We start from the raw sequence: 57671 nt of genomic DNA, 5'->3' as shown, positions 1-57671 counted from the left end.
GCTATTCTTGCTGTCCGTTGATGCCACTTCGTTCATCTCCTCTTTTGAACACGTGAACATTTTTCTGCAGAGGCATTCTCAAATGCCTCTTTCCCTCATAAACTTCGACCGCCAAAGCCGGAATCCCTGCTTTTCCCATCATGACGAATAAGGGAATTACCGGAATCGTCGGCTTTTCTACACAAGTCCCGAATTCGGACAAGACACCAACGCTCCGACCCTCCTGATAGCCTTGGCAAATCGCTTACGTAGCGGCATCAAGCAGCTCCATTCTCAGACAGGTTCCAACCGAGAAACGCCTGTCTCCTGAATCGAAACGAATCTCGATCTCGTCGCCTTCCAGCCGCAGAATCACTCCGCGTCCGATCAACGCGTGCTTGACAGCCGCTCCGACCTTCAAGAATGGAATGCTTCCGATGTACTCGGGATCATCATATTTCGATCGAACAGACGCCAAAGAGGATGCCCCCTCCGTTGAACCCTTGGTCCGACTGCTTCCGGCCTGCCTCCCTCTTGCCGCCGCCCCGCCGGGAGACGGCCTTGCCTGTCTGTCTTCCGCTTCCTCCGGATTCACAATCCTGCGCACGGCCGCCATAAAGCGCGACTCTTGCAGGTCCTGCTTGTCCTTTTTCCGATAGGAGAGCAGCTCCAAGCGCCGTTTCGCCCGCGTCATGCCGACATAGAACAGACGCACGGCCTCTTCCATCTGACCGGGAGTCCGGTCGTGCTCGGACGGAATGGTTCCTTCCACGAGATCGATCAGGTAAACCCGTTCAAATTCCAGCCCCTTCGCACTGTGGAAGGTAGAGAAGGTGACAGCCGCTTGCCCCTTCTTGGGCCTTGCCTTTTGCAGCACCGTCTTCAGATAAGCCAGCCGCTCCGCGAACTGCTCCATCGTCTCTAGCGGCTCCGCAATCTCTTCGAGCGCGTTCAGGATTCCGAGCAGATATTCGCAATTGAACCCGAGCCTTGCGCTCAGCTTGTCCAGAGCCTTCTCGTACCCCAGGCTGTTTCGGATGACCCGGATCGCTTGAAGCGGAGGCATTCCCCGCATTCTGCGAAAGGTATCTCGAATTTCAGCTACCGGCTTGATCTGATAATCTTGCAAGAGCCCATGAGCGAGCAAATCGTCAAACACCGATTCCCCGACCCCCAGCTCCTTCAAGGCCGCCATTTGCGGCTTGCTGATGTAGCCGTTCATCTTCGAATGGATCTTCTCCAGAAGCTCAGGTCGTTTCTCCGTGAAGGTCATGCGCATAAAATTGAGGACATCCTCCACCACCCAATGGGAAAAGAACCGGTTGTCCGAATCCTTCATGAAGAAGGGAATTCCAGCGCGGTCGAACCGATTCATAAGCGCGATGGAGGACGAGTTGTTGCGGTACAGAACGGCCACTTCCGCCAAGTTCTCCACCTTGCGAATCTCCTGTACGAGATAGCTCACCTGCTTGCCATGATCGGAAAACCTGCGAAAGAGGACCGGCTCCTGCGAAGGGTTTTGGGTCATCATGTTCTTCGCGTACCGGTTCTTATTGCGCTTAATGAATTCATTAGCGGCGTGAACGATCTCCTGCGAGGACCGGTAATTTTGCTCCATGTAGAGGACTGCCGCGTTCGGATACACCTTTCGGAAATCCAGCAGGTAGTCCGGTTCCGCTCCTCGCCAGCCGTAGATGCTCTGGTCATCGTCGGCTACCACGCAGAGGTTTCCGTGCCTTCTCGCCAGCTTCTCGATGATCGCGTGCTGCACAAGCGAGGTGTCCTGGCTTTCGTCGGTGAGGATGTAATCGAATTTCTCCTGATACGTCCGGAGAAGCGAGGGGTCCCGCTCCAACGCCTGTTCCGCCAAGGTCAGCATGTCTTCGTAATCAACCAGCCGGCCATCCGGGCCGCTCAGCTTGTACGCTTCATAGACTTCCATCGCCTTGGCAGCTTGTGGAACGTCCGTATGAACGCTCGTCCAGCGCTCCCTCGGGAGCTTTTTGTTCTTGATGCAGCTGATGGTTGTCGCAAGCTCCTCCATCTGGTCCTCGGTGAGGTTCTCACCCGTAAGGGAGCGATACAGATTCCGCAAGAGAAACCGTTTGGACAGCGGAGGCTGGCCCGCTTCGGCGGCATCCTTCTCCTCCGAGTCCCTGTCGCCCTCGATAACCCGGAAATCCAATCCCCTCTTGTGGAAATCCCTCTTCATCACTTGGAACGCCAGGCTATGGATCGTGGAAAAGTCGACGGTAGGCAGCTCGGGAAACACGTGCTCAAATCGCTCTTTCATATCGCGCGCGGAAGCCCGGCTGAAGGACAGAGCCTTGATCCGCTTAGGGTTTATCTGTTTGCCTTCGAGCAAATAGCCGATCCGGGATATGATCGTCGTCGTCTTGCCCGATCCCGGAGCGGCGAGCAGCAAAAGCGGTCCCTCCGTATGAAGCACCGCCTGCTTCTGTACCTCATTCAATGTAATGCCCGACTCGCGCAGGCGGATGAAAAAATCGGATTCCTTCACTCCATTAATCCTTTCCGTAGATAATCGATGATGGCCTCCGCCGTGCTCTTAGTCGCATCCGAATTCGCGATGATCAGATCGCATTCCGTGAGAGCTTCCGCCTCTTCTCCGTAGGTCGCAAGACGCTTTACAGCGTCTTCCTCCGATCCCCGGGCCAGAAGGCGTCTTCTGCAATCCTCGATCCCCGTGCGGATTCCTATCCGCAGCACTTGATCCGGATACAGCTCCTTGAGTTTTCGTGCTCCATGGACATCCAGGATGATGGACCTCCGCTCGCCGCTCGTCATGATCCGCTTGATGGATTCGAGTGAGGTTCCATACAGCTGCCCGTTGTAGTCGGTCATCTCCAGAAACTGACCCCGCTCCATCCCGATCTCCATCTCTGCCCGTGTGGAAAAGTGATAATCGACGCCATGCGCTTCATGCGGCCTCGGCCTTCGGGATGTCCAGGTGATCACCCGGGGGATGCCCAGCCGGGCCTGGAGCGTATTCTTGCCGGAGGCGCTTGGTCCCTGAAAGACGAGTAAGTTGTGCTTCATTCTAGAGCCTCCCGAATGGTGCGATGGATGCGATTGGTGCCATTGGTGTGATGGATGCGAATACTCCACACACTCTATCAAGAAAAGCACCGTAATCATCAAGAAGCGGAATCCCGCGTTTGAAGCTTGTTTCTGTTGATTATTGCGATCAAGCAGACGACCAGGCTGAACAATCCCGTCAGCGTATAGACGAACGTGATACCGAACCTGTCGGTCATCCACGAGAGGAGCACTACGGATAGCCCGAACAAGGTGTAATTCAGCGTATTCTCGGCACTCATCACCTTCGGAAGCTTGGGCTCCGGGCAAGCTTGCTGGAAGACCGTTCTCTGCGTCACTTCCCGGACCTGCTGGAAGGGCCCCATGGCCACGGTGAGAAACAGGGCAAGCCAAGGGCTTGTGGTGTACGCGAAGATCAGGGTCATGACGCCCATCACTCCCGCGCCTGTGATGATCGACAGAGCCGGGTTGCGCATCAGCCGCTTGGTCAGCGAGACGAGGATCACTCCCCCGAGAATCGCGCCGGCAAAATACCCCCCGTTGAGGAACCCGTACCATTCGGTATCTTGTTTGATCTGCTCGGTTACATAAACCAGCAGCAGCGCCCCGATCCACGAAGCTCCCACCGCTCCCTCCACGATCTCCATGGTCAGGATCAGCCGCAGGGTGGAGTTCCGCCACATGGTCTGCCAGCCCTCCTTGATGGAGCTCCAGGCGCTCGCCGTCTTTTGCTTCTCAGCCGTGGCTTGCCCCTCCGCTACCGTTTCAGCCTCTCTTGCAGCAACGGAATCGACGGCCGCCTCTGCCTGAGCCATCGGCTCCCGGAGAAGTAACGTCAGAGCGAGCGACAGGCCGTACAAGGCGAGAATCCACAGCATCGCCGCAGGACCGCCGATTCGGCTGACGAGAACGCCTCCTCCGGCCCAGCCGAGCATCAGCACCATCTGGTCGGTGGTCGCCATCAACCCGTTGGCCTTGAGCAGGGTATCCTTGCCCGCGTACTGGGGAATGAGCGAATTGCGTACCGGTGTCGTAATCCCATCGGTAAAAGATAAGAGAGCGACCATCAGAAGAGCGAGCGGGATGCCGCTCGTATTCATGCTGCGTGTGATCAGCACGAGAACGCCGAACAGAATCACCTGCAGCAGCTGCGAAAGCTTGATCAAGGAGGTCAGCTTGAACCGGTCCATGATCAGCGGAGCGAGCAGGCCGCAGGTCAGCTGTCCCGCTACTCGTGCGAGCGGGATCAGCGAAGAGAACAGCGCCGATCCCGTAAGGGTGTAGACGATGGTGACGACGGTCAGAATGTACAGGCTGTCCGCCAGGTTGGATAGACTTTGTCCCGTCCACAGAAGACGGTAATGCTTCGGGTCCTTCATTTCATGACGTTCCTTTCCGGCAATTGCAAGCATCCATTCGATCAGAGAGACTACGACTTTATGGCGCTGACTCTTCTAGAGCGTGTTTGCAAACGCGCTCCTAACGGTCGAACAAGTAAGATTTTATCATGGCAAAATACTCGCGGGCATAGCTGTTGACCCAAACGGACTTTGGGGTGCCACAGGTGATGCCGTACGGCTCGAATCCGTTCCTTCGGGCCAGCATCTTGGAGCGCAGCATGTGATAATCGCTTGTGACAATCATGATCTTCCGCGAGTCTCCGTTCCCCGAATTGTCCAAAAGCCTCCGAGTGTATTCGAAATTCTCCATGGTGCTGGTTGCCTGATCCTCCGTCACGATTCGCGCAGGCTCGATCCCCTTGGTGAGCAGATACCGTTTCATGGCCTCCGCTTCGGAGATTGCCTCTCCAAACCCTTGCCCCCCCGTCACCACGACCTTCGCATCGGGATACCGGTTCAAATAGTCGGCCCCCTTATCCAGCCGCTGCTTGAGAGTCAGGGATACCGTCTCTCCCTTAACCGCTGCGCCCAGGATCACCAGATAGTCAGCTTCCACCTCCTGCTGCGAGCGGGTCTGGGTCAGGATGAGCGACTCCACTCCAACGAAGGATACGATAAGCAGCGCAAGGCAGACCAGGGCCACGTTGCGGAGGATCCGGTTCTTGAGCAGCGGCCTATCCTGAAATCGGGTCAATTTCAAGAGAGCGACCACCACGAGCACAATCCCCGCTGCTGCGGGCAAAAGCGTCCCCAGGTTCACGTTCGTATGGAGCAAAAGGAGTACCGTGTTCAAGATGCCGAGAACGCCGATGATCATCAGGAGTAGATAAAGTCCTTTTTTTAGCCATTGCCGCTTCATAACCTGCAGGCCGTCCCCCTTTACTCGCCAAGCTGCCCATAATCAGACAACCTCGTATTCTTCCAGTTTACTATCCAAACCGGAAGAAAAGAAGAGCATCCGCCAAACGACGTCATACCGGAAGGCGCACCGTAAACACCGATCCGACTCCCGGCTCGCTCTCCACGACGATATCTCCGCCGCACAGCTCAACGATGCGCCGGGCAAGCGGAAGCCCAAGGCCGTTCCCTTCCAGAGCCCGCGAGCCGTCCGCTTGGTAGAAGCGCTCAAACACCCGCTTGCAAACCTCCTCGGTCATGCCGATGCCCGTATCGGCGATCGTCACCGTGATCGCCTCCTCTGTGACCGTCGACTCAACCGAAATTTCCCCTTCTCGTTCGGTAAATTTGATCGCATTGCCGAGCAGGTTGATCCACACCTGCATGAGAAGCTCCTCGTCTCCGGTATAGCGAATGGGATCGAGTTGAATCTCCAGATTCAGCTCCTTGTCGCTCCACAGCGGCTCAAGCAGCAGCAAAGCCTGGCGGATCTGCTCATCCAGATGGAACTCGCTCTCGTCCAGCGTGATCTCCTGAGTCTCCAGCTTCGACAGCTTCAGGATATTGCTCGAGAGAGAGGAAAGCTGCTTCGTGCTCTCCATGATCAAGCGGCTGTATTCGTGGAACTCTTCCTCCGACAGCCCTTTGTCCTGCAACAGGGCGGCGTAACCTTCAATCGCCGCGATCGGAGTCTTGAATTCGTGTGACACATTCACCACGAAATCACTCCGCAGCGTTTCAATCCCACTTAGTTCCTGAACCATTTTGTTAAAGTTGCGCGCCATCTCTCCCAGCTGGCGAACCTTGTGGTTGTCATAAGTCAGTCTCACGTCGAAATTGCCTTTGGCGACCTCTTTGGCCGCATTGCTCAATTCCGTGAGCGGAGCGAGCAGCTTGCGCCCGCTGAGGGCGCTCAGGGCGGTGCCGAGCAGAACGCTGGTTGTTGCTACGATCAGAATCACCCAGATGAAATTCGGTTGACCCACTCTAGCCAAGTTGAACTTAATGATAAGATGCGTCATGATCCCCATCAATATAGCTGCTGACAGCATGATTCCGAATACGAACAAAACCAGCACTCCCCATAAGTCACCGGGAAGGCGGGACCGATGAGCGTCCCTTACATGACGGCGAGAACCTTGGCCCCGAGAGTTCAAACGTTCTTCACCGCCTTATACCCCAGCCCGCGAACGGTCACGATGTCGAACTCGGGGTCATTCTTAAACCGCTCCCGCAGTCGGTTGACGTGAACGTCCACCGTACGCGGGTCAGTCTCTGAATCCATGCCCCAGATCTCGTCCATCAGTTGGAGTCGGGTGAAAATTTTATTCGGGTAGGAGAGCAGCTTGTACAGCAGATAGAATTCCTTTTGGGGAAGCAGCGTGCCTTCCTCTCCCCGATAGACCGTGATGGAATCGTAATCGAGCATCAGCTCTCCAAAGGTCAATTTGCGGTCGCTGGCGATCTTGGCCCGGCGCAAGAGCGCCCCCACCCGCAAAATCATCTCGTTCACATCGATCGGCTTCACCATGTAATCATCTGTCCCGGCAAGGTAACCCATCTGCTTGTCTTTGAAGCTCTCGCGCGCCGTCACCATCAGAACGGGATTCAAGTAGCCCGCTTCACGCAACCGTCTCGTCAGTTCATAACCGTCCACATTCGGCATCATGATATCAGCGATAAGCAAATCGACATGGTTCGTCTCCAGAAGATCGAGCGCCTTCTGGCCGTCCTCCGCTAGAATGGCATGGTACCCGTTCTTGTTGAGAACGGTACCCATCAGCTGTCGCAGCTTGTCGTTGTCTTCCGCTACCAGAACCGTAATCATGATCTTCCCGCCTTTCATTCCGTTACCTCTTATCACCCGATCCATTATACAACGAGAATATGAACCCATCATAAACCGAAACCCATCGTCCCTTGCATCCGTACATATAGTTTATATTGAGTTCATAATGACGTGTTATCCTGTACGCACCTGAATGAAGCTAACGCAGACGATCAAAGAGAGGGCATAAGAGACGAGAGGATGAGAGACTAACCATGCTTCAATTGAAAAGCATCACCAAAAGCTATACCACAGGCAACTTTACCCAAACGGCGCTGAACGGCGTCAACCTCAGCTTCCGAGAGAGCGAGTTCGTCGCGATTCTCGGTCCCAGCGGGTCTGGTAAAACGACCTGCCTCAATGTGATCGGCGGGCTCGATCAATACGACAGCGGAGACCTGATCATCAACGGAGCCTCAACCAAAGGGTTCAAGGACAGCGATTGGGACGCCTACCGCAACAACAGCGTCGGGTTTATCTTTCAGAGCTACAACCTGATCTCGCACCTCAGCATCACGGATAACGTCGAGATGGGGATGACCTTAAGCGGTGTCTCCGCATCCGCCAAGCACAAAAAGGCGCTGGAAGTCCTTGAGAAGGTCGGCTTGAAGGATCACATCCACAAGAAGCCGGGGCAGCTCTCCGGCGGACAAATGCAGCGCGTCGCCATCGCGCGGGCGCTCGCCAATGATCCCGACATCATTCTGGCAGATGAACCGACCGGCGCACTCGATACCGCGACGAGCGAGCAAATTATGGAGCTCATCAAGGAGATCGCGAAAGACAAGCTGGTCATCATGGTCACCCACAATCCGGAGCTGGCAGAAGCCTATGCGGACCGGATCGTCCAGTTCCGGGACGGCAACGTCATCTCGGACAGCAATCCTCCGGCGGAGCAAGACTCGAAGTCGAACTACAAGCTGAAAAAGACGGCGATGAGCTTCTTCACGGCACTGAAGCTATCTGGCAAAAATATCGCCACAAAGAAGTGGCGCACGGCGCTCACCGCCTTCGCCTCCAGCATTGGGATCATCGGCATCGCGCTCATCCTCTCGCTGTCGAACGGCTTTGACAAGCAGATCAGCAACTACGAATCCGGCGCTCTCTCCAACTTCCCGGTGACAATCAGCCAGACCGCGGCCATGCTGGACAGCATGAGTCATGCAACGCCCGAAGAGAGAATGGGCATAGCCGGCTTAACCGAGTTCCCCAAAAATAATGAATTGTATCCCTACGATCCCACGGCCAACACGATCCTTCACAAGAACGTGATCACTTCGGAATACTTGGACTACTTGCAGGGGCTTTCGGTGAATGACCTGGACGGCATTTCGTATAGTCGCAAGGTGAACATGAACGTTCTGCGACTCGACGGAACGAATGCGGTAGCACTCAATACGAACAACGCCGGTTTCTCCCCCTACCCGAGTAAGCCGGGCGGCTCGACGAGCAGCTACTTGGAATCGTATTATGATCTTCTCGCCGGCAGCTTCCCGAAGGAGCCCACCGACCTCGTCATGGTCGTGGACAACTACAACCGCCTCAACAACAGCGCGCTGGAAGCGCTCGGGTTCGACTACAAGGCCAAGTCCATTCCGTTCGACCAGATCATTGGCCGCGAGTTCAAGCTCGTCTACAATGATGACTATTACGTAGCGAATGGTTCCGTCTACTCCGTCAACGGCGATGCCTCCAACCTGAGCAAGCTGTATGAGAGCCCGAAAGCCGTAACCTTGAAGATCACCGGAGTCATCCGCATCCAGGAGGACTCTCCGATGTCCACCATGCAAGCCGGCATTGCTTACTCCAATAAGCTCGCGGAAACCTTCATCGAGAACGCGAAGAATTCCGCAGTGGTGAAGGCACAAGAGCAGCAGGACAAAGTCAATGTGGTGTCCGGCAAGCCATTCCTTGCAGCAAGCGATGCGAACGCGATGCAAAACAGCGTCAATATTGGACAGACCAGTGTCGGCTCCGTCGATCCGCTCACGGCTCTCTCGAAAGACGATACCCTCGGAGCGCTCGGTGCTACGTCAGTCCCCGCCATGATCTCCCTCTATCCGAAGGATTTCGCAGCGAAGGAAAACATCGTGAGCTATCTGGACAAATGGAATGAGGGCAAGGACACCAAGGACCAGATCGTCTACACCGATATAGCCGCGATCGTTACCAATTTGTCGAGCGGCATTATGGACGGCATCACGATCGTCCTGATCGCGTTCGCCGGCATCTCCCTCGTCGTGTCGCTCATCATGATCGGGATCATCACGTATATCTCGGTCCTCGAACGGACGAAGGAAATTGGGGTACTGCGCGCACTCGGCGCCCGGAAGAAAGATATCACGCGCGTATTCAATGCGGAGACCTTCATCATCGGGTCGCTCTCGGGGCTACTCGGTATCGGAATCGCCTATTTGCTGACGTTACCGATCAACATCATTCTCAAGAACATCACCGATCTTTCGAACGTGGCTCAGCTGAACCCGCTCCACGCCTTCCTGCTCGTCGTGATCAGCGTGACGCTCACCATGATCGGCGGTTTCCTTCCCGCCAAATTCGCTGCCAAGAAAGATCCAGTCGTCGCTCTGCGCAGCGAGTGACCTTCTGACGAAAGTTCCTGCAACCGTCCGCCCACCAGGCGGACGGTTTTTTCGTTATCATTCTTTTTTTGCATGAAAAAACACCTCCAAGCATGAAGACAGCTCTTGCGACGTTGTCCGCGTACTTGAAGGTGTATAGATTTAACAGGAAACCATCACTTAAGCCCTCTCAAGAGAACAAGATACCGCCGTCGATCAATACGGATTGACCGGTCATGTAGTTGGAGTCCTGGGAGGCGAGGTAGGAAACGAAATTGGCTACATCCTCCGGCTGCTCGGTACGCCCGAGAATGATCCCCTCCGAGTATTTGGCTAACGCTTCCCCTCGTTTCAGCCCCATGTATTCTGCCATCTTCTCATCGATCAAATCCCACATGGGGGTCATGACGATGCCCGGACAGTAGGCATTGACGGTGATCTTGAACTGGGCCAGCTCCTGAGCCGCCGCCTGCGTGATGGCCCGAACGGCAAATTTCGTGGCGGAATACATGCCGAGCATACTCATTCCCTTGTGAGCGGCGATACTCGCCGCATTGATGATCTTGCCTCCCTGCGGCTGCAGCTTCATCTGTTCGGCCGCAGCCTGAAGGCCGAAGATCGTGCCGAAGACATTGATCTTGAAGATCCGTTGCATCTCCTCCTCCGTCACTTCGAGCAGAGGCTTAACCTGAGCGATGCCCGCGTTGGATACATAGACATCCAACGTCCCGAAGCTCTTCACGGTCTCTTCTACAAGCTTCCCCACTTCTTCCCGAGAGCTGACGTCGGCCTTCACAGCGGCAGATCCCACTCCGAGTGCGCGAATTTCTTCCGCAACTTTCTTGGCACTTTCCAAATTGACGTCGCTGATCACCACGTTAAAGCCGTCTTTTGCGAGACGCATAGCGATGGCTTTGCCAATTCCTTGCGCTGAACCCGTAACAATCGCCGTCTGTTTCTCCATAAGAATGGATTCCTCCTGATCCGAATTTTCTAGAAGAGCCTGGGCATACATTCCATTCAGCTATAGGGTTCCCCCGTTTTCTTCGTTCATCCCTTACCGTCGGTTTGATAAAACCACAGGTTGATGATCTCCCCTTGCCCACTTCAGCCTACGGTTTCGCCGTATCCGAAGCGTCGAGCACCTGCATGCCCCAAGTGACAATGACGCCTTTTTTCCGCCCATTCGCTCGAATCCTGTATTATACTGTTCTCAGACTAGCGGTTGAAGGAAAGGGGTTTTCGTCCGAATGAACGTTGTGAAAGGCTTGGCAGAAACGTTTAACGCTGCGTCTCGGCAATTGGGGGGCCACGGAAAGTGGAGGGTTGAGACGTTGAAGGACGCCTTTGCGGAAGTTGAGGGCAGCCTTGCAGGAGACTCTTACGGTAGAGGGAGTATCATCGAGGACTTTCAAGCGGAGATGGCCGCCGTGCTCGGTAAAGAAGCGGCTGTATTTTTCCCCAGCGGTACCATGGCTCAACAGATCGCCCTGCGCATTTGGAGCGATCAGCTCGGAACAAAGCGCGTCGCCTATCACCCGCTGTGCCACCTGGAGATTCATGAGCAGGACGGGCTGAAGGAGCTGCATCATCTGGAGCCGCTGCTGCTTGCCGACAAGGATCGGCTGATCACGCTGAGCGATGTGCAGAACATGGAAGGAGACATCTCCTGCCTCCTGCTGGAGCTTCCCCAGCGCGAAATCGGTGGACAGCTTCCTGCTTATGAGGAGCTCGAAGCCATCTCCGCCTATTGCCGTGAGCGGGGCATCCGGGTCCATCTCGACGGTGCACGGCTGTTTGAGGTTCTGCCCTACTACGGCAAGAGCGCAGCCGAAGTCTGTCAATTGTTCGACAGCGTCTACATCTCCTTCTACAAAGGGATTGGCGCAGTTGCCGGAGCCATTCTGGCCGGACCTAAGGCGTTCACGGAGCAAGCGAAGATTTGGAAGAGACGGCATGGCGGAGACCTCATCGGCCTCTATCCGTATATCATCCCCGCCGCTCATTACTACCATCAAAGAGTCGACAAGATGGGGGCCTACTACGAAGGGGCTAAGGAGCTCGCGGCTTTGTTCAATGACTGCCGCTATGTGTCCACATTACCGCAGGTGCCGGTCTCGAACATGTTCCATGTGCATATCGCCCTGCCCAAGGAGAAGCTAGAGCCCCTTTTAGCTGCAGTTCAAGTGGAATCGGGGATCGGAATTACACGTTACCTCAATGAATCCAGTGAAGGTCGTTGTTCCTTTGAGCTGAGCATCGGGGACGCCTACGAAAGCATCCCCAAGGATGAGCTGGAAGCAGCATTTCGATTGCTGAAACAACGCTTGCTAGAGGCGTAACAATCCGATATCCAAAGAGAAAGCAGGTCGATGGCGGCGTTCAATCGCCAGGATCGACCTGCTTTTCTTATTGGTGCTCATCGGAATGGAGAAGGGCCCGAAGAATGAAGCCTTCGGCTTCCATAGGCCGCCGCCCCAACCATTCCCGCTTCTCCACCCAATGCCGCCGGAACAATCCGACAAGCCTGAGAAGACACTTGTAAGCTATGACTCTTGACGGTCTCCCGAACCGAAGTGAGCAGGCGATCCCCGGCGGCTGACATCCCACCACCAATGATTACAAGTTCCGGGTTCAATAGATTGATCGCATTGGAGAGGCCAAAGCCGAGCAATACTCCCGTTTCATGCATCACCTCAATCGCCAGCGCGTCTCCCGTATCGTATGCTTCCGATATCATCTGGGCCGTGATCCGGGAATGATCGTTGCCCGTCCAGGCGAGGATCACACTTTCGGCGCCATGTTCAAGCCGCTCCGTAAACGTCCTTACCATCCCAATCGCAGAGACATATCTCCCCAGACAACCGGAGCTGCCGCAGCGACATGGGCGTCCTTCCCGGTACATGTTCATATGGCCGATTTCCCCGGCACTGGCCGTTTTTCCGTAAAGCATGGCTCCATCGACTACAATTCCGGACCCCAGCCCCGTTCCCAAAGTGACCATAAGGATGTTCTTGCTGTCTAAACCCGCACCGAAGAGCCACTCCCCATATAGATTGACCCGCACATCGTTATCGATAAAAATTGGGAATGCGAAGGCTTGTTTCATTTCGTTAACCACATGAATATTTTCCCATTCAGGAAAGTTTGGGGAAAAGAAAGACAAGCCCGACTCCGGATCGAGCAAGCCGGGGATGCCCATCCCCATGCAGGCGACAGAGCTCTCGCTAATCGATAGTTCGGCCAACATTTGTTGAACAATCCTCGTTATCTTATGCAGGACATGTTGCGGTCCCATCGCCGCCTCCGTGGGGTCGCATCTCTCTAGGACCGGTTGCATATTCGCATCAAAAATGGCGGACTTAATCGCAGTTCCGCCAAGGTCAATCCCGATCCGATACCCGTTCATCGCTTTCATCCTCTCGCTTTTCGGATCAATCGTACGCCCGTTAACACCAGTCGGAATAAGTCTAAGCAATCTTTGAGAGCCCGACCAATATCCATTTTGAATCGATTGTCCCCTCTTCGGATGCATCCGTCTTTTGAAGACCGCCTTGCAGTCTGTGCTGAGTGGATGCCATCTTTCACTCCGTTAACTCTCCCCCTCCGGTTTCTCCACATACAAGCGAAACAAGAGGATATAGAAGCCGATGCTGATGAGGGCGAATGCCAGGATGATGCTGAATATTCCCATCGGCGGCAGCCAGCTCGATAGAAAAACCGTCATCGGAGCGAGGAATTTCCCGATCGTGACCTGCAGGCTGTCGGCTCCCATGTACTGTCCGCGCGCATGCTCCGGGGCATAGCGGCTGATAAAGCTCTGCGTCACGGGAGAGCGAACCATTTCGCCAAAGGTGAAGAAGATCGTCACGAAGAACAGATACCCTAGATTATCATTCAGACCAACCGCGAATGTGCCCACTCCCGAGAGAAGCGAAGACAGAATGAAGACATTGCGCTCCTTCCAGTGACGGAACCATTTCGTAACCGGAAGAATGAACAAGACGAACAGAAGGCCGTTAAACCCAAGCAGCCACCCGTAGATCTCTTTGCCAGACAGCAGAAGGGGGACCCCCTTCCAGGCGAACAAGGACTGAGGAGGGACGTGATTGATCACGTAGACGGACAGATAGAGGTCGAGCTGCATGATGGGCACGAGAGCAAAGATCCCTGCCAAAGTATAGACGAAGAAGATAGGATCCCGAAAAATGACACCATATCCCTTCCCCTGCTCCTTGAGCACTCGCGGAATCGATAGGGATTCGCCTTTGCCCTTCGCCGACTGCGGAAGGGATTCCTGGACCAGAAAATAGATCGCGATTAAATAAAGCAGCAAGACGAGCGCACACGTCCAAAGCAGCTCCTGGCGATAACGGAAGAAGAAAATAGCTCCGAGAGCAGGTCCAAGCACAGCTCCAATGTTATTGGCCGTCATGAACGTGGCGAAGATCTGACGGCGGTCCTCTGCGGGAACGAGGTCCGCCACCATCGCGCTGCTTGCCGGCCTGTAAACGGCTCCCCCAATTCCGATGCCGATGAAAGCTATATAGTCGATCCAATGGGACGGCGACATGGCAAACAGGACGAACATGACCGTCTGCAGCGCAGCACCCAGCAGCATGACGGGACGACGCCCCAACCGGTCAGTTAAGGCTCCTCCGAGCAAACTTCCAAGCAAGCTGAACAAAGGCGGGACCGACATCAAGGCGCCCGCCACTCCATTACCGAACGCTTCGCCAAAGTAGACCGTGATAAACGGAAAGTACATCCAGAACAGCATGTTATACAAGGCTTCTCCGAACAATCGGACCTTCAAATTGGTATTCCACAGACGAATCTGCACAGCTCTAAGTCCTCTCTTTCTGTCGCTTCCAGCCACCGGTTTCATGAAACCGGTTAGAAGGCGCAAGCTTCCCGGCCAGGTATTCAACACTATAGAGCAATTTTCCAGAAAGAGATAGACTTATCTTTGAGGCTCATTTATACTAATAATATGAAAATCGAATAAAGCACTCCTTAGTTGAATTGCCCCACAAAACGAACATACGTTCCAACAATAAAAGCAAGACGCTCCCTCGCGGGAAGCGTCTTTTTTGATCATCTATGGAATCATCCTGGAACTGCTCTGCTTAAATCGATTGCTTCTGATCCATTAGAACACAATCGCATAGGCGCCCGGGCCGATCAAAGCGACGGCGATGGCCACCACCACAAGCACGAAAGGATACTCAATGCCGCCTTTGTCTACCCAATAGCCATTGGGGAGGTGAACCTTCACCATAGCGCCCAGCATAGTAAGGACGATCAGTGCTGCCGCAACAGGCGTTAACAGACCCACTGCAAAAAGCAACCCGCCCGCGAGTTCAGCCAAACCGGCCAAGACCGCCATCAATACCCCCGGTTTAATTCCGATCGACTCCATCCAACCGCCGGTTCCCTTCGGGCCGTAGCCCCCAAACCATCCGAACAGCTTCTGCGCACCATGTCCCATAAAGCTGACCCCGATCACCAATCGAATCAGCAAAAGCCCCAAATCCATCATGTTTGTTTCCTCCTCTAATTTAACTTACTTTTATTTAGCTAATTACTTTATGAATGGATTATACGGCTCTGTACTTACTTTTGTCAAGTAACTAATAAAAGTTCTTTTTTGAACAAAGAACGCAACCCTAACAACCGACCGGCGTCCACCCATCATGGCCCTTTGCTCAGAAAGCGATGCTTTTGTTTCCACAAGAAAAAGCCGCCCCTTTGGGACAGCTCTTATGAATCGGTGAAATCTGGGGCTGCTCGTAAGCCATGGTGAGTGAACTCTCACACTCCTAGCTAGATCAATTCACCATTTGAGATGATCGGTTCGCCATCCATGGAGACATCGCCTTTAAACACGATATCGGTATGGAACGCGCAAGGGTTGTTCCCCCCAAACATGCTGTTCATTCCAAGCCCGATATGGCAGGTGCCAAATGCCTTTTCATCAAAAACAAGAAAGCCTGTAAGTTCGCCAACATTCTTGTTCAAGCCAATGCCGAACTCGCATAAAACAGTTGCCCTTTGTGGCAGTTGTTCGATGACTTGATTGAGCTTATCATGATTGGTAGAGGTGAGAATCCCTTCTTGAAACTCCAAAAGAAGCTCCTGATACGGAACGCCCTCAAAGAAAGCCTCTTTCATGTACAACCTTCCGCTGGCTGATGTTTCTAGAGGCGCAATGTAGATTTCACCAGAGGGAAAATCACCATTTCCAGCATCTTGATACCAGCTCCTGCCCTCCACTGAAAACGTTAACGTATAGCGGTTACCCGTCACGATTTCAATGGCTTTCGCCTCTTTAAACCGATGGGTGGTTGTTTCACATTGGTTCTTCAATTCGTCATAATCTACAGCATACGCATTTTCCAGCATGTCACGAAACTTCTTGAACTCGATTCCCGATTCGAGGGCCATCTCTTCAGCAGGAAGGCGAAGCTGGACGAAGGTTTCCTTTACGGACAAGGACATCATGAGCCTTCTCATGTAGCTCCTGTAAGGATTCATTCGATCGATCGGAAATTCAGGATGGGGAACGGCCGGCTGGTAAGCCATTAAATCAAGCACAGCCGTCACGGGCTCAAGTGTCCGAATAAAGGCTTCGGAGTATAGTTCAACGTCTTCCGGTACACATTCAAAAATACGCTTATAAAACAATCTGGAGTGCTGCAGCTTGATTGGTGTAGCCCCTAATGAAGCTATCGCCATGCAGAAGTGATCAAGGGTTTCGATATGTTCGTTTTCACCCCACAGCTGAACTAAAACCGTATCTCCTCTCCTAAATTCCATGCTTTTCACCAGGTTGGCAATGAGTGCTTGGTTCATGGCTTTTCTCCTTCTTGACTTGATTCCTTTCTCAAAATCGCAAGGATCCAGTTTACTTCGGGCGAAGGCATCTCAGGGTTGACGGCGACCCGTTCGGCTATCCCTTGAATCGCATCCCAAAAGACGAGGGCTAACGCCAAGGAATCGCCTTGTCGGATTTCTCCTAAAGCCTGTCCCTTTTCGATAAGCGGGACGCTTCGATCGACCAAATGGATATGAGCCATCAGCTCTTTTGAGGCTGCCGGGATGCTGTCGTTGCGCAGAGCCTCGCCTAACAAAACAAATAGCTTTCCGGTATTGGGCTCCTCCTCCAGTTGTTTAAAAATCCTCTCCGCGATCCCCCCGAATATCGTCATCGGTGAGCCTTCACCCGTCAGATCAAAGTTGATGGTGTCGTATCCTTTTCGGATAAGCTCATGGTAAAGCTGTTCCTTCGATCCGAAGTAATGAAACAGAAGCCCCATGCTGATCGTGGCTCGCTCAACAATATCCACGATTCTTGTTGCACCGTAGCCATTCTTCACAAACAAGTCTAGGGCCGCATTTAGGATGTCATTCCGGCGCTGTTCCTTTTGCTCCTCGCGCTTGGTCACAGGTATCACCTCACAAACAGTTCATTGAGAAAATTATCATTGAGATTATTATCAATTAAAATATCATCCCATGTTACCCATGTCAAGGGAAGCTATCGAAAAACGAAAAGAAACCCTGCGTCTTGAAAAAGACACAGGGTTCTCGACACTCTGACACTCCCTCACGGAAGCGTCTTTTTTGATCGATGGATAGTGCAAGTTGAACTTTCACCGGTACCGGTTCACTTACGAATAAAAGTTACCGATTCAGCTAATCTCGCGCTCCAGCTTCGCCCATACCAGATCCTTGGCCTTGGGCGTTCCGATATACTGGTACAGCCTGGCGGCCAAAATGATGGCGGGAATCATCCTTATTCGTTCTGGTCTGGCAGCTGCAGGAGGTAACTGTTCGACAGTTGAAGCAGCCGCTGCACCGAATGAAACTGCGCTTCCGTTGAGCCGCCTTCGATGAGGTGATTGTCGTCCAGGCTGTAGTTGCTTCCGTCGGCATATTCATCCCCGGTCACGTAAATGCTCTGATCGTTGATGAAGGAGCCGGTCGGCAGGAAATGCCGGAGCGGAATCAGGTTGCTCTCTTGACTGAACAGATCCTGACCGAAATGCAGCTGATTGTCCGTGGAAACGCCCAGCAAATGTGCGGCCGTCGGCAGGATATCGATTTGCCCGCCCGTTCCGTTCATAACCGCAGGAAGCCGACCGCTTGGCGAATGGACGATAAACGGAATGTTGAACATATCGGTATAGCCGTATTCATGGCCGATCAGATCCTGCATCAAGTCCTTCTCTTCTCCGTCCAATGTATACATCGGCAAGCCCTGGTGGTCGCCATAGAAGAGGACCACGCTATCCTCCCACAGTCCGTTTTGTTTCAACTGATCCACAAATTCCCCCAACGCGTAATCCGCATAGTTCTGGGCGCGAAGGTAGTCTCCAAGCAGCGTTCCCTCGTATTCCTCTGGAAGGGTCATCTTGTATTTCTCTTCCGGAATACGGAACGGGTGATGAGCGCTCATGGAGATGACCATGGCGTAGAAGGGCTGAGTCTGGGCATCTAGTCGAGTCAGCTCCGGCACCGCCTTGTTGAACAGCACCTCATCGGAGGAACCGAAGGCCACATGATCCTCGTCTCCGAAGAATGCCTGATCATAATAAGCGTCAAAGTCAATCGCTTGGTACATCGCTTTGCGGTTCCAGAAATCCACACTATTGGTATGAAAGGTCGCCGTGTAATATCCCGCGCTATCAGACAACAGCCTCGGCAGACTCGGCACCGCTTTGTTCATATAAGCGGAAGAGGTCGCCGGCTCATTCTTGGGTACATAAAAAGAAGTGTTGACCACAAACTCGGCATCGGATGTGGTTCCTTGGCCCGCATTGGTATAGAAATTATTGAAATACGTGTTTTCCTTAACCAGCTTGTTTAGATTCGGCGTGATCTCTTGTCCTCCGACCGTTAGCCCAATCAGGAAATTTTGCATCGATTCCATCTGGACGATAATGAGATTTTTTCCCTTATCCACGCCATAATAATTCGGGGAGGCCGAGGTTTCAACACCCTTCAGCTCATCTACGGCCTGCTGCGAGATTTCCTTGGAGTCGATGATGGCTTCCTCTTCGGTGGTATCCGCAAGCAGCGTGTACACCTCGTAATTCAGAATGCCCATGCTCTCCGCTTTCTTGATCTCATTCATGCTGGCATGGTTGGGCCAGACATTGAACAGGCAGAGCCCGAGAGAGACGGAGGTGATCGCAATCAGCACCTTGCGGTTCATGCGGATAAAGCCTCTTTCCCTCCATCTAGCTACATATTTCGGACGGAGCATAAAGAATAGGAAGAAAACGATGTCCACGAAAATAAACAGGTAATACGGCGCAATCAACGAGTACGTGCTTTCCCCGACCTTGGTGACCTTATCGACCTGCTGCAGAGCATGATAGGTGGCAATAACGCCATAGTACTTGTAATACATCAGAACAGCGAAATAGATGAGCGAAATAAGGAGATTCGCCACCATGTAGTACAAAATTTTGCGTTTGGTTGCAAACCATTCAATCAGGCTGAACACGATCATAAAGAACGGAATTTCCGTCAGCACCATGCCCCAATTCAATCTCTCATCGAACACCACATACCAAGCTACCGCACACTTCAGGAGTAAAATAAAACTGAACAGGATAAGAGGTTTGTTTCGCAAATCCGGTACTCTCTTCATACACTCGGTTCCTCGATTCTCCCAAACTAATCAGGAAGCATCCCCAATTATACCTGCGCTTCCCAACCCTAGCCATACCTATATTCTCTAATCTTACAGCTAAGAACAAAAATCGCCATCGTCCGAAGGGACGGGTGTCAGTGCCCGTACGGGCAAAAGACATGCGATAAGAAGCTTTCGCATGACCTTCTACAGATTCAAAATCCCTTGCTCCAACGCGATTGCCACCGCCTGGGAACGCGAATCCACCCCCAGCTTATTATAAATGCTCGTTAAGTGTGCCTTCACCGTTCGCTCGGAGATTCCCACATCAAAGGCGATTTCTTTGCTTTTAAACCCTCGGGCGACAAACTGCAGGATGAGGGTTTCTTTGTCGGTCAGTAAGGAACGCTCGCCTCCGGCTGGTCTTACAGCCTTCTGCTCCTCCCTCGCGGCTATTACCCGCTCCATCAGATCTGCGGACAGCAACGTCTCCCCTCTCACTGCCGACTCGATGTTTCGGAATAAATCGTCCCGATTGGTATCCTTTAGCAAGAAGCCTCTTGCCCCCAATGCCAAGCCATTTATCATCAATTCGTCTTCATTATACGTCGTCAAAATGATGACCGGAATCGAGCAGTTGCGCTCCTTAAGCTGCTTCATGGCCTCCAGCCCGCTCATGATCGGCATGTTCAAATCCATCAGAATCACATCCGGCTGCAATTCATCAATGAGGCGCAGCGCCTCTCCTCCGTTACCGGCTTCACCAACAACCTTAAATTGTTCGCTCGTTTCCAGGATCAGCTTCAAGCCTTCCCGGACGACAAAGTGATCGTCTACGATCAGGATGTTATAAACGCTCATGTAGGCTCTCCCTCAATGATGGATGTCTTAATCTTTATACTTGTCCCTTCCGAAGTGCTGCTCGCCTCCATCTCTCCGCCAATCAATCTTACCCGCTCCTTCATTCCCAGCAGCCCGTAATGGCCGGTATCGATGCCAATCTCGTCCGTGTTGAATCCTACTCCGTTGTCTCGGATCTCGATCCATAACCGCTCGTTCCGGTCGGATACCGTTACCCACGCCTTGTTGGCTTTGGCATGCCGGGCGATGTTGGTGAGGCACTCCGCCACCATGTGCAAGCTATGCTCCATCAGCACCCTGGACAAGCGTCTGTGAAGATCAAGGTCAAGGGATACCTCAATGCCGGTCGCATCTCGGAAATGCTGCACCTCATCCTCAATCGCCTCTTTGAAATCGATCTCGGATGCCGATTTCGCCCGCAGATTGTCAATCGCTCTTCGCGCTTCAGCCAATGTCGTGCGCGCCTGCTGCATGGACTGCTTCACAATGTCGTGGGCCCGCTCCACCCGTCCTTGTGACATGTGCGCATCCGCGGCTTCCAGCCGCATGATCAAGCCTGCGACCCCTTGCGCAAGCGTATCATGTAAATCCCGGGCCATACGCTGGCGTTCATTGGCCAGGGTCAGCTCTTCTACCTTCCGATGGGCTTCCTGCAGATCCCGCAGATAACTCTGGATGCGAATACGCTCGCGAACCTGCTGAAAGAACAGAATCGCATAGGCCAGCACAATGATCAGCATCAGAATAAATAGCGGAAGAAACAGAACAAGCTCATCGGTATCCCCGACGGTCAGGGCAGAATCAAAAAAAATGACAATGCTGATAAGGGCGACAAACACGACCCGCTTGGTCCGAAACGAAAAGCCGAGGCTATGGGCGATCAAAACAGGCAGAAGACCGATCAGAACCGCTTGATACCCTCTCGGCATCAAGATCGCGCACAAATAGATTAAAATGGCTTGAGCGGAATAATAGAACCAGAACTGCTTCTGCGTGACCCGATGGGAGGACCAATAGAGCAAGACATGAACCGTAAATAAACCAGTAAAAACGATGCTGGGCAAGATCAAGGGCTCCTTCAAATACTGAAGCACAACCGTTGCCGCATAGACCAGCGACACCCAGATGAGAATCGGCAGCCTGGAAGCAAAAAGCTCATGGATGGTCTGCAGTCCATCCTTCTTCTCGTTCAATCGGCCACCCCCTTGCTTTCATGATCAAGATTTACCTCTTTCATGGGAATCTATCCAAGTCCGTATCGTCTGCACATCTGTATCATAAGTACCACGCGATTTTCCGGCATCGTCCAAAAGGGCGCGAGCTTTTGCCCTTTCGGGCAGACCCGCCAAGATCATTCATGCGCCAAACCAAATCCCTTGTCTTTTCGCTGCAGCTTTTCGTTAACTTGGGCCATGATGGCAATAAAACTATCCATTTGCCGGCCATCGTCCAAGTCAACCAGCGCCGTACTCAACAAACGAAGAATCTGCTCATGGGCATGGGCGATCTGCTGCTTGCCTTTTTCGGTCAATCGAATTAATTTAAACCGTTTATCTCTGCCTTCCTGCGACTGATGCCACTCGACCAGATCCTTCTGCAGCAAACGGTTCAATCGATTCGAAATTGCACTTTTGTGAACCCCCTGCATCTGGGCAAGATTCCCCGGTGTAAATGGACCATGCTTATCCAGAATCGTTAACAGCTCGAATTGCTCTTTCGATAAACAAGAGTTGTTCTGATGGCTGATTTCTTCAAGAATTAAGGCAATCCCGCTCATCAATACCTCTTTAAAGAGATCGATTGCTTGAGATAATTTGGTGTTATCCATACCCATTCCTCATCTCTATAAGACTATCGACATCTGCACAGCAATTAGTTTATACCCATAAACCATTTAATGCAAGAATGCTCCTCTAAAGATAGTCCTTCAACCAGGCCAATGTGCGGCTCCAGCTTTCTCTGCGGAACGATGGTTTTCCGCTCTTCAGCATGCCGTGATTCGATAGGGGGAACCGAATCATTTCCACCGTCTTGTTAAGTCGCTTCAGCCCCAGATACAGCTGCTCCGCCTGCTCAATCGGGCATCGATAATCCTGTTCGGCATGAACGATGAGCAGCGGTGTCTCGATATTCTTGATATACGGAAGCGGCGAGCGTTCCCACAGATAAGCATAGTTGTCCCATGGCGTACCGCCGACCTCCGTTTCCGTATACTCGAATCCGATATCGGAGGTGCCATATAAGGATAGCCAGTTGGAAATCGAACGATGAGTAACCGCCGCGCGAAAGCGCGGGTTGCGGCCAAGGATCCAGTTGGTCATGAAGCCGCCATAGCTCCCGCCGGTCAGGCCTAATCTCGCGGGATCAAGCTCCGGATGAAGCTGCAGCGCGGCATCCAGAAAGAACATAAGATCCTTGTAATCCTCTCCGCCGACATCTCCCATGCTTGCTTTGGCGAATGACTGTCCATAACCAAAGCTTCCGCGCGGATTCATATAGATAACAGCCATTCCCTCGGCTGCGTGCATTTGAAATTCGTGGTTGTACGATGTCGCATACATCGCATGCGGCCCGCCGTGTATAAACAAGACAGTCGGAACAGAACGCGCTCCCGACGCATTCTTCGGTTTCACAACCCAGCCCTGAAGCCGGAAGCCGCTTCGCTCCACCCACAATTCCTGTGGTACGGCAAGATCCTTTCCGCGAAGAAATTCCTCATTCACTGCCGTCAGGCGAATCGTCTCTTTGGACTGTAGATCAATGCGGTACAAATCACCCGGATGATACGCCGTCGCGGCAGCCACTACCAAATAACGACCCTCTCCGGAAAAGGCGTACTGATAGACATGCATATCGTCCGAGGTGCAGCGTTGAGGCTTCCCTTGCCCATCAAACCGGTACACATGAACGCTGCCTTCCTCCATCACCAATGAATACGCACCATCCGGTCCCGCCAGCGGGAATCCGCCGGAATGAGCGGGCAAGGTATCATTTAACGTAAAGCTGCCCAACTGTCTGTCGAAATTCGTTGTCAACTCGATGCGCTCGCCGTTCTCTAAAGCGATGTGGTATAAACTGTCCTGGGTCCCGCTATGGTAGGCTCGATTATTGCCAAGGCAAAGAATCGAGGCTCCTTCATGATCGTATTCCGCGCTGCGGATGAACAGATCGGAACTCGTCTCCTTGACAACTCCGATCCCATCGCCGCCAATTGTCGCTGAATAGACATCTTGAAACGGGTTTTTGTCAGGGTCCGAACCGTCATCCTCCCAGAACTTGGCCGGAAACAATACCTTCTGCGAATCCGGGGACCATTCAGGCTGCGAAACAATCACCTTTCCCGTGACCAGAGGCTTCACCTGCCCATTCGTCAGATCGACGACATAGAGATGTTCGAAGGAGCCGTCCCATAATCCGACTCCCTCCGCTCGCGGCTTTGTCCGCTGAATGACCTGCCAGGGTCCCTCTTGACCCTCGGCTGAAGAAGAACCGGTGCTTGCTGGTACTTTCGTTTTGGACGTGTACGCTAAATACCTTCCGTCAGGAGACAATGCGTAACGGATTACGCCTTGTTCGGCGGAAGTAAGCTGCCGCGCTTCACCGCCAGTCCTCGGGATCGACCACACCTGCTGTCCCTGTGAAGCGGTGCGAATAAACAGCAGCGCACTGCCATCGCGCGACCATGCCGGCGATCCATCCTTTGGCCCGTATGTAAACGAAGTTGATTCTCCGCCATCCAGCGATACGATGCGGATATGAGAGCGATAATCGTCCGTCTGCCGATCTATGCTTCTCTCGACATAGGCAATCGTATTGGAGACGGGGCATACAACCGGATCTAGCACCCAAGTATAATGATAGATATCCTCTGCGATTACTTTTGATTGACCGTTCATTGAACCCTCTCCTCTCTTTTCCTGTTGCATCGCGGATTTCATCGAAGTAATGATTCATAATTCCGATTGAAATTATATGAATTAATATTATTGGTGTAACGATGTGGTGTCAAGTGTTGCAAATCCGATCGTGCACAGCTCACTCTACGAATCGTTCTGCAACTTCAGTAAACTAGTGTTCATCCTATTCTATAAACAGTATGAGGTAGTATGTGAAAAGGGTTAAGGAGGATTATATGCAAAAAAAATACACCGTTTAGGTGTACCGAGCATTTATCCAATAAACACGAATATGTGGATCGAAATTTTCCCTTCATATCTACAGCGAGTGAAAAGTATATGACCATTACCCTATGCAGAAGTCCGTGACTTTTTCAACGAAAGCAGACCTGTAGGAAGCGCATATGCACTTCCTACAGGTCTGTCCATTGCCTCTGCTATAGGCAGCTCCAGCTGCTTTTATTTAGACAAGTCCTGGTTCAGATCGAGTAATTTCCCACCGACTTTTATAACTGATGGAAACACGGGGTCATTTCCAGATCAAGCTGAAGATTATTATAACCGCTTAAAAGAATTAGGAGTCAAAACAGATTTATATATTCCTGATATAAATGAGAACAAAGAAGTTCATAGGTACATGAACACGATTAATACTAAGGCCACTCGAACTTATATTCAGAGGAAATTAGCCTTCTTGGATAGTTTAAATTAATGGTGATAGAAATTAATAAAAAAGCAGCGTTGCCGGTTTCTTCCCAGGCTTTCTTTTCCGGTTGCAGCGGGACATACCGCAGCTTGCCTGCCGGAGGACTTCGTTCAGTAGCTCCTCCGGCAGCACCTCACCGGTGTTTACATCGTCCATTCGCTCCCCCCTTTCCCAAGAGATTGTTGCTGGCAGCTAAACCACTTGGAAATATCCAGTAAAGTCAATCTTTCCGCATGCTAGTGATCGGTCACAAGAAAGGAAGGAACGATGGGAAAACGAATAACGTACTGAAGTTTCATTTTCTGAGAATGGAATTTCATTTTCCGAGAGGAGTGATGGGGTATGAAAAACATCCGAGTTGTGGTGGACGTGCGAAAGGTTACGCAGTAATCGTAGAGGACAAATTCCTCTGCGAAAAGAATGAAGGAGGAATTGGCTATGGTTATTTCATTGAAGCCCGTGTCGATTGAGAATTGGTATGCCTGTACCCAGCTTAAGGTAAAAACGGAGCAGCTTGATGTCTTTCCTGCACCGGTCGTGTATTGGATTGCCGAATCGAAATATGTGGATGAGTTTGAAGTGCGCGCTATTTACTCGGAAGAAGAGCTTGTCGGGTTTCTCGTCTTTTGTCTGCAGCCCGATAAGGATGGCAATCACTGGATTCCGGCGATCATGATCGACGAAAAGCATCAAGGAAAGGGCTACGGCAGAGCAGCAATGGAGCGGTTGATGGAATGGATGAGGCTGAATCTCTCCGCTTGTAAAAAAATCATGATCGGACATCGGCCCAACAATCAAGTGGCAGAGAGATTATATGAGTCCTTAGGCTTTTCCAAGGTTAGTGAAGAAATCGTCGATGGGGAAATCATTCGCCTTCTGAAAATCGAGTAGGAAGAGCCTCGCTTGGCCATCAAAAAAGGGCAGTCCTGATTGCTGTTAGGACGGCCCTTTTGATTGGCTCGCGAAGTTCTTCATCGTATAAGTTGCCCATCGAATCGGGCTAACAGCCTCGGCATTCCGCCTTCGAGAACCCCTTCCGCTCTTGGCATGGGCTTGGAGGCAAGAAACAGCGAACCGCATACAGCTGCCGAAAGCCGCGCCTATGCAGAATACGGGCAGCCCGATTGCTTTGATAACGACTTCCGGCCAAGATGACGACCTTATCATCCGGAGAAAGCTCCTTCTCCCACACGTAAGGTAGACGTCCCAAGGAAATGTTAATGGATCCCGGGACGTGTCCCTTCTCGTAGTCAAAGGCATCCCGGACATCGAGCAGCTTGGCATTTGCATTCGTATGCGAGATCTCCAGCCCCTCCTCCCTCTTCACATAACGAAGGGAAGGCACAGGCCAAAACCCGCGTAAGCCCAACAGAAAAATGGCTCCAGCTATAAAAGATAAGAGGATCATCAGGAACATCAAGGGAAGTCCTTTCTATTAACGACTCTTCACGATGAGGTCGACGGCCTCTTGGACGATCTTGCCGGTGTCTTGCCCGCCGGTCTCCTGCTCATCCCGGATGCATTTCTGCAGGTTCTCCGCCACGATCTGCGCAATGGCTTTATCGGAAGCGTTACGGACAGCCGAAAGCTGCGCGACAACCTCTTTGCACGGCTTTCCTTCCTCCATCAGACGAAGAATCCCCCGAATTTGGCCTTCGATTTTTTTTAGGCGTGTTTTCATGGGTTCGGTATAGTGAGACTCCATTGTCGCATGCTCCTTTGCCGATATCCGGGTCCCGTTCCGGCGTAGCTAGAGATTATGAATGAATGGGGCACATCTTTGCTCTATACCAATACCCCTATGGGTATTATAGGCGAATGAAACCGTGTTAACAACCCCCAATCTGCGAACAACCATGATCTGCTCGAAAAAAGAATAGGCGACCGTTCTTCGGTAGATACCGAAGAACGGTCGCCGCCAGCTATCATCAGAATCCAATCGCATAGGCTCCTGGCCCGATCAAGGCGATGGCGATGGCCACCACCACAAGCACGAAAGGATACTCAATGCCGCCTTTGTCTACCCAGTAACCGTTAGGGAGGTGAACTTTCACCATAGCCCCCAGCATGGTAAGGACGATCAAAGCGGCCGCGACAGGTGTAAGTAAGCCCACTGCAAAAAGCAATCCACCTGCGAGTTCGGCCAAACCGGCCAACACCGCCATCAATACCCCCGGCTTAATCCCGATCGACTCCATCCAGCCGCCGGTTCCCTTCGGCCCGTAGCCTCCAAACCACCCGAACAGCTTTTGTGTACCATGTCCAATAAAGCTGACCCCAATCACCAAACGAATTAACAAAAGCCCCAAATCCATCATTGTTATTCCTCCTATAAGCTTACTTTTATTTAGCTTATTACTTTATGTTTGAATTATAATGTGGTACACTTACTTTTGTCAAGCTACTTACAACGTGACCATCCATTGGGAGTCGAATGGCCACCGCTTGACCAGCACCGAAGTGAACGCAGCAGCCGCCTGGTTCCGAGGCACGGTGATCGGAGATCATCCCGCGGCTGATCCGCCGATGATCTCAATCAAGGAAAATAAGCTCTCTTGTCGAATAAAGGATGTAGGGAATGATAAAAATTCATCTAGAGTGTGTCTATGTCTTCAAACTCATGGGATAGCCGAGTTTGAAGACACGCTCTAAAAAAGAATCGCAGGTGATTTTTTGTACCACGTTGTTCTAATTTCGGAAAACAGAATTCTGTTGAAAAAAATCTATGAAATGCTGGAGGATCCCTCCTTGTTCCGGATTCATATTGTTCCCTTCAGCATGGATGCCGTTGATGCTTTTCGTGAAACACATTCCGATATTGCAATCGTAGACACTTCCCTCTTCTTACCTTTTGAAGATATTCTCGATCAGATGTATCAATACAATTGGCCCTTTCATGTTCTTCTCATCTGTCATGAAGCCGATCTTGACTATCCAAGAAAGGATAATCTATTTTTGCTGGACAAGGATACCCTTAGCAAAGAACTGTTTCATGAAATTATCGACCATATAAGACAACGACACTCGTCTTCCTTACAAAATCGGAATACGAAGATTACGGTTAACTGGAATGGAACGCACTCGGTTATGATCCAGCCGGATTCTTATCATATTCTTGTAATAAGGACTTTTCATGAGACGGATATGCTGGATAGTACCACTTGCCATACCCTGATTGAAAAAACGGCTCCATTCTGTAATCTGCATTTGCTTCATACGTCAGGTTCGATTGCTATCTTCTATATGAACCGTTCTCAAATCAAAAAAGAGTTTCATTATACCCAGCTTTCTTCCCTCATCTTTCAAATTTTGGGGCAGCAGACCGCTTTATTTTACAAAGAAAACATCTCCTGGAAAAACCTGCAGGCTACCTTTGAGGAAATGGTAGATCGAATTCCGCTCCTCTATTTCATACAGGGTGACAGCAAAAGCCTCCAAACCTTACAACATCCCGTCATTACGCCTACGCGGAATGATCTGAAAAATCAGTTTATATTATTGTTGACCAATCTCTTAGACCTTGATATAGAATCAGCCAAGCATATTTTGCAGGATATCTATATACACACCATTAAGGCAAGCTATGATCGTTCGGTTCTGGAATATATCCGCATGCACTTACAAATCGTATACTCCTTGTTTTTCAAGGAACGCATTGATTTCCGATTCCCTTGTATTGAACAAGAACTGGCCTGGCTGCTTGAATCGAAACTTTTTATCCCGATAGAGTCCCCCTCTTCTATGCAACAAGATACGGTAAAACAATGCATACTAACGCTCTATAATGAATACCAAACAACGATTTCGCTTGATGGCATCGCAAACAAGCTAGGGCTGAATAAAATTTACGTAAATCGGCTTTTCAAAAGCCAGTTTCATCGGACAATCGCAGAGTGCCTTCACATCCTAAGAATGCAAGAAGCGAAGTATCTGCTTCTTTTTACGAATGAAAAAGTCTATCATATTGCCTCTTCTGTCGGATTTAGTGATACGGGTTATTTTATTAAGACCTTCCGCAAAACGACCGGCTTTTCTGCACTTGAATTCCGTTTATTAAGAGAAAATAAGGAGGACTTCAATCAAAATTATGCGGGCCTTATGGAAATATAAAAATGGTATTTTAGCCTTTAAAGAAATAGAGGACCCCCAGCTTTTATCTGAAAATGACGTGAAAATTAAGGTGATGTATAGCACCATTGGCATACAAGATCTTCGAGTGTATCGAACATGGGACTTTTATGCCAAAAACGGTTTGGCCGGATATGAAATGTCCGGTATCATTGTAGACTTGGGATCTGCGGCAAAAAAAGACGGCTTCTACATTGGCCAGCATGTATCGGGTACGGTCGCTAAATTTTGCGGGAAATGTGCCTATTGTGAGAAGGAAGAAGAAAACAACTGCCTGGAAATAACCTCGAATGCCGGCACGATCTGTGATTATATCGTTTGGGATAAGAATCAGCTTGTACCCATTCCAGACGATATGCCCTTTTCCATAGGTTGTCTATTGGAGCCCGTAGCCGTTGTTTATCATGCCTTCCGCAAAGCGGCTATCAAAAAAGGAGAGAATATTTGCATTTTTGGCGGTGATTTTAATGGATTAGTGCTGCTTCAGCTTGCCAAACAGGCAGGAGCCAAAACGGTTACCCTTGTAGAGCCTAAAGAAGTAAACCAAAAATTGGCCAGACAGCTTGGGGCCGATTTTGTAGTAGATCCTCGCGAAGATACCTATAAAACCGAACTGATGAAATTGTCGGATTTCATTGGATTTCAGTCGGTTGTTCTAACCTCCAGTCATCCGGAATGGCTTTCGGTCTCCACAGACTTAGTTGCCAGAGGCGGTACGATCATGCTCATGGTGTATTATGACCTAACGATCGATTTTTCGATTAATTCGATTAAGTTTTTCCTTATGAACATAAAAATAACAAGTTCCTTTTTATACACAAAAAAGGAACTTGTCGAAACCCTGGCTATTCTTCATTCATTAGACTTGCATCCCTTAATCCATTTAGAATTTCCAATGAAGGATTCTCTCACTGCCTTCGATGTAGAGCAAAAATTTCATTATCCGCGAATAGGCTTAACGATTAATGACTGATCGTTGATGCAGCAGCATCCAACTTTTTACGGGAAACATTTAATTTGCCGTCAACTGATTTTCCAAATACAAAAAACCGTTGGTACAAAAATTCAGTAACGCCATTTACTAATAAGCTAATGAAAGTTACAAGATAGGGATTCCAAGAAAGAACCTCTACCAAATGATCACCCATTATCGTAGTGACCGGTGTAAAAATAGCATAATACACGGCTACCTTCGTCATGGCTATTGAAATATTATTGTTTGCTTTAAAAGTAAACTCTCTATTCAAGGTAAAATTCCACAAGACAGAGATCACCAGCGCGGTTACGTAACATAACCAATAGGACCAATGGGTAAATTGATCAAGCAGTGTAAACATCAGCATTTGAATGACGCCGGCAGAAGCTGCGATTCCAAAATACTTAACCGTTCTGAACAACTCTGTTCTTGCTTTATTTACCATGCGAATCTCCTTTCTTCCGCAAACGGATACGGGCATGATCAGGTTATAGGGGTAAAGCCACTTTCATGTCGTGTATAGCTTTGTCTAACCGGACCAACACTTCCCTCGCCGTTTCCTCTTTCATTAACAAGCCTGGTTTAAACTGCAACGCGGACTTGTCAAAGTTCGCCATCACCGCCCAGACACCATTTCTTATTAGCGATCCCATAAGAGCAGCCCCGCCCATGGGATGAGAGGTTTTGATCCCCATAATCACTCCACACTGCCTGATTTCGGTAATAAATTCAGGGTACTTCGCCTTCATGTCAGCAAGTCCTTTTGCAAACAGAGCCGTCAGCCTATCTACATTCTCTTGTGTAGAGGGTCTAGATGTAATTTCCATAGCCTTCGATGCTACAATACAACCCAACTCGGATGCATTAAAAGAGGAGACATGGGCAAATCCGTCTTCCTTCAACCATGCTCCGGCTTCTTCCGACATAATGACGGCTGACATTGGATAATAACCGCCGGAAAGTCCTTTGCCCGTTACAATGATGTCAGGTGTCGCGCCGAATTTACTTACGCACCACATCTGACCACTTCGCATGAGGCCGGTTTGCACTTCATCGGCGATATACATAGCCCCATATTTATGCGCCAAATCCTGAACGCCCTTATGATAGCCTTCAATCGGCATAGGAAAACCTGCTGTAGCCGGAATGGTCTCGATGATGACACACGCCGTATCGTTTAATTTCAATACTTCTTCCAAGCTTTCCAGGTCATTATACGGGATATGCGTATAGTGCTCCGGATTCGGCTTCATATTAAAAAATTCGGCCATACTTTCATAGCCAGCCTGCATCGAAATTCCCGTTGAACCATGAAAGGCACAATCAAGTGCGATGACTCGGGTTCTTTTGGTCGCTCTCCTGGCAAATTTGATCGCTGCGTCATTGGCCTCACTGCCACCATTTAGCATATACACATACTTCATATTGCCGGGTGACACTTTCAAGAGTGCATTACACAATTCATTCTTATATTCAGATGGGAAATAATGATTCCCTGCATCCACCAATTCTGCGCCTTTTATCAAAGCTTCTTTGACTTCTTCGTTTCGGTGGCCCAAATTAAAGACTCCGCCGTTGGAATGCATATTAATGAATTCATTCCCGTCCAAGTCTTTAAAAATGCTGCCGGCCCTTTCCCCCATGGAAAGCTCTATGCCATATCCTCGAAAGGTATCCACTTTATTGGGGTTCCACATTTCATACGCTTCTTCATAAATTTGATGTGCCTTACTCATTTGAAGTCCTCCCTTATTTGTGGATGTTCTGCAATGTTGGTCTTGTAAAAACCGCACCGGATACGGGCAATGCTTTTTTCTTATATTTTTTCATATACTCTTTGGCTAGAATAACCGTTCCCTTGGCATAAAAAGCAAGGATTTCTGGGGTAAGCTCGACGGCTTCTCCGTCGCCAGGCATAACCGAACTGATCCGGCATATTAAGCTTTGCAGCATTCCGATTCTTCTCATCATAATGAACGTCCAAATTTCTTCTTTATCTTCATTGGAGATGGGCAAGACAGATTCATAGCCCTTTATGATCTCTTGAATGATCTCTTCCAAATCAGGCCTATGCTCGATTAATGCTACGGCGCCTGCAATTTCATACATGTACCAGCCCTTGCCGCAGTCATCAAAATCCAGCACACCGATCGCATTGCCATTCTTCAAAAGATTGGCTGCCCGTAAATCACTATGGATCATTCCATATCGGTCCGGGGATTTCCCATAGGACTCCAACCGGCTTTTTGTCATTTCCACACAACGATCCAGAGCTGCGATTTCAGAAACGGTTAGCCATTCTCTAGAGCGGTAACTTTCTCCATAAAAATTATTCCATTCTACTCCAAAAGTGCCCTCGAAATCCCACTCCATTCTTTTATAATAAGCAGGCTGCTCCCACTTTTTTGACTGTGCATGAATTTTCCCGGCAATCATCCCAACCTCAAAAAAGAGTCTGCGATCCATATCGTTCATGGAGGACTTTCTTTGCAGCTTTCCCACTTTTGCGTAAATACCCGCTGCAAATTTAAATAAAGGAATCGTAATCTTATCCGGGATTTTATCAATTTTGCGAATCATCTCTCCGACCGCTTTGTTGTCATCACTGCTATCTACAGGTGCACGGCCTTCTAGAAATGAAAAGCATACAACGTATCTTGTTTCCCTATATTCCGGAGTTTCAATTGCCTCCACATAGTTTCCTGCTTCTGAGGAAATAGGATCGGCCAGATGGATATCGGTCTCTTTTTTCAAATCCATGATCCACTGCAACTCGGTAAGGATGGTTTCTTCTTCTGCATAATCCAGTCTATGAACACGCATAATGATTTTTGGTTTTCCTGCTGCTTCCACGGAAAATGTTGCATTCTCTGTGAAGTTTAATAACTTCATGGTAGCATGTTCGGGGTATCCCCATTTCAATAAAGCACGTCTTCCTACCTGTTTGACATGGTCGACCTGTTGTTCAAAGGTTAATTCTCGAAATTTACCTGTATGCTGTGTTTTCATATGTCACCTCATCTCCGGGCTATAACGCACATATACTTGACTCTTCCCGTTAGCATTAACTTTAAAAATTATATTACTTCACTTTTTCATACATGAAAATGGGAAGATGTAAACTTCCAAGCTGATTTTATGGTAATATTCTATAACGAATTGCGTAATAATATGTAACACATAAATGTCAATAATCGAAAACGCAGAAAAAAGCCACGGGATTCCCAGGAGAGAATACCTGAGCTTCTCGCGGCTCTTAGCGTGAACTTAATCCTACAGCGCACTCCAGGACATGGTCATGCTCGCACTTTTTTAAGCCAAAAAAAGTATTTTCATAATGATTTGTTCCTGGAAGACAATTGATTGTTAAAGGTTTTGTACCTATCAGTCATACAGCCATGGTGCTAAGATATTTTTATACTTGGTAGTTAAGGAGCTGTTTTGGTGTCGGATAAAGAAAAGCTTATTTCGGAAGTGCTAATACTAGCAGAGAAGGCTGGATTATATCAAATCACACCTATCGAGCTTAGTAATGGTGGCAACCTGATCATTCACTTGGATCCGCATCCCATTGTTGCCCGAATAGCCACTGTCCTATCAAAAGAAGATGCAGACTATGCCTACAAGACCCTTGATCGTGAGTTAAGGGTAGCCCATCACCTTCAATCCAAGGGCATACCTGCATTATTACCATCTGACCATTTGGATGCAGGGCCACACGATATTGGTGGCACATGGATGACATTCTGGAAGTATGTCCCACACACACCATTAAAACCTCCCTCACCAAGCGAGGCCGTTGAGTTAGTAAACGCCCTTTCATTAGGTATGAAATACTTCTCAGGCGAAATCCCTCTACTTGGCGTTTGGGAGCGGACATGTCATTCGGCTAAACGATTGATGAACCATCCCGATCCGCGCATACAGGCACTGTTAAAGGTGTTCGTAAAAGTGGATCGACAGATGCGTCTCGAAACAAGCTTGCTAATCCCATGTCATGGAGATGCCCACACAAGAAACTTACTCCCCAGCCCTGAGGGTTGGATCTGGTCGGACTTTGAAGATCTATCACGGATGCCTGCATATTGGGATCTGGCTTCCTATGTCGGCAATCTTGCATTATTCAACGGAGTTCAGGAGCCAACCTTCATGTACATATTGAGCCAATTAAACAATGGATCCGATCTAGAAGCCTTTGGATTTGCTATTACCGCACGTACACTCATGTCCACATTAGGTAATCTGGATTTCGCCCTTGCAGGCAACGGAGATTTGGAATTTGCATCTAAACAGCTTGAACTTGCAGAGGATTTTATTCGTCAGATTGATCTAATCATTCAGAAAAATGGAGAAGCCCCTTAAAGCCCGGAACAAAAATAGCCCATTGCGCATGGACTAACGGGGAAGATTCAAAACAGTTTAATTGGATGTGCTGGTATGCCAATTCATTAGCATCTCTTGAGCTTTTTGCGGATCGTCCATGAGCAGCGTCCGATACTCCAGCATCTTGTTTAGGGTGTCCAGCATTTGGTCGTATTCATCCTTCTTGCGTTCGATCTCCTTTTTCTTGCCGCGAATCCAATCAATAATCTGCAGGTTCGTGTGCGCATTGGCGTCGTGGTCCTGCAGAACTTCCTTCAGTTCAGCCAGCGAACAGCCGATGGACTGAAACTTCTTGATGAGCTTCAACCGCTCGATAGCCTCTTCCGAATAGGTACGGTAATTGTTGCGTTCTCGCCGGACATGCCGATCATCCAGCAAGCCTTCCTTTTCATAAAAGCGGATCGTATGGATCGTTAATCCCATCTTGTCCGCCAATTCCTGAATTTTCATGATCATTTCTCCTTTGGACCACTTGCCCTAGAGTTCACTTCATAGTTTATGCTTAACAGGATCAAGCAGTCAACTCATGAAGGAGGATATCCTTATGCATGTTTTTGTTACAGGAGCAACCGGGTATGTCGGTTCCGCAGTCGTCCAGGAACTGATCGGCTCGGGGCATACCGTATCGGGTCTTTGTCGTTCTGAAGAGAAAGCCGCGGGATTAAAGGTGGCGGGAGCCGAAGTGGTGTACGGCGCGCTGAACGATCTCGATACTCTGGGCAGCGCTGCCGCGGCTGCCGACGGCGTGATTCATCTGGCGTTCACCAACGATTTTTCCGACTTTGAAGGTGCGCTAGCTCTGGATTTGCGGGCCGTTGAAGTCATAGGTGCGGCGCTCGAAGGCTCCGGGAAGCCGTTCATTACCACGGCTCACGCAAATGGACATACTGTAGATCATGCAGTGCTCGCAATGGCAGAGCGGGGGATTCGGACATCGATCGTCTCGCTTGCACCGTCCGTACACGGCGAAGGCGATAAGGGATTCGTGCCCATGATGATCAACATCGCTCGGGCGAAGGGCTTCGCCGCCTACATCGGCGACGGAACGAACCGCTGGCCGGCGGTTCACCGCCTGGATGCGGCGGTTCTGTACCGCCTGGCACTGGAATCCGCCCCCTCGGGCTCACGACTGCTTGGCGCCGACGATGAAGGCATTCCGCTCCGCGAGATCGCCGCTGTCATCGGGCGGCAATTGAACGTGCCGGCGGTCAGCATAACACCTGATGAAGCAACCACCCATTTCGGCTTTCTTGGCACCATTGCGTCATTCGACATCACAAGCTTGTACAACACTGCGCAAGCGAGTCTGGCAACACGGGAGCTTCTGAGCTGGAAACCGGTGCAGCCCGGATTGATCGCGGATCTCGAAGCAGGACATTATTTTGCATAAAAAAGGATTGTACCAAAAGCCATTAATGGCTGCTTCTGAGCTAGAACAGTTGCATGCATGTGGGAGAATGGGTTTTGAAAAAGTAAATCGATGTCCTAAAAGCCCCGACACGGATGCTTCACAGTGATCATTCCTAATATCACGGTCTCTTCCTTTCTTCATGCAGTTACTTTGCAATTGTCCTTCCATGCTCGTCGTTAGGCACAAGCTGTCCGTTATAATCCCCACAACGACTAATGGCTTCGCCCTCTGAAAACAAAGGGCGAAGCCATTAGATATTATTGATCCGCTGTAATTCTGGCCGGCCTTTATGACTACCACCAGTCAGCGATCATTACTAATTTCCATATGTTGTCTTCATAACGGAATAAGAATAATTGACGGTCCTCTACGATTCCTTAATTTCCATAGATTATTTCTTTATACTCAACAACAACTGGTCTGATATCCTTTGCAGGTGATGATAAATTATCGATTGATCATCCATTAATCACTCATCCTTTTATACGTCCTTCAAAATATTATTTAATCAGTTTCGGATAACGTTTGTTGTATTCACGAACCCTCACTGGCTTAAGGGGCGTTAGCCCCGGGTCCGACGGACTTAGCAAGTGCAGGGTTGTCTGCTGATTCTACTCCACCGAAAAGCTTCTTGCAGACCAAGAGCCGCTTGGCCCGCCGCGTGAATACGGTGTTATATGAAGTCTCCGACCTCCTGAAATACTGTCAATCTCTTAATTGATATTCGCCAAAATGGTATTCTTTCAAATCACAATTTCCTAAGTGGAATTTATAAAACTCTTCATTCAATTGTTCATTAAAATAAGTATTAATAATTCTACAGACACCACCATGAGTAATAATCAGAACATTCTGTTTTATGTATTTTTCTTTGATTTCATCAAGTAAGTTATAAATTCTTTGTGCTACTTGTAAAAGTGACTCGCCTCCAGATAGTCTACTAGGAAAATGCTTCTTTGCTATTTGAAAGTCTTCACGATCTCGAATCACACCTTCAAATACCCCGTAGTTCTGTTCAATTAACCTGTTATCAATCAGTATGTCTTTACAAATTTCTCTAGATATTATTTCTGCTGTCTTTATTGCTCTACTCAATGGAGAAGAAATTATGATATCTATTTGCTTTTCAATTATTATTTTTGATAATTCTTTAGCTTGTTCAATGCCTCTATCAGTCAATTGCACCTCAGTTATTCCACAAACTCGGTTTTCAGAATTCCATTCAGTCTGACCATGTCTGGCTACATATAAATTCAAAGAATCATCCCCATATTATTGAATTTCCCAATTTGGAAGAAGTTGAAGATTTTAGGTTTTGTACTCGGAGATTTCAGATAACGTTCTTGTATTCACGAACCCTCACCACCTTAAGGACCGTAGGTCCGGCCGCGATGCGGTTAGGTGCAGGGTTGTTTGCCTGAATCCGCTTCTCCGAAAAGCCACTGGCAGACCAAAGGCCGTCAGGCCCACCGCGTGAATACGGTGTTAGCTGATGTGCGGTGCATCTTCGAATCACTTAACTAAATGAGATCTTAAAAAATCAACAATCTCCTTAAAGGCACTTTGAACTGATGAATTATGGAAATTCTGATCAAATGCATGATCAGCCCCATCTAATGTTATTAGTTTTGCTTCTACACCAGTTTCCTTTAGCTTTTCATACATTATTACTGATTGTTCGAAAGGTACATCAGTGTCTTGATTACCATGTAGAAATAATGTAGGTGGGAATTCTGATGTAATATTATTAATTGGGTTATATTTAGTTAATGCTGTACTATCATTAATACCTTCGATTCCCGTTACTTCTTTAATCCAGACACCATGCTGTCGACAATATAAATAAAAATTAAATCGCTCCCATTGACCATTTGTTAATTCTCTATCACCGATATACTCATAGGCGGTTTTCTTATTAATGATGGGTCTCTGGCAGTAATGTTCACTTGGTTCTGAATACCATTGCCCGAGAATATCCCCATAACCATAGAATGATACAATAGCTTTTGGTCTGATATCCATAGTTCCTATTAATAAACTAAGATAGCCACCAGCTGAACTACCCATAACTGCAATATTAGTAAAATCAAAATCATACCATTCAATTGCTTTTGTTCTTACCCAGTTAAGTGCATCTTTAATGTCTTCTATTATTTCTTCAAAATCAGTTTCTGGAGCAAGCCGATAATCTATATTAACTATACTAAATCCTGAACGTCTGAAATATTCAATTTGCTCTAAAGGTAACCATTCTCTAGTTCCAAAAATTAATGCTCCTCCATGAATATAAATGATTACCGGAGAATTACTTCCCTGATAATAAATATCAGCACTTATTGAGCAATTATCTGCTTTTTTAAAGATCTTTGTATCCTTCAATACTATATCTCCTTTCGATCTTACCGCATTTCAGCTAACGTTCTTGTATTCCCGAACCCGAGAGGCTTAAGGCGCGTTAGCGCCGGGTGGCTCCGCTACTTAGCCTCGCAGGGTTGTCTCTGCCTGAACAGCTCCCTCGAAATGCCTCGAGCGGACCGAGTAGCCGTAAGGCTGCGATGCGTGGTGTTATCTGATGGATACGCCTTCTATGAAACACTAACATTTCTTTTACTTAATTTCTTAAAAACCGAGTACTTCTTATTGGACTTAATATAACTTAATATCTTTTCAGCGCATTCTACTGGATTCAATTCTTCAGTATTTACTTCAAGATCATATTCATTAAAGCAATATACTGTGTTGAACTGTGAATTAGCTAGTCCAATCACCCTATCTCCTCTTGCTTGCTCTCTTCTTGTAAGTTCTTCTTTCGAGCATATTACACCTATAAATAATGTAGGCTGACCAGAAAATGCATCAAGACACTCATTAAACCTCTTGTCATTGTCGATTACGGTATCTACTATTACATTCAAACCCATTTCTGAAAACAACTTAATCGTCGAATAGTAGATTGAGATTATGGGATCTAAAATTATTTGTGCGACAACTTGACCATCCACTTCTCTTGTAGGTTCAATATCTGAAACTTTATTATTTATAAAATCATTGTAATGATGAAAAAAATCATCTATTGATAAATGATGAAAAAGAATCTCTTTCTGATTTTTCATTTCAATAGAAATACTAGTCTTTCCTGCACTTGAAGTTCCGTTCATCAACACAATGATTCCTTGCTTCATGCGAATCACCCTCACATATTAGATTTGCGTATCTTTCAGATAACGTTCTTGTATTCACGACGCCCCACCACCTTAAGGTCCGCCAGGAGCCGGCCGCGATGCGGTTAGGTGGTTCGGGTGTGTCCGGCTGAATCTGCTCCCCTGCTACTGAATCGCCGCCCCGAATCTGCTTCTAACTTCTGCCGGACCGAGGGCCGAATGGCCCGATGCGTGAATGTGGTGTTAGAGGATGTCGTTGCCTTCTTCGAGTTGCCCACTAAAGACTTAATAAATATTCCCTTACTTCTTTACGAGTTCTAAAAATAATAATTTCTTTATCATCTTTCACTTCTTCAAGTGTCTTTATTATCTTGGGTCTATTACGTTTCTTATAGTTCCAAATCCACTTAATAAATTCAAAATCTATCTTTTCTATACATCCTTCAGTCATATCCCTTCTTGTTTTTCCATGATTTAGTATTCGCCTTTTCACTACGCGATACAAGCATAGATATCGAGAAAAATCAAAATAAAATACGGTGTCTACTTCTTTTAATCTTTTTTGTATGGTTTTAGTGTAATTCCCATCTAATATGTAATTGTCTTTCAATAATAATTGGTTAATTATTTCATCCCATTCCTTCTCTTGAGATGCGATCCATCCGGGTTTCCAATACAAAGAATCAAGATGAATTACCGGAAGATCCGTTCTCTCACCTAATTGAACTGAAAAAGTTGACTTCCCCGAACCTGAACAGCCTAGAACTAATACTCTTTTCATCTTGAAATATCACACTTTCGTTTTAAGGGATCTTTTCCTGCATTGTTTATATTTTGCGACGATTTCCTCTAACATTGTTGTATTCACGAACCCGAGAGGCTTAAGGCGCGGCAGCGCCGAGTGGCTTCGCAGGAGTTGTCTGCCTGATTCCACTTCTTCGAAATCCCTCTGGCAGACCAAGGTCGGCGTCAGCCGGCCGCAGCGTGAATACGGTGTTATAGGATGTCAGCGACTTCTTTGAATTACCCTCGCATGTTTTGGTCTTTTTTAGATTTTTTGATCTTTCAATATAACTTGTATTAATTCTTCTAATGTTCCTTTACATTTGTGTATTCCATCCAAGTGATAAAATGTACTTGTCGTTTCAATATCATTTGCCTCATCATTTTGGGAGTACAAATATATTTTTATGCCCTTCCCAAGAGCAATTCCTAATTCAATATGACTACCTTTACCTCCTGGTAATAAAACTACAATAAAACTAGACTTCTTTATAGCATTCATCTCTTTCATTCCAATATCTTTTAATTGCTCTATTGAAGTTACTTTTTCATTCTGAGTCCAATCATACGAATGTATAAAACCCTCTTGCTTCAACTTCTCACATACAAATTTTACGTTCTCTATATTTCTTAAACTTGATGCAATATAAAAGTGTTTCATCAATTTCTCCTTATTATGGTTTCAATGATAGTTTTTAATAGTGGTTTAAAATTCGGGTTTCGCTGCTTTCTTATAACGTTGTTGTATTCCCGAATCCGAGAGGCTTAAGGCAGCTTGCTGCCGGGTGGCTCCGTCACTTAGCCTCGCAGGGTTGTCTGCCTGATCAACTTCTCCGAAAAACCTCGGGCAGACCGAGGGCTGAAAGGCCCGAAGCGGGAATACGGTGTTAGACGAAGTACCTGACTTCCTAGTAAATGCCCTCATCCCAAAATATTAATCCTTTAATCTCAATCTTTACCCAATCATTTATTCTAATATTACTAATGTCATATTCCTCATTACTAATACTGAGTTCCAAGTCTTGAACTGAAACTACTATTATTTCTTCATCATCACTAATAAAACTAATATTCCCTATTGCCTCATATGTATCTAATTCAGCATTGTAATAAATTGAGTAATTCTCAATAACTGAACTAGTAATATTGATTACTTTCTCTTGATCTGTCTCTACTGAATAATTCTTCATGAACCCAATTGTTCGACCATTATATGGAACGAAATAACAAAATCCTTCAACCAAGGAATTTCGATAATTAACCCAATATCCAAGAGTGCCATTACTATGCATGATCTTCGTATTTGATTGATCTGCATCAATGATTTGAATATCGATGGTTGGTTTTCACTCCTTTCAGGTATTTCGCATAACGTCCTGGTATTCACGAACCCTCACTGGCTTAAGGCGCGTTAGCGCCGGGTCGAAGACTTAGCCAGTTGCAGGGTTGTCTGCTGAATCCGCTTCTTCGAAAATGCCTCGGGCAGACCGAGCAGCCTCCAGGCTGCGATGCGTGAATACGGTGTTAGGTGAAGTTCTATCTCTCCATCGAAAAGTTTACAAAAAAATCTGCAATCTTCATTGCAGACGTTGTAGTTTCAGGTTGTGTAAGTCTATATTGAATTTTCCATTGATTAAAACATCAAGTCCAAGTAATCCATTAATATTGTGATACTTGAAAGAGGTAAAATCTAAAGGTATATCATTTAGAATGTATTCCCCAACTTCTAATGACTGTACAGTTTTAATAAAGGCGTGTTCCTTTCCACCTATCCCATAACTTGTAATAATGTCATCTTCCAAAGTCACTTTAATTCCAATATCTTCAACTTCATCTTGTGAGATTAATGTATGACTTGCTCCAGTATCGATAACAATATTATTGATTTTTTTCTTTCGTCCATTATATTCTATGGATATTTCAGTAAAAAGTAATCCATCCTTGTATTCGATTCGCATTTATAAGGATCTCCTTAAACCAACGTTCTTGCGGATCTTTACGATAATTTGATCTTTAGAGGTATGATAAACAAGCGTTTTTTCTTTGCTATTCAATAGCTCTCGAGTTGCTTCTTCGTCTTTAACGGGACCAATAACTGCAACTTCATCTATGATTTCTTGATTGTCTTTCTCTTCTGAATGAAGGATTTCAAACTTTACAAATTGATTTGGATAGATACTTTGAACTTCTTGCCATTTCATGTTTGATCCCTCCTAAAGTTTTGATTTCATTGTATCACCTATTGTTTTAAAAGCCCTAGATAGAATTTCACCTAACGTTGTCGTATTCCCGAACCCGAGAGGCTTAAGGAGCGGAGCGCCGGGTCGAATACTTAGCCTCGCAGGGTTATTCGCCTGATTGTACTTCCTAGAACTTCTCCCCTCGGGCGAATCAAGGGCCGTCAGGCCCGCCGCGTGAATACGGTGTTATATGAAGTCTCCGACCTCCTGAAATACTGTCAATCTCTTAATTGATATTCGCCAAAATGGTATTCTTTCAAATCACAATTTCCTAAGTGGAATTTATAAAACTCTTCATTCAATTGTTCATTAAAATAAGTATTAATAATTCTACAGACACCACCATGAGTAATAATCAGAACATTCTGTTTTATGTATTTTTCTTTGATTTCATCAAGTAAGTTATAAATTCTTTGTGCTACTTGTAAAAGTGACTCGCCTCCAGATAGTCTACTAGGAAAATGCTTCTTTGCTATTTGAAAGTCTTCACGATCTCGAATCACACCTTCAAATACCCCGTAGTTCTGTTCAATTAACCTGTTATCAATCAGTATGTCTTTACAAATTTCTCTAGAGATTATTTCTGCTGTCTTTATTGCTCTACTCAATGGAGAAGAAATTATGATATCTATTTGCTTTTCAATTATTATTTTTGATAATTCTTTAGCTTGTTCAATGCCTCTATCAGTCAATTGCACCTCAGTTATTCCACAAACTCGGTTTTCAGAATTCCATTCAGTCTGACCATGTCTGGCTACATATAAATTCAAAGAATCATCCCCATATTATTGAATTTCCCAATTTGGATGAAGTTGAAGATTTCAGGTTTTGCACTCGGAGATTTCAGATAACGTTCTTGTATTCACGAACCCGAGAGGCTTAAGCGAACGTAGTGAGCGGGTGGCTCCGCCACTTAGCCTCGCAGGGTTGTCTGCCTGAATCACTCCATCGAAAAACCTCGGGCAGACCAAGAGCCGCAAGGCTCACAGCGGGAATACGGTGTTATAAGATGTCGGAGACTCCTTGAAATACTAAAAATGTTATCTTCTTATCTATCTTCAAACCATGCGGTATCTATTAACTCGTCCCATTCGATGATCAGTGTCTTGTACTTGATAATCCAATATCCAAAATCGGCATTGTACTTAAGAGATGTTGATCCATCAAATCTATGAATACAATAATTGTCCTGTGTTTGTACTTCTTCATTCTTCAGCACTTCAAAATCAATCAATAATTCTGATATATCTATTACTCTCTTCTGAACTTCACCTTCTACAATAATTCTCTTCTTACCCTCAATTTCGGAAGTATCATATAAAAATGATTCCAAGATTTCAAAGTCAATGAACTTAAGTATGGCCTTCCCTGTGTACATCGCTTTGCCAGTATTGTTTCTTGGATGAGTAGATAAGACATCTATGTGTTCAAAGAGAACAGACAAACTCTGATTTTTGAATGAAATTGCATAAATTACACAATCATGTAATGAAACATGGTCCAACGTGTTTTCAGAAGTGAATTTAATGTAAGTCACCTCACTTCAGTATTCGTTTGATTGGTATTCGCCGATTTCTTATAACGTTCTTGTATTCACGAACCCGAGAGGCTTAAGGTCCACCAGGACCGGGTGGCTCCGCCACTTAGCCTCACAGGGTTGTCTGCTGATCCCTCTTCCTGGAAATGCCTCTTTGTGCAAAGTGTTCCGTTAAGTGCCGTCCATCGATTTGACCCGAAAACAGCCAGGTCGTTGGCGCTTGCTGTTGGAGATAACCTTGCACGACTTCATAAGCGGTTTGAGATAAAAGGGTCAGCCGATCTTTTCTCCCTTTACCTTGCCGAACCCACAGCGTCTTCCGTTCTTGATCAAAGTCCTGGAGTCGCAAGCGGACCACTTCGCTAACGCGCAATCCTGAAGAATAAGCCAGAAACAAGAGGGTTTTATGCTTCAAATTAGACGGAGCCTTTATCACTTTCATAACTTCATTAAGGGAGAGTACGTTGGGAAGTTTCTTTTCTTTTTTTGGTCTTATATAAGGTGCCGTCTCCTTCTCCCGAAGTACATGTTCCAAGTAGAATCTAATCGCGCTTATTGCTTGATTCACATAGGCGTGCGAAAATGGTTGATTCAATAGGGCCAAAGAATAGGCTTGAAGATTTAATCTGACCCCCTGATCACATAGTGAAGACAAATAGCAAAAGTATCTTTCGACATGTCCGCAATAGGCTTTTATCGTCTTGGTGCTGTACCCTCTTAGGATCAATTCTTTCTTCATCAGCTCCTTTTGAAAAAGGGTATTGATCATGTTCCCCGCAGTTCGGGAATAAAGGCATTTATTAAATGAATCACACTCTCCATACAAGACATCATCAACCTGAAAAGGGTATTCTTTGAAATTGGACAGAAGCCGCTCGACGTTACCGATTGAAAAGGGAATCGATCAAACAAATTCCTCAGGCAGCCATTTTCTCCCCGGGATCTTTCTGATTCGTTCAATGCCCCTTGCATCGTAACTACTGAAACGAATCCCTTAAAGTTTCGTTATCCCGTTTCGTCACAATTATTTCCATAGGCTTTCCCCTCACATTTTATCATACATGCAAATTATTGGTTATAAAAAAGAGACCTTCAAAGTCCAACCAGACTTTGATGCCTCCCGATGCATTCGGCAGTCGCCTATTTAATTTTCTTCCAATTAGCTTCATTCTAAAGGATAATCATTCAATCGTCATCCAGAAATCCAGTAACGCAAAAAAACGGCATCTCTGTCGCTTATCGGTATGATAGGGTGGACATGAAAGCGATCGGCAATCCGAATCGCTCGGGATAACTCGCCGAATTCCTGGTGGCTAAGCTTGGGTTTACACTTTACGGTTCGTACCCGCAAGTGCCCCCTGCTTCACAGCGACCGGGAGTTCCAGTACACGTCCCTCCAGTTTAAAAAGATGTTGAAACAGGGGAAGCTCATTCAAAGCATGTCTCGTGTTGGTAGATGCATCGATAACGGGCCTATGGAGTCCTTTTGGGGAACATTGAAGAGCGAAAAGTACTATTTGAACACGTACGGGACTTTTGAGCAATTGAAGAGGGATATCGAAGCATACATCGCCTTTTACAATAGCGAAAGGCTGCAGGAAAAGCTAAACGGCCTCAGTCCCGTGGAATTCAGGACTAAGGCCGCATAGATTTTTGATTTTCCATTGTCTACTTGACGGGGTTCAGTTCATTGTAGGACGGCTCTTGATGGGTAATCACGGTTCCAGACTTTATTACAATCAGATGTGTAGACAGTAGAAGAGCCTTACTCCACCGTTACGCTCTTCGCCAGGTTGCGGGGTTTATCCACGTCGTTGCCGCGGGCAATCGATGCGTAGTAGGCGAGCAGCTGCAGCGGCACTACAGCGAGGGCCGGGGTCAGGAGAGACAGCGTCCGCGGGATGGTGAACAGGTGGTTCACATGGCGGCTGAAATCAGGGTTGCCATCTTCGCCGATGCCGATGATGTGACCGCCGCGTGCGACGACTTCCTGGATGTTGCTGATCGTCTTCTCCAGCAGGTCTTCCTGGGTGGCGAGGGCGATGACCGGAACGTTGTCTTCGATCAGGGCCAACGTACCGTGCTTCAGTTCACCGGAAGCATAGGCTTCCGAGTGGATGTAGGAAATTTCCTTCAGCTTGAGCGAGCCTTCCAGCGAGACGGCGTAGTCGAGGCCGCGGCCAATGAAGAACAGGTCTTCATGCTTCGCGATTTCCTCGGCAATGGCCTTGATATCGTCGGATTGGGTCAGGATCGCTTCCACTTGCTCCGGCAGTGCCTTCATGGCCGCGATCGTCTCGGCGATTACTTCCGGAGTTTGGGTTTCCAGCGTTTCTGCCAGGTACAGACCGAACAGGTAGAACCCGATGAGCTGTGTCGTGTACGCCTTCGTGGACGCAACGGCGATTTCCGGGCCTGCCCAAGTCGTGATGACGAAGTCGGCCTCACGAGCAACCGAGCTACCGACCACGTTGGTGATGGCGAGTACCCGAGCTCCGTTTTTCTTCGCTTCGCGCAGAGCCGCCAGCGTATCGGCGGTTTCGCCGGATTGGCTGACGACGATCACGAGCGTGTGCTTCGTGATGATCGGCGAGCGGTAGCGGTATTCGGAAGCGACATCCGTCTCTACCGGGATGCGGGCAAGCTTTTCAATGACGGATTTGCCGACAAGACCGGCGTGATAGGCCGTGCCGCAAGCCACGATATGAATGTTGTGAATGTCCTTGATCTCTTCCTTGCTGAGGCCGAACTCAGCCGGAGTCAGCACGACGCGCTTGCCGTCTTCGCTGATGCGAGCAGACATTGTGTCGCGGTAAGCCTTCGGCTGCTCGTGGATTTCCTTCAGCATGAAGTGGTCGAATCCCGCTTTTTCCGCCGTGGTCAGATCCCAATCGACATGGAAGGTTTCCCGGGAAATAAAATTCCCTTCGAGCGTTAACAGTTCGACACCATCCCGTGTCAAAACGGCCATTTCGCCGTCATTGAGGATGTAGATGTCGCGCGTATAGTTGAGCAGCGCCGGAATGTCCGAGCCAATGAAGTTCTCGCCTTCGCCTACGCCAATGATCAGCGGACTGGCGTTCCGTACGGCGATGAGCTTATCCGGTTCATACTCCGTCAGGACGCCGAGCGCATAAGCTCCACGCATTTTCCGCACTGCGCGCTGTACAGCTTCGACAATGTTCCCTTTGTACTCTTCTGCAATCAGGTGGGAGATGACTTCCGTGTCGGTCTGCGACACAAAAACATGCCCGCGGCCGATCAACTCTTCCTTCAGCGTCGCGTAATTTTCAATGATGCCGTTGTGCACGACCGAGAACTTGTGCGTGTCATCGAGATGCGGATGGGAGTTCACGTCCGACGGTTTACCGTGCGTAGCCCAACGGGTGTGACCGATGCCGATCGTTCCCTTGAGCGGGCTATCCTGCAGCTGGGATTCCAGGTTCGCCAAGCGTCCCTTGGCTTTCTTTACTTCCAATCCTTTATCGGTAAAAACCGCTACCCCAGCCGAGTCATAGCCGCGATACTCCAGCTTGCTAAGCCCTTCGATCAAGACTTCCTGAGAATTTCGATTGCCAATATATCCAACAATACCGCACATGGTATGCAGACCTCCTGTATTCCGCCCGTCGAGGCGGTTGTCAAAGATTCAAATGAATGCGGAAGTTTCCCCACCAGGCAGCACAAGAAAACCCTCGGAACGGCCGAGACCTCTCTCCTGCTCGTGGAAGCAGAACTCCTCTTTTTGCAAAAAAGACAATAGAAAACGAAAAGCTCCCAAATGGCGGAATGCCCCAAAATTCGATTCAATTCGAAAAAGAAGATGCAGAGACAGCTTACTGAAGCCTGGCTCTGATGGACAGAACCCAACCGACTTCGAAAGCTCTCATCCGTTTCTGGCAACACAAAAGAACACTGCCGTTGGAATCTTGTACGCCCGGTCGCCCACGGCGCTTTGCCTTCCAACTCTCGGTATGCAGCCTACCGGAAGGTCCCCGCCGAAAAATCCGAACACCTTCACCTCGTCAACTTGAACGTATGGGAATATCCCATTGTCCGCTCCGTTCAAGTTCTGGCGCTTACTTGCTTCGCTCTCTGTCCACCTTTCTATTTCGGACTGTTATCCCATCATATTCGGGCCGGCCCATTTGCGACACGGCTGCTTCTATGTAGGGCATTAACTAATAATAACACAAATGACAGCCATCTGAAACAATCCTTGCCTGATTCAGTGAATTTTCCTTCAAAGGATTTCGAGATGTAAGGAAATCATGAAGGTTTGGATAACCCCCTTACGCTAAGAGACCCGGCAAGCGACTAAGCGCTTGTCGGGTCCCATCTTAACCGATGATAGTGAATGTCGCGATAAAATCTTCGACTAGGATAGTTCGCGAACCACGACTTCCACAATCCCGTTTACATACCCTTCGATCAGTTCCTTGTCCGGGCCTTCCGCCATAACCCGGATGAGCGATTCCGTGCCTGAGGGACGTACGAGCACTCGCCCGTTCTCGCCAAGCTGCTCTTCCACGCTTGCGATCGCCGCTTCAATCGCGTCGTTGTCCTTCAGCTTCGACTTGTCGGCAACGCGGACATTCACGAGCACCTGCGGGAATTTGCGCATCTTTTGCTTCAATTCGCTGAGCGACTTGGTGCCGGATTGCAGCAGCGTGTCAACCAGCTGCAGCGCGGTGAGCATGCCGTCTCCCGTGGTCACGTGGTCGAGGAAGATGACATGGCCGGACTGTTCTCCGCCCAGGTTGTAGCCGCCGCGGCGCATCTCTTCCATGACGTAGCGGTCGCCGACCGCCGTCTGGGAGGTCTTCAAACCGAGGTCGCGGGCTGCCTTGAAGAAGCCCAGGTTAGCCATGACGGTCGTAACGACCGTACCTTCCTTCAGCTTGCCGTTCTTGTTCATCGCATCGGCGCAGATGGTGAGGATGTAGTCTCCGTCCACTTCTTCGCCATTCTCGTCAATGGCGATCAAACGGTCGGCGTCTCCGTCGAAGGACAAGCCCAGATGGGCTTTGTGCTTCAGCACCTCGGCGGCAAGCGCCTCAGGGTGAGTCGAGCCGCAGCCCTTGTTGATGTTGCGGCCATCCGGCTCGTCGCCGGTGGCGATAACCTCCGCTCCAAGCTCACGGAACAGGCGTGGAGCCAGCTCATAAGCAGCACCGTTCGCGCAATCCAGGACGATCTTCAACCCGTTGAAGGACGAGGACACCGTGGTTTTAAGGAACTCCATGTATTGGAACTTGGCTTCCGCATTCTCGCTGGCGGTTCCGAGATCGCCTCCGACCGGCCGCGGCAGCTCATCCGTCTCAGCATCCATCAGCCGCTCGATCTCAAGCTCCGTCTCGTCTGTCAGCTTGAAGCCGTCCCCGCCGAAGAACTTGATCCCGTTGTCCTCCACCGGGTTATGCGAAGCCGAGATCATGACGCCGGCATCTGCACCCAAGGTTTGCGTCAGATAAGCAACACCTGGGGTGGTGACCACTCCAAGGCGGATAACATCCGCACCAATGGACAGAAGACCAGCAACCAGCGCCGCCTCCAGCATGTGACCGGAGATGCGGGTATCGCGGCCGATGACGACCTGAGGACGCTTAGCCCCTCCCGCCAAGACGTAACCGCCGCAGCGGCCGATTTTATAAGCAAGCTCTGGAGTCAGCTCCGCATTAGCAACCCCGCGGACCCCATCCGTTCCAAAATACTTCCCCATTCTTCGTTCTCCCTTCTATCTCTCCAACTATTCGATTAAGTGATTCACACTTTAAGGCGTGCTGCTCTCCTGTGCCTCTTCCTCCCGCGGGCTGACGGACGGCGATGCCATCGCTGGCGTCGCTACCGGACTGGGCGAAGGACTCGGCGTTTCGCTTCCGCTAGGGGTCGGCGACGACGTACTAGGCGTTGCCGATTCCCCCGTCTTCGCGGTGATTTCAATTTGAACCATCGGGTCCGCCCCCTGCTTCTTCACATACAGCGGCAGGTTGACGATAACCGGAAGCTCGTGAATCCCCGGGCCCAAGCTGCTCAGATCGACAGTCGCCGGGATATCCTGCGGCTGCAGGCGGTCCAGTACGCTCTGAGCCCCTTCCAGAGTCAGGTTGATCGACGATGTCGCGGATGACAAAGTATAGGTGTAATCCCGTGATTGCCCGGTCATAGCGACCGGTATGCCGCTGAGGGTCTTCGTAACCGCCGGGACGATCTTCACCGTCGCTTCAATTTCTTCGGGGATCACCTTTGTCACCCCTTCTTGAAGCGGGATCGTCAGCGTCGACTTACGGGTCGCCGTAAGTCCGCTCAGATCGAGCTCCAAGCCTTCATAGAATTCCATCTTATTCAGGACATCCTGTGGAGCGTACACCGTAACCGTCTCCGGTTCCTGGGTGACTTCCTCCACCGCATAGCCGGAAGCGGGTTCCCCCTTCAGCTTGAGCTGCATCGGCATCTGCTTGAACGGGCTCGTGATCGGGATCTCGACATCGACAACCGCCGGACTGATCTCGCCGTCCACCACTTTCCCGTCCTTGTCGTACATGGTCAACTTCACTTGCTTGACCACTGTGTCCTTCGCGCCTTCGACGCTGACCTCGGCTCGCACCTCGCTCACCACATTCAAGAGGCTCTCGGGAACGGACACGCTGACTCGAGACGGCTTCACAATCGGTTGACCCGCTTTATAGCCGTCGAAAGGCTTGCCGGTCGGAATGATGGAGACCGAAAGCTGCTTGTGCTGGATTTTCTCCAGCGTGACCTGCACGGTCGGTGGAGAGATCGATGCCTCCACATTCGTTTTAATTCCCGATGTACTGAGAAAGACTTGATGTGTCCCCTCGGTGAGATTGCTCAGGTTAGCTTCCACCCGAAGCTCCGAGAAATTCGGTTTGCGGAAGTTAGAATCCGACCAGCGCAGCTCCACGGTGACCTCCTGCGGGGAGATCGACTTGATCGCATACGAGCTTTCGTCATACACCGGATTCACGACCACGTTGCTGATCGTTTCCCGCCGTTCCGAATTCACCGTCCGGGTGGTGTGATCATTGGAATCGAGCCGGACCACCAGCCACAGGAGGATTGCGATCAGCACGGCAACCGCTTTGACCACGTTGTTGTTCTGCAGGAACTTATCCATGACGCTTCCACCCTTTCCACTTCAAAAAGGGCTTCCGCTCGCTGGCCTTTTGCTTAGGCCGAAGCTCTTCGTACAGCTTGGAGATCAGCGATTCTTCCTTGATGTCCCGAACCACCAGCCCGTTGATCGCAAGCGATACTTGCCCGGTCTCTTCGGAGACGATCACCGAGATCGCATCCGACATCTCGCTCACGCCGATACCCGCGCGGTGCCGCGTTCCAAGCTCCTTGCTGATGAACGGGTTCTCCGAAAGCGGCAGGTAGCAGGCGGCGGCAACGATTTGATTTTGCCGGACGATCACCGCTCCGTCGTGCAGTGGCGTGTTGGGGATAAAGATGTTGATCAGGATCTCCGAACTCAGCTCCGCTCCGAGGTTGATTCCCGATTCAATGTATTCGTTAAGCCCGGTTTCCCTTTCGAAGACGATAAGGGCTCCGATCTTTCGTTTACACAGATAATTAACCGCCTTCAGCAGTTGGCCGATCCTCTCGGTGATCAGAAAGTCCTCTTCCGCGCTCGAACGGCTGAACAAGCGTCCCCGCCCAAGCTGTTCCAGGGCGCGGCGAAGCTCCGGCTGAAAGATGATGATCAGCGCGATAACCCCAATGTTGAACATCTGATTCATCAACCACTGGAGCGTATTTAAGTTCAGCCATACGCTGAGCGCCCACACGACCACGACCACAAAGATGCCCTTCAGCAGTTGGATCGCCCGCGTGCCGCGCAGCAGAATAAGCCCTTGGTATACGATATAGCTAACGATTAAAATATCGATAATTTCTTTGGCGGTGTCACCCAAAGTAAATGAGAATCCCATTCCAGATTTCCCCCGTCAAAACCCCCGGTCGAGGGTTGTCCTTGGCATCTCCGGTTCTTATTTTGTCTTTATCACCAGGATACCCACTAACCACCATGATACCATAGTTTCAATAAAAAACCTCCCCCAAGTCCAGGGGAGGTTTGGAGTTTGGAAAGCGCATTACTGGGCAGCGGGAGCCAAGATCTCCTTCACCTGGTAAACTAGCCATTCCGCCGCTTGATTAATGCTGTAAATCTTGCCGGATATGTTCGCCGTAGAAGCGGTATGGTATTTGCCATCCACCACGACCAGATTGCCGTCCAGATCTCCGTCGATTTGAACGTCTCCGCCGCGCACCATCAAGTTTCCTTCCACGCGATGTCCCTTGGGGAGGTACACCGTACCGTCCTCAATAACCAGTTGATCCAGATTGTTGCCCTTGACCGTGAGTTCTTGATCCTGGGACCACATTGACAAAAAGCTCCCCAGCATGACAAAAAGGAAAACAGAAGCAACAGAAATCGCCGGATGCCGCTTGACCCAGCTCAACCACGAATCCCGTTTGGGGCGAACGGGAAGGCTCTTCATGATCCGATCCGTCAGATCGGAGGGAGCAACGATTCGGGGAGTGCTTTTCACGAGGGCGTCCGTCATTTCAAGCTCTCGAAAAATCCGGTTGCAATCGGGGCATTGAAGCAGATGCCGTTTCAATTCGGCGGCTTCCGCGCCATCCATGCTGCCATCCAGATATTCGTGCATGAGGGGGAGGGCTTCTTCGCAATTCATCGGACAGCCACTCCTTTCTTCAGGTTGTTCACTACGATACATACGTCCCTCCGAAATTTTTGTTTCAAAATATTTTACCCCCATATTCCGAATGCAGCTTTTTCCGCAAAAACTCGCGTCCGCGGTGAACCCGCGTCTTGACGGTCGTGACCGGCATGTCCAAAACATCTCCGATCTCCTGCAGCGACATGTCCTGCAGATAACGGAGAATGACAACCGATTTGTATTTTTCCGGCAGCGTGTCGATCGCCTTGCGGATATGATCCTGCGTCTCCGACAGAAGGATCTCCTCTTCCGGTGTAGCCTGATCGCTCGGCAGAAGCGAGTACCAATCCGCGCCCTCACCATCCGGCATCTCCGCGTCGAGCGAATAGCTCGCTTTACGCTTGCGCAGCCGATCTATACACAGATTGGTCGCGATCCGGTAGATCCAGGTGGAAAATTTCTGATTCTCGTCGTAGCGGTCCAGGTTTGTATAGACACGCAAAAAAGTCTCCTGCGCGATATCCTCCGCCTCATGGGATGATCCCAACATGCGGTATGCCAGGTGATACATCTTGTCCTTGTATAGATCCACCAGCCCCGCAAAAGCCGACCGGTCTCCACCCCGGGCCAGTATGGCAAGCCGTGCTTCCGTGTCCTTCACAGATTTTCCTCCGGTAACGTAAGTTTCTCTCCTCCGGCATGAGCGATTGGCTCATCCTTTGTCCGTACGCCCCTCGCCTCTCTCTTGAAGTTGCATGTTTCTGTCTGTTAGGCGAAATACGCTAAGAGTTAAACGTTTTTGATCGGATAGACGTTGCAATAATCGCCTTCTCCTGCAGTTTCCCCATTCATTGTACACGTTTTTCCCGGTTTCTTGTAGTAAGGTTTTCATATTGGATAAAAACAAACCGGATGCCAGTAAGCATCCGGTTTGTTGAACTTGATAAACGAATAGGCAATTGGGGATCAACCGGTATTCCGAAGCCCCGCTGCAATGCCGTTAATGGTGAGAAGGACTTCGCGGATCAGGAAGGAATCGTCGCTTTCCTCATCCCTTGTCTTTCGGAGCTCTTGAAGCAGGTCAACCTGCATGTAGCTGAGCGGATCGACGTAGGGATTCCGCAAGCGGATGGACTCCTGAAGAATGGGGACATTGTCCAGGATTTCCTTCTGTCCTGTGATCTGCAGGATGAGCGAAGACGTGAGCTGGAACTCTTCCTCAATCAAGTTGTAGATACGCTCAGCGATCTGACCGTCGTGGACCATCTGCCCGTATTCCTTGGCGATAAGCAGGTCCGCTTTGGCCAGCGCCATCTGGACATTGTCGATCGCCGTCCGGAAGAAGGACCAGCGGGCGTACATGTGCTGCAGCACCCTCATATTCTGTGGATTGTTCTGATAGAAGGATTGAAGGCCGGTTCCCGCTGCATACCAAGCCGGCAGCAGGTAGCGGGTTTGCGTCCATGCGAACACCCACGGAATCGCCCGGAGGTCCTCGAAGCGATCGCTGTTCTTGCGCTTCGACGGCCGCGATCCGATGTTGAGCTCGCCCACTTCAAGCAAGGGAGTGGCTTCCTTGAAGAACGTCATGAAATCCTCATCGTGGAAAATCAGATCCTGGTATTTCGTGAGAGACTCTTCCGAAATCCCCTTCATGACAGCTTCCCATTTGTGAATCTGTATGTCGCTCTGCGGCGTTCGAGCGAGAGAAGCCGCCGTGATGAGCGCCCAGGTTGCTTGTTCGAGACTGCGGTAAGCGATCCCCTTCACCGCGTAGCGTTGGGAGAGCACTTCTCCCTGCTCTGTGATCTTGATACCCGCGCCAAGCGTATGCGGAGGCTGTGCCAATATGCTGCGGTTCAGAGGCATGCCTCCGCGACCCAGAGCGCCGCCACGGCCATGGAAGAACTTGAGGCGCACCCCATGTTTTGCACCGACCTCGGTGATCTCCTCCAAGGCTACTTTAAGCTCCCAGTTGGCCGTCAGAACCCCGCCGTCCTTGTTGCTATCCGAATACCCCAACATGATCTCCTGAACCTGATTGAGGCTCTCCAGGCTCCCACGATAGGCGTCGATATTGAACAATCTGTCCATGATCCCCGGAGCCGCATGGAGATCGTCAATGGTCTCGAAGAGAGGCACCGGTTGAAGGGTACAGACAATGGAGCCGTCCGCTTCCTTCCGGTAAAGGCCGAACTCCTTGCAGAACACCATGACCTCAAGCATATCGCTCGCATTGTTGTTCATGCTGATCAGATAGCTCGTGATGCAGCCCGTTCCGAATTCCTTTTGCGCCTCCATTACCGTCTTGTAGACGTTAAGGCATTCCTTCGTGGAATCCGAGTAGTCAAAATACGGAGAGATGAGCGGACGCGGCTCCTCCAAGAGCTTGGTGAGAAGCTCTACCTTGGCGTCTTCATCCAGATCCGAATAGCGCTCCGAAAGCCCCATACGGGCCAGTGTCTCCGTCATGGCCGATTCATGCTCTTTGCTGTGCTGACGGATGTCCAGAGCGGCCATATGGAAACCGAACAGCTCCGCTTGACGAATCAGCTTCTTCGTGAACATATCGGCTACATAACCGGCATAGTGATTGCGGAGGCTGCTGTCCATCACCCGGATGTCGGCGAGAAATTCATTGACGGATTGATATTTCACCTGATCCTCGGGACACTCCAGAAGTCGCGTATTCCACAGCTTTTCGAGGATATAGACGATCTTGACCCGGTAGGGCTCCGATTCATTGCGCCAAGGCTCATTATGCACCAGACGAACGGCAGCACGGTCTTGCTCAATCGAATCGAGAAGCTCCTGGCCGATCTTCACGATATTCATGTTAAAGCTCATGTGATGAATGAGATTCGATACAGCGGACTCGTATTTCCGGAGAGCCATGTCCCGATGCATCTGCAGCGTCGTCCAGGTGATATCTGAGGTTACGGAAGGATTCCCATCCCGATCGCCTCCGATCCAACTGCCGAAGCGAAGATATTTCGGAGCATGCCAAACTTGCTCCGGATAGTACTTGTCAAGACATCGTTCCAACTCGCCATATACTTCCGGGATGACATCGAACAGCGTCTCGTCAAAGTAGTAGAGACCATTGCGCACTTCATCCAGAACCGTCGGTTTCCGGTCGCGAAGTTCATCCGTCTGCCAAAGGGTGAGAATTTCGCTCATCAGCTTATCCCTCAGATGCTCCCGTTCCCGGAAGGTCAGCATGGGATTGTCGTATTGCAAAACATCCTGCGAGATGCGCTGGTGAATGTCCAGCACAGCGCGTCTTGTCGCTTCCGTAGGATGCGCAGTGATCACAAGCTCAAGGGAAATGCTGTCCAGAATGTCCGACATTTCATTGGAGCTTGTTTCCTGCTGCTTGAGCTCCTTGATCACGCTCTCGATGGAGCCAGGTTGAATCGACTCTCCCGCCGTCCGATCATAGTCCCTTTTCCGGCGAATGCGATGATTTTGCTCGGCAATGTTGACTAATTGAAAATAGATGGCAAATGCCCGAATCACCTTATGGCGAGTTTCCGGCGAAAGGGAGTGGATGGTCTCCTTAAACTCCTGGTACAAATCCGGACTGAACTGCGCCCTAAGCGACTTGCTCATCTCCCTGATTTTTTCGACAATTGTGAGGAGCTCCTTGCCGCCTTGATGAAGAAGCACATCACCCAGAATATTCCCAAGAAAGCGGACGTCCCGGCGAAGCAAGTTGTTGGTCGTGCTTTTGGTCAACATGTTCAACTCAGACATCATCTCACCCAATCCTATCCCTTTCTTTTTTCGGCCCGGCAGCCGAGTGAAACGGGTTACCCGTATTGAATATTTGATCTATTTTAGCATAAAGATACGCATTATAAAAACCATTTCTTTTTTGCTGCTGGGCAAGAAAAACATTATCGATCGTGCAATTTCTATGCATTTTGCCAGTCTAGATGCTTTCTGTCGTAAAAAGAGAAGGTGGAGTTACTCTGATTTCTACGTTTTGTAAACGCTATCTTTCCTATGCGTTATCGTGCATATTTATTCATATTTTCATGATATAACGGCATTTCTGCACATGGGGAGGCAAATTTCTCCTTGAGATTGACATGATTAATCATTTAGCACCTGAAGATAATTTCCCCTAATAATGAAACCTTTAAACGACAGCCAGAATTTCATCCTACTCGAAAAACAAAAAAAGCTCCTCGTATTGAGGAACTTCGGATTCAACATATGGAGCGGGTGATGGGAATCGAACCCACGCTACCAGCTTGGAAGGCTGGAGTTCTACCATTGAACTACACCCGCATATAAAGTTGAAGATGGTCGGGACGACACGATTTGAACATGCGACCCCCTGCTCCCAAAGCAGGTGCTCTACCAAGCTGAGCTACGTCCCGTTGTATGCAACAGCTTATCCGCGATGCATGGTACTTCCTAATTTACTTGAAGATGGCGTGCCCAGAGAGATTCGAACTCCCGACCTTTTGATTCGTAGTCAAACGCTCTATCCAGCTGAGCTATGGGCACATAATTATGGAGCGGACGAAGGGATTCGAACCCTCGACCCTCGCCTTGGCAAGGCGATGCTCTACCACTGAGCCACGTCCGCATAATAAGTGTTTCAAGTGCGCGTGGAGGGACTTGAACCCCCACGGTCGCCCGCTAGATCCTAAGTCTAGTGCGTCTGCCAATTCCGCCACACGCGCATCTCTTGAAAATGGTGAGCCATGTAGGACTCGAACCTACGACACCCTGATTAAAAGTCAGGTGCTCTACCAACTGAGCTAATGGCTCAAGAATGGCTGGGAATCCAGGATTCGAACCTGGGGGTGACGGAGTCAAAGTCCGTTGCCTTACCGCTTGGCTAATTCCCAACATTCAACTGCTCAAGTTTGCCCGGAATAAATGAATTCTATTCCGATCCTAACATAAATGGTGACCCGTAGGGGATTCGAACCCCTGTTACCTCCGTGAAAGGGAGGTGTCTTAACCCCTTGACCAACGGGCCTCAAACTGGAGCTTCCAACCGGAATCGAACCGGTGACCTCATCCTTACCATGGATGCACTCTACCTACTGAGCTATGGAAGCAAGTGGCTCCCCGAACAGGGCTCGAACCTGTGACAACTCGATTAACAGTCGAGTGCTCTACCAACTGAGCTATCAGGGAACATTCGCTTGGCGACGTCCTACTCTCCCAGGACCCTGCGGTCCAAGTACCATTGGCGCTGGAGGGCTTAACGGTCGTGTTCGAGATGGGAACGCGTGGTTCCCCTCCGCCATTATCACCAAACGAATACTTATTATATCAGGTTTCTTCATAAAAGGCAAGGCCTTTTTTGATTATTCCCTGAAAACCGGATGCGAAGCAACTCGCTTGGAACATTCTTACCTGTGTGTCCCCTTGTTATCGGGGCCCCCGCAAAGTACTCGGCATCCGCTTCGTCAGCGTCTGCTTCACTTTGTGGGGTCTATTTGGATAAGCCCTCGACCGATTAGTATCCG

General features: G+C 49.2%; 52 protein-coding genes, 10 tRNA genes and 1 rRNA gene (1 of these 63 running past the window's edge). 8 read left to right on the top strand and 55 right to left on the bottom strand.

Annotated elements, in window-relative coordinates; genetic code table 11:
• The 7 genes from BN2684_RS13080 to BN2684_RS13045 all read right to left on the bottom strand — a co-directional run.
• Positions 1-27: the beginning of a heparinase II/III family protein gene (locus BN2684_RS13080; protein WP_234340238.1), read on the bottom strand. Its footprint begins 1794 nt before the window's first position; only the first 27 of its 1821 coding nucleotides appear in the window; its start codon is at positions 25-27; its stop codon lies beyond the left edge, outside the window.
• Positions 28-244: 217 nt separating this feature from the next.
• Complete coding sequence (locus BN2684_RS13070; protein ID WP_058302627.1) at positions 245-2500, bottom strand: ATP-dependent helicase; 2256 nt, start codon at positions 2498-2500, stop codon at positions 245-247.
• The gene (locus BN2684_RS13065; protein WP_058302626.1) at positions 2497-3039 is read right to left on the bottom strand and encodes a guanylate kinase; all 543 of its coding nucleotides are present in this window, start codon (positions 3037-3039) and stop codon (positions 2497-2499) included. The genes BN2684_RS13070 and BN2684_RS13065 overlap by 4 nt, the downstream gene beginning before the upstream one ends.
• A 98-nt stretch (positions 3040-3137) precedes the next feature.
• A complete protein-coding gene (locus BN2684_RS13060) occupies positions 3138-4418 on the bottom strand; it encodes an MFS transporter (RefSeq protein ID WP_058302625.1) in 1281 nt (426 codons plus the stop codon).
• 100 nt (positions 4419-4518) lie between these two features.
• Entirely contained in the window at positions 4519-5298 is a 780-nt protein-coding gene (locus tag BN2684_RS13055) for a YdcF family protein (RefSeq protein ID WP_058302624.1), read from the bottom strand.
• 112 nt (positions 5299-5410) lie between these two features.
• A complete protein-coding gene (locus tag BN2684_RS13050; RefSeq protein WP_199825320.1) occupies positions 5411-6406 on the bottom strand; it encodes a HAMP domain-containing sensor histidine kinase in 996 nt (331 codons plus the stop codon).
• Positions 6407-6489: 83 nt separating this feature from the next.
• Entirely contained in the window at positions 6490-7164 is a 675-nt protein-coding gene (locus tag BN2684_RS13045) for a response regulator transcription factor (protein WP_058304537.1), read from the bottom strand.
• A gap of 215 nt (positions 7165-7379) precedes the next feature.
• Here BN2684_RS13045 and BN2684_RS13040 point away from each other — a divergent pair, with 215 nt between their 5' ends.
• The gene (locus tag BN2684_RS13040) at positions 7380-9764 is read left to right on the top strand and encodes an ABC transporter ATP-binding protein/permease (protein ID WP_058302623.1); all 2385 of its coding nucleotides are present in this window, start codon (positions 7380-7382) and stop codon (positions 9762-9764) included.
• Positions 9765-9933: 169 nt separating this feature from the next.
• On the opposite strand, the gene BN2684_RS13035 is transcribed toward BN2684_RS13040, so the two are convergent.
• Positions 9934-10707, bottom strand: a complete 774-nt coding sequence (locus BN2684_RS13035) for an acetoin reductase (RefSeq protein WP_058302622.1) — start codon at positions 10705-10707, stop codon at positions 9934-9936.
• Positions 10708-10993: 286 nt separating this feature from the next.
• Between BN2684_RS13035 and BN2684_RS13030 the strand changes: the two genes are divergently transcribed.
• On the top strand, positions 10994-12085 hold the full coding sequence (locus BN2684_RS13030; protein WP_058302621.1) for a threonine aldolase family protein: 1092 nt from the start codon (positions 10994-10996) through the stop codon (positions 12083-12085).
• A gap of 77 nt (positions 12086-12162) precedes the next feature.
• Here the strand turns inward: BN2684_RS13030 and BN2684_RS13025 are convergent, their stop codons facing one another.
• The 11 genes from BN2684_RS13025 to BN2684_RS24535 form a co-directional block, all read right to left on the bottom strand.
• Complete coding sequence (locus BN2684_RS13025) at positions 12163-13152, bottom strand: ROK family protein (protein WP_058302620.1); 990 nt, start codon at positions 13150-13152, stop codon at positions 12163-12165.
• A 183-nt stretch (positions 13153-13335) separates the two neighbouring features.
• Positions 13336-14586: an MFS transporter gene (locus BN2684_RS13020; RefSeq protein ID WP_187385772.1), complete on the bottom strand. Its 1251-nt coding sequence runs from the start codon at positions 14584-14586 to the stop codon at positions 13336-13338.
• Positions 14587-14895: 309 nt separating this feature from the next.
• A complete protein-coding gene (locus tag BN2684_RS13015; RefSeq protein ID WP_058302619.1) occupies positions 14896-15285 on the bottom strand; it encodes a DoxX family protein in 390 nt (129 codons plus the stop codon).
• Between the two features lie 284 nt (positions 15286-15569).
• On the bottom strand, positions 15570-16598 hold the full coding sequence (locus tag BN2684_RS13010) for an aminopeptidase (protein WP_058302618.1): 1029 nt from the start codon (positions 16596-16598) through the stop codon (positions 15570-15572).
• The gene (locus BN2684_RS13005; protein WP_058302617.1) at positions 16595-17191 is read right to left on the bottom strand and encodes a TetR/AcrR family transcriptional regulator; all 597 of its coding nucleotides are present in this window, start codon (positions 17189-17191) and stop codon (positions 16595-16597) included. The genes BN2684_RS13010 and BN2684_RS13005 overlap by 4 nt, the downstream gene beginning before the upstream one ends.
• Positions 17192-17541: 350 nt before the next feature.
• Complete coding sequence (locus BN2684_RS13000; RefSeq protein WP_058302616.1) at positions 17542-19404, bottom strand: LTA synthase family protein; 1863 nt, start codon at positions 19402-19404, stop codon at positions 17542-17544.
• A 189-nt stretch (positions 19405-19593) separates the two neighbouring features.
• On the bottom strand, positions 19594-20247 hold the full coding sequence (locus tag BN2684_RS12995; RefSeq protein ID WP_058302615.1) for a response regulator: 654 nt from the start codon (positions 20245-20247) through the stop codon (positions 19594-19596).
• The gene (locus BN2684_RS12990) at positions 20244-21440 is read right to left on the bottom strand and encodes a sensor histidine kinase (protein ID WP_058302614.1); all 1197 of its coding nucleotides are present in this window, start codon (positions 21438-21440) and stop codon (positions 20244-20246) included. The genes BN2684_RS12995 and BN2684_RS12990 overlap by 4 nt, the downstream gene beginning before the upstream one ends.
• Positions 21441-21598: 158 nt before the next feature.
• Entirely contained in the window at positions 21599-22075 is a 477-nt protein-coding gene (locus BN2684_RS12985) for a MarR family transcriptional regulator (RefSeq protein WP_058302613.1), read from the bottom strand.
• Positions 22076-22160: 85 nt separating this feature from the next.
• The gene (locus BN2684_RS12980; RefSeq protein ID WP_058302612.1) at positions 22161-24143 is read right to left on the bottom strand and encodes a S9 family peptidase; all 1983 of its coding nucleotides are present in this window, start codon (positions 24141-24143) and stop codon (positions 22161-22163) included.
• A gap of 724 nt (positions 24144-24867) precedes the next feature.
• Positions 24868-25005, bottom strand: coding sequence for a hypothetical protein (locus BN2684_RS24535; protein ID WP_159065797.1), 138 nt, complete (start codon positions 25003-25005; stop codon positions 24868-24870).
• 282 nt (positions 25006-25287) lie between these two features.
• Between BN2684_RS24535 and BN2684_RS12975 the strand changes: the two genes are divergently transcribed.
• Complete coding sequence (locus BN2684_RS12975) at positions 25288-25740, top strand: GNAT family N-acetyltransferase (RefSeq protein WP_082651948.1); 453 nt, start codon at positions 25288-25290, stop codon at positions 25738-25740.
• A gap of 109 nt (positions 25741-25849) precedes the next feature.
• Here the strand turns inward: BN2684_RS12975 and BN2684_RS12970 are convergent, their stop codons facing one another.
• The 3 genes from BN2684_RS12970 to BN2684_RS12960 form a co-directional block, all read right to left on the bottom strand.
• A complete protein-coding gene (locus BN2684_RS12970; RefSeq protein WP_234340237.1) occupies positions 25850-26218 on the bottom strand; it encodes a rhodanese-like domain-containing protein in 369 nt (122 codons plus the stop codon).
• A 66-nt stretch (positions 26219-26284) separates the two neighbouring features.
• Positions 26285-26554, bottom strand: coding sequence for a metal-sensitive transcriptional regulator (locus tag BN2684_RS12965; RefSeq protein ID WP_058302610.1), 270 nt, complete (start codon positions 26552-26554; stop codon positions 26285-26287).
• A 223-nt stretch (positions 26555-26777) separates the two neighbouring features.
• A complete protein-coding gene (locus tag BN2684_RS12960) occupies positions 26778-27167 on the bottom strand; it encodes a DoxX family protein (RefSeq protein ID WP_058302609.1) in 390 nt (129 codons plus the stop codon).
• A gap of 430 nt (positions 27168-27597) precedes the next feature.
• On the opposite strand from BN2684_RS12960, the gene BN2684_RS12955 reads away from it, so the two are divergent.
• Both BN2684_RS12955 and BN2684_RS12950 read left to right on the top strand, forming a co-directional pair.
• Positions 27598-28959 carry a helix-turn-helix transcriptional regulator gene (locus BN2684_RS12955; RefSeq protein WP_058302608.1) on the top strand — a complete coding sequence of 454 codons (1362 nt, stop codon included), beginning with the start codon at positions 27598-27600 and terminating at the stop codon, positions 28957-28959.
• Positions 28937-29950 (top strand): zinc-dependent alcohol dehydrogenase, encoded by a 1014-nt coding sequence (locus BN2684_RS12950; RefSeq protein WP_058302607.1) that lies wholly within the window; start codon positions 28937-28939, stop codon positions 29948-29950. Before BN2684_RS12955 ends, BN2684_RS12950 begins: the two co-directional genes overlap by 23 nt.
• On the opposite strand, the gene BN2684_RS12945 is transcribed toward BN2684_RS12950, so the two are convergent.
• From BN2684_RS12945 to BN2684_RS12935, 3 genes are read right to left on the bottom strand one after another with little or no spacing between them, the layout of a single operon-like run.
• Complete coding sequence (locus BN2684_RS12945; protein WP_058302606.1) at positions 29940-30398, bottom strand: GtrA family protein; 459 nt, start codon at positions 30396-30398, stop codon at positions 29940-29942. The genes BN2684_RS12950 and BN2684_RS12945 overlap by 11 nt on opposite strands.
• A gap of 43 nt (positions 30399-30441) precedes the next feature.
• Positions 30442-31689, bottom strand: coding sequence for a class-III pyridoxal-phosphate-dependent aminotransferase (locus BN2684_RS12940; RefSeq protein WP_058302605.1), 1248 nt, complete (start codon positions 31687-31689; stop codon positions 30442-30444).
• A gap of 13 nt (positions 31690-31702) precedes the next feature.
• Positions 31703-32962, bottom strand: coding sequence for a phosphotransferase enzyme family protein (locus tag BN2684_RS12935; RefSeq protein WP_058302604.1), 1260 nt, complete (start codon positions 32960-32962; stop codon positions 31703-31705).
• 435 nt (positions 32963-33397) lie between these two features.
• Between BN2684_RS12935 and BN2684_RS12930 the strand changes: the two genes are divergently transcribed.
• Positions 33398-34315, top strand: a complete 918-nt coding sequence (locus BN2684_RS12930) for an aminoglycoside phosphotransferase family protein (protein WP_058302603.1) — start codon at positions 33398-33400, stop codon at positions 34313-34315.
• Positions 34316-34372: 57 nt separating this feature from the next.
• On the opposite strand, the gene BN2684_RS12925 is transcribed toward BN2684_RS12930, so the two are convergent.
• Positions 34373-34786 carry a MerR family transcriptional regulator gene (locus BN2684_RS12925; protein WP_058302602.1) on the bottom strand — a complete coding sequence of 138 codons (414 nt, stop codon included), beginning with the start codon at positions 34784-34786 and terminating at the stop codon, positions 34373-34375.
• Between the two features lie 94 nt (positions 34787-34880).
• Between BN2684_RS12925 and BN2684_RS12920 the strand changes: the two genes are divergently transcribed.
• Complete coding sequence (locus BN2684_RS12920; protein ID WP_058302601.1) at positions 34881-35726, top strand: SDR family oxidoreductase; 846 nt, start codon at positions 34881-34883, stop codon at positions 35724-35726.
• A gap of 726 nt (positions 35727-36452) precedes the next feature.
• Here BN2684_RS12920 and BN2684_RS12915 read toward each other — a convergent pair.
• The 11 genes from BN2684_RS12915 to BN2684_RS12865 form a co-directional block, all read right to left on the bottom strand.
• Positions 36453-37004, bottom strand: a complete 552-nt coding sequence (locus BN2684_RS12915; RefSeq protein WP_082651945.1) for a histidine phosphatase family protein — start codon at positions 37002-37004, stop codon at positions 36453-36455.
• Positions 37005-37259: 255 nt separating this feature from the next.
• Positions 37260-38126 carry an alpha/beta hydrolase gene (locus tag BN2684_RS12910; RefSeq protein ID WP_058302600.1) on the bottom strand — a complete coding sequence of 289 codons (867 nt, stop codon included), beginning with the start codon at positions 38124-38126 and terminating at the stop codon, positions 37260-37262.
• A 206-nt stretch (positions 38127-38332) separates the two neighbouring features.
• Positions 38333-38929, bottom strand: coding sequence for a chloramphenicol phosphotransferase CPT family protein (locus tag BN2684_RS12905; RefSeq protein ID WP_058302599.1), 597 nt, complete (start codon positions 38927-38929; stop codon positions 38333-38335).
• A gap of 256 nt (positions 38930-39185) precedes the next feature.
• Positions 39186-39689 (bottom strand): DNA topology modulation protein, encoded by a 504-nt coding sequence (locus tag BN2684_RS12900; protein ID WP_058302598.1) that lies wholly within the window; start codon positions 39687-39689, stop codon positions 39186-39188.
• 267 nt (positions 39690-39956) lie between these two features.
• Positions 39957-40352, bottom strand: a complete 396-nt coding sequence (locus BN2684_RS12895) for a hypothetical protein (RefSeq protein WP_058302597.1) — start codon at positions 40350-40352, stop codon at positions 39957-39959.
• A gap of 247 nt (positions 40353-40599) precedes the next feature.
• Entirely contained in the window at positions 40600-40983 is a 384-nt protein-coding gene (locus tag BN2684_RS12890; RefSeq protein ID WP_058302596.1) for a hypothetical protein, read from the bottom strand.
• A 285-nt stretch (positions 40984-41268) separates the two neighbouring features.
• Positions 41269-41649, bottom strand: a complete 381-nt coding sequence (locus BN2684_RS12885; RefSeq protein ID WP_058302595.1) for a retropepsin-like aspartic protease — start codon at positions 41647-41649, stop codon at positions 41269-41271.
• Complete coding sequence (locus BN2684_RS12880) at positions 41650-41892, bottom strand: hypothetical protein (protein WP_058302594.1); 243 nt, start codon at positions 41890-41892, stop codon at positions 41650-41652.
• A gap of 257 nt (positions 41893-42149) precedes the next feature.
• On the bottom strand, positions 42150-42701 hold the full coding sequence (locus BN2684_RS12875; protein ID WP_082651945.1) for a histidine phosphatase family protein: 552 nt from the start codon (positions 42699-42701) through the stop codon (positions 42150-42152).
• A gap of 278 nt (positions 42702-42979) precedes the next feature.
• The gene (locus BN2684_RS12870; protein ID WP_234340236.1) at positions 42980-43468 is read right to left on the bottom strand and encodes a hypothetical protein; all 489 of its coding nucleotides are present in this window, start codon (positions 43466-43468) and stop codon (positions 42980-42982) included.
• Between the two features lie 112 nt (positions 43469-43580).
• Positions 43581-44207, bottom strand: coding sequence for a tyrosine-type recombinase/integrase (locus BN2684_RS12865; protein WP_159065796.1), 627 nt, complete (start codon positions 44205-44207; stop codon positions 43581-43583).
• 670 nt (positions 44208-44877) lie between these two features.
• Between BN2684_RS12865 and BN2684_RS24970 the strand changes: the two genes are divergently transcribed.
• Positions 44878-45117, top strand: a complete 240-nt coding sequence (locus tag BN2684_RS24970) for an IS3 family transposase (RefSeq protein WP_316245531.1) — start codon at positions 44878-44880, stop codon at positions 45115-45117.
• A gap of 116 nt (positions 45118-45233) precedes the next feature.
• On the opposite strand, the gene glmS is transcribed toward BN2684_RS24970, so the two are convergent.
• The 18 genes from glmS to rrf form a co-directional block, all read right to left on the bottom strand.
• Complete coding sequence (gene glmS / locus BN2684_RS12855) at positions 45234-47069, bottom strand: glutamine--fructose-6-phosphate transaminase (isomerizing) (protein WP_058302591.1); 1836 nt, start codon at positions 47067-47069, stop codon at positions 45234-45236.
• 777 nt (positions 47070-47846) lie between these two features.
• A complete protein-coding gene (gene glmM, locus BN2684_RS12850; RefSeq protein WP_058302590.1) occupies positions 47847-49190 on the bottom strand; it encodes a phosphoglucosamine mutase in 1344 nt (447 codons plus the stop codon).
• A gap of 51 nt (positions 49191-49241) precedes the next feature.
• Positions 49242-50606, bottom strand: a complete 1365-nt coding sequence (locus BN2684_RS12845) for a CdaR family protein (protein WP_058302589.1) — start codon at positions 50604-50606, stop codon at positions 49242-49244.
• Positions 50599-51423 (bottom strand): diadenylate cyclase CdaA, encoded by an 825-nt coding sequence (cdaA, locus tag BN2684_RS12840; protein ID WP_058302588.1) that lies wholly within the window; start codon positions 51421-51423, stop codon positions 50599-50601. The genes BN2684_RS12845 and cdaA overlap by 8 nt, the downstream gene beginning before the upstream one ends.
• 162 nt (positions 51424-51585) lie before the next feature.
• Complete coding sequence (locus BN2684_RS12835) at positions 51586-52191, bottom strand: zf-HC2 domain-containing protein (protein ID WP_058302587.1); 606 nt, start codon at positions 52189-52191, stop codon at positions 51586-51588.
• A gap of 64 nt (positions 52192-52255) precedes the next feature.
• Positions 52256-52837 carry an RNA polymerase sigma factor SigW gene (gene sigW / locus BN2684_RS12830; RefSeq protein WP_058302586.1) on the bottom strand — a complete coding sequence of 194 codons (582 nt, stop codon included), beginning with the start codon at positions 52835-52837 and terminating at the stop codon, positions 52256-52258.
• A gap of 305 nt (positions 52838-53142) precedes the next feature.
• Positions 53143-55935: a phosphoenolpyruvate carboxylase gene (gene ppc, locus BN2684_RS12825; RefSeq protein ID WP_058302585.1), complete on the bottom strand. Its 2793-nt coding sequence runs from the start codon at positions 55933-55935 to the stop codon at positions 53143-53145.
• Positions 55936-56398: 463 nt separating this feature from the next.
• Positions 56399-56472 (bottom strand) — tRNA-Gly (locus tag BN2684_RS12820).
• A 15-nt stretch (positions 56473-56487) separates the two neighbouring features.
• Positions 56488-56564 (bottom strand) — tRNA-Pro (locus BN2684_RS12815).
• Between the two features lie 53 nt (positions 56565-56617).
• Positions 56618-56694 (bottom strand) — tRNA-Arg (locus tag BN2684_RS12810).
• A gap of 7 nt (positions 56695-56701) precedes the next feature.
• Positions 56702-56776, bottom strand: a tRNA-Gly gene (locus BN2684_RS12805).
• Between the two features lie 17 nt (positions 56777-56793).
• Positions 56794-56873 (bottom strand) — tRNA-Leu (locus BN2684_RS12800).
• Positions 56874-56885: 12 nt separating this feature from the next.
• Positions 56886-56961 (bottom strand) — tRNA-Lys (locus BN2684_RS12795).
• Between the two features lie 5 nt (positions 56962-56966).
• Positions 56967-57041, bottom strand: a tRNA-Gln gene (locus tag BN2684_RS12790).
• A 59-nt stretch (positions 57042-57100) separates the two neighbouring features.
• Positions 57101-57175 (bottom strand) — tRNA-Glu (locus BN2684_RS12785).
• Between the two features lie 6 nt (positions 57176-57181).
• Positions 57182-57257, bottom strand: a tRNA-Thr gene (locus BN2684_RS12780).
• A gap of 3 nt (positions 57258-57260) precedes the next feature.
• Positions 57261-57336 (bottom strand) — tRNA-Asn (locus tag BN2684_RS12775).
• Between the two features lie 6 nt (positions 57337-57342).
• Positions 57343-57459: ribosomal RNA gene (rrf, locus tag BN2684_RS12770) — 5S ribosomal RNA — on the bottom strand.
• Between the last annotated feature and the right edge of the window lie 212 nt (positions 57460-57671).

The sequence above is a fragment of the Gorillibacterium timonense genome (assembly GCF_001457415.1).
Classification (GTDB): domain Bacteria; phylum Bacillota; class Bacilli; order Paenibacillales; family NBRC-103111; genus Gorillibacterium; species Gorillibacterium timonense.
This window is presented reverse-complemented; position numbering and strand designations above follow the sequence as displayed.

Coding starts and splice junctions, on each gene's coding strand:
- BN2684_RS13065 (WP_058302626.1), bottom strand. CDS start 3,039: ATGAAGCACAACTTACTCGTCTTTCAGGGACCAAGCGCCTCCGGCAAG.
- BN2684_RS13060 (WP_058302625.1), bottom strand. CDS start 4,418: ATGAAGGACCCGAAGCATTACCGTCTTCTGTGGACGGGACAAAGTCTA.
- BN2684_RS13055 (WP_058302624.1), bottom strand. CDS start 5,298: ATGAAGCGGCAATGGCTAAAAAAAGGACTTTATCTACTCCTGATGATC.
- BN2684_RS13045 (WP_058304537.1), bottom strand. CDS start 7,164: ATGATTACGGTTCTGGTAGCGGAAGACAACGACAAGCTGCGACAGCTG.
- BN2684_RS13040 (WP_058302623.1), top strand. CDS start 7,380: ATGCTTCAATTGAAAAGCATCACCAAAAGCTATACCACAGGCAACTTT.
- BN2684_RS13035 (WP_058302622.1), bottom strand. CDS start 10,707: ATGGAGAAACAGACGGCGATTGTTACGGGTTCAGCGCAAGGAATTGGC.
- BN2684_RS13030 (WP_058302621.1), top strand. CDS start 10,994: ATGAACGTTGTGAAAGGCTTGGCAGAAACGTTTAACGCTGCGTCTCGG.
- BN2684_RS13025 (WP_058302620.1), bottom strand. CDS start 13,152: ATGAACGGGTATCGGATCGGGATTGACCTTGGCGGAACTGCGATTAAG.
- BN2684_RS13015 (WP_058302619.1), bottom strand. CDS start 15,285: ATGATGGATTTGGGGCTTTTGCTGATTCGATTGGTGATCGGGGTCAGC.
- BN2684_RS13010 (WP_058302618.1), bottom strand. CDS start 16,598: ATGAACCAAGCACTCATTGCCAACCTGGTGAAAAGCATGGAATTTAGG.
- BN2684_RS13000 (WP_058302616.1), bottom strand. CDS start 19,404: ATGAAGAGAGTACCGGATTTGCGAAACAAACCTCTTATCCTGTTCAGT.
- BN2684_RS12995 (WP_058302615.1), bottom strand. CDS start 20,247: ATGAGCGTTTATAACATCCTGATCGTAGACGATCACTTTGTCGTCCGG.
- BN2684_RS12985 (WP_058302613.1), bottom strand. CDS start 22,075: ATGGATAACACCAAATTATCTCAAGCAATCGATCTCTTTAAAGAGGTA.
- BN2684_RS12980 (WP_058302612.1), bottom strand. CDS start 24,143: ATGAACGGTCAATCAAAAGTAATCGCAGAGGATATCTATCATTATACT.
- BN2684_RS24535 (WP_159065797.1), bottom strand. CDS start 25,005: ATGGACGATGTAAACACCGGTGAGGTGCTGCCGGAGGAGCTACTGAAC.
- BN2684_RS12975 (WP_082651948.1), top strand. CDS start 25,288: ATGGTTATTTCATTGAAGCCCGTGTCGATTGAGAATTGGTATGCCTGT.
- BN2684_RS12965 (WP_058302610.1), bottom strand. CDS start 26,554: ATGGAGTCTCACTATACCGAACCCATGAAAACACGCCTAAAAAAAATC.
- BN2684_RS12960 (WP_058302609.1), bottom strand. CDS start 27,167: ATGATGGATTTGGGGCTTTTGTTAATTCGTTTGGTGATTGGGGTCAGC.
- BN2684_RS12950 (WP_058302607.1), top strand. CDS start 28,937: ATGCGGGCCTTATGGAAATATAAAAATGGTATTTTAGCCTTTAAAGAA.
- BN2684_RS12945 (WP_058302606.1), bottom strand. CDS start 30,398: ATGGTAAATAAAGCAAGAACAGAGTTGTTCAGAACGGTTAAGTATTTT.
- BN2684_RS12940 (WP_058302605.1), bottom strand. CDS start 31,689: ATGAGTAAGGCACATCAAATTTATGAAGAAGCGTATGAAATGTGGAAC.
- BN2684_RS12935 (WP_058302604.1), bottom strand. CDS start 32,962: ATGAAAACACAGCATACAGGTAAATTTCGAGAATTAACCTTTGAACAA.
- BN2684_RS12925 (WP_058302602.1), bottom strand. CDS start 34,786: ATGAAAATTCAGGAATTGGCGGACAAGATGGGATTAACGATCCATACG.
- BN2684_RS12920 (WP_058302601.1), top strand. CDS start 34,881: ATGCATGTTTTTGTTACAGGAGCAACCGGGTATGTCGGTTCCGCAGTC.
- BN2684_RS12905 (WP_058302599.1), bottom strand. CDS start 38,929: ATGAAGCAAGGAATCATTGTGTTGATGAACGGAACTTCAAGTGCAGGA.
- BN2684_RS12900 (WP_058302598.1), bottom strand. CDS start 39,689: ATGAAAAGAGTATTAGTTCTAGGCTGTTCAGGTTCGGGGAAGTCAACT.
- BN2684_RS12895 (WP_058302597.1), bottom strand. CDS start 40,352: ATGAAACACTTTTATATTGCATCAAGTTTAAGAAATATAGAGAACGTA.
- BN2684_RS12890 (WP_058302596.1), bottom strand. CDS start 40,983: ATGCATAGTAATGGCACTCTTGGATATTGGGTTAATTATCGAAATTCC.
- BN2684_RS12885 (WP_058302595.1), bottom strand. CDS start 41,649: ATGCGAATCGAATACAAGGATGGATTACTTTTTACTGAAATATCCATA.
- BN2684_RS12880 (WP_058302594.1), bottom strand. CDS start 41,892: ATGAAATGGCAAGAAGTTCAAAGTATCTATCCAAATCAATTTGTAAAG.
- BN2684_RS12865 (WP_159065796.1), bottom strand. CDS start 44,207: ATGAAGAAAGAATTGATCCTAAGAGGGTACAGCACCAAGACGATAAAA.
- BN2684_RS24970 (WP_316245531.1), top strand. CDS start 44,878: ATGTTGAAACAGGGGAAGCTCATTCAAAGCATGTCTCGTGTTGGTAGA.
- glmS (WP_058302591.1), bottom strand. CDS start 47,069: ATGTGCGGTATTGTTGGATATATTGGCAATCGAAATTCTCAGGAAGTC.
- glmM (WP_058302590.1), bottom strand. CDS start 49,190: ATGGGGAAGTATTTTGGAACGGATGGGGTCCGCGGGGTTGCTAATGCG.
- BN2684_RS12845 (WP_058302589.1), bottom strand. CDS start 50,606: ATGGATAAGTTCCTGCAGAACAACAACGTGGTCAAAGCGGTTGCCGTG.
- cdaA (WP_058302588.1), bottom strand. CDS start 51,423: ATGGGATTCTCATTTACTTTGGGTGACACCGCCAAAGAAATTATCGAT.
- BN2684_RS12835 (WP_058302587.1), bottom strand. CDS start 52,191: ATGAATTGCGAAGAAGCCCTCCCCCTCATGCACGAATATCTGGATGGC.
- ppc (WP_058302585.1), bottom strand. CDS start 55,935: ATGATGTCTGAGTTGAACATGTTGACCAAAAGCACGACCAACAACTTG.